Raw genomic sequence first — 57671 nt, 5'->3', positions numbered from 1 at the left:
CCCGGCCAAAGCTTCCTCATCTTTTCGCTTAAAGAAAACTTTACGTTGATAATACCCGAGCGGATGATTGATTTTTTCACAAGTTTTGTCTTTGCCCACGCAATTGCCGTACGTGATCATCGTGGCGCAGGCCGGTGTTTTGTACTCGTTGCCGGCAATATGTTCCACTTGGTAGCGCGTTTTTTCTTCGCTGAAGTCAGGCGAGATGTTAAACAACTGAACAACGTCGTCGGCTTTCATGCCGATATTCAGAAGAAACGACACCAGCGCAAAACGCATGGAGTGCGCCAAGTTAACGCCGGACTTAACGTCGGTAATCGCCTTGTTGATGCAGGGCGGGAAAATGTTGAAGTCGACTTCTCCGAAATCCGTCTCCCCCATATCTTTTCGTTTCAGTTCGTACTGCTGTTTTAAATCGGCGACGTAGGACGCACACTGTTCCTGAATTTCATCCGGAATGTTCGGAATCGGAAGCGAATGTTCTATTTTTTTTCGAATGGCTTCCTGTAAAAGACGGGCAAATTCGTCCCGGTGAATGGTAACAAATCCGTTTTCCAACCGGCGGTTCACCAATTTCCAAGAAATATCTTTGAGCGACAAAGAGTAGCGGATGTAGTCGGAAAAATAAATATGGATGCGAACGCCGTCATCATTTGCCGTAATATCGAAATCTTCACCGGCCTCAAGCAAAAATTCGGGATTTTTGTCGGCCATTTTCCGAAGAACCTCATAAGCCGCTTTCGCTTCCGAAAGCGCATATTTCCGAATGAGCGCCGATTCGCCCACACAGGAAACCAAGATTCGGGCGTACGGATAGGAGAGGAGCTCATTGAGGATTTCGCGGTCGGACCCGAATGACGCCGGTTTTGAGATTTCGCCGTCCATCGCTTCCGCCACACGTGAAAAACCGCGGCGGCGCGCATCATGAAAAGCCCGCTCCGTGAGAAGAGACGTCAACGAAAAGTCAAGCTCCTCGACATATCGCGACGACGCGTTTAAAAACGGAAACAAGGCAAGGTCTTCGGGGGACATAATAAACTCATTAATTGAATTGAATTTCACTTTCATTGGATTTTGAATTATATAAAAGATGAGGATGACTTTTTATAAAATTTTAAAAGAACGACAACGGACTGTTTTTGCAGGTTTTGCCTGCAAAAATAGAGACAGACGATGCAGTTGGAGGGAAGCAACAGGTGTATTGTTGGAAACAGTTGCGGTTATCGGAACAAGTAACCGGTGTATTGTTGGAAACAGTTGCGGTTATCGGAACAAGTAACCGGTGTATTGTTGGAAACGGTTGCTGTTATTGGAACAAGCAACAGGTGTATTTTCAGTTATTTCGCAGCGCAGCCACCACAAAAAAGAAACTGCCCCTCATTTTTGATGAATCGTGTAAGCCATCCCGATTAAACAGACGCGTTTCGCGTCTGTTTAATCGGAATCCTAAAAATGAGAAGGAAGGAAAGAGAAAACAAACAAAAAAGAACGGACGGCTCAATGAGACCGAGTTGAAAAAAGCAGATCGAATAAAGAATGAAAACAAAAAAACAGAAAATCAAGGGTGATGGAACGAAAGTAACAAAATGATTTTGTTACTTTCGCCGATGGAGAAAAAATAAGATTCAAACAAATTATGCGTCGACCACACCGTCTTTTGTCACGGAAAGGACGGCTTCGCCTTCCGGCAGGTTCGGGGAGTCAATTAACTTAACGACGCGTTTGTCGCCTTTGGATTTACGGATGTACAGGCGGAATGTCGCCGTGTGTCCCAAAATGTGGCCACCGATCGGTTTTGTTGGGTCGCCGAAAAAGACGTCGGGCTTGGACATGACTTGGTTCGTGACCAAAACGACCGCGTTGTTCAAATTCGCAAAGCGTTGAAGGCCGTGCAGGTGTTTGTTTAATTTTTGCTGGCGGTCGGCCAGCGTGCCGCGGCCGATGTATTCGGCGCGGAAGTGCGCGGTCAAGGAGTCGACGATCAACAGACGAACCGGACGTCCGGAATCTTTGAGTTCGTTCGCCAAATCAAGGGCAGAGTCAACCAACAGAATTTGGTGGTTGGAGTTGTAAGCACGAGCAACGTGAATATTTTTCAGAATTTCGTCGGCGTCGAGTTCCAAGCCGAGTTCGTTGGCGCGGCCTTCGACCATTTGCTTAATCCGGTCAGGGCGGAACGTGTTTTCCGTGTCGATGATGATGACAGAGCCGTCAAGACCCCCGTATTCTTCCGGGAGCTGAACATTGACCGCCAGCTGGTGGGCGACTTGTGTTTTTCCGGAACCGAATTCCCCGTAAATTTCCGTAATGGACTGGCTTTCAATGCCGCCGCCCATCAATTCGTCGAATTCGGAACAGCCGGTTTTAATGCGTCCGATGTGCAGGCGCCGTTCAAAAACCATGTCGCCGGTTTCAAAACCGCCGATGTCGGCCGCCTGCCGTGCCGCCGCAATAATCTTGGCGGCCGTCGCTTCGCCGATGTCGGCCGAAGTTCCAAGCTCGGCCGGAGACGCGACCGCAATCGCCTCAATCGTCGCAAATCCCGCTTCTTTTAATTTTTCAGCCGTTGCCGGACCGACGCCGGGCAAGTCTTCCAAAAGCATTTCTGTCATAATTCAATTCTCCTGATAGATGCACAGTTTTATTCTTTAATTAATTATGTTAAACGAAGTCATTCATTCACCGGGTGCATTCGTTACCCCCTAAAACGCCGACTCCTTATAAATAGTTCAAGTGAGCGCAGTGAAAGTAATCCAAAAGTTCCCGCCTAAAAGGACAAACGCTAAAAAAATCAACGTCTATATCTGCCTTTTTTAATAATCCTGATTCAGATTTATTTCAAAAATATTAAAGTCAAAAAATGAATATCAAGAAAAAAACCAACCAAACAAAAAAGGAAAGAGAAAGGAAAGGAGAAAATAAAAAGCAAAAAAGGAAAGGGAAAGCAAAAGATTATTTAATACCCGCATCGTTTTCGGTTCATGGTCAAAGTTGTTTTGGGCGGAACATTTGAGTACCTCCACGCCGGCCACTCCCGATTGATAGACAAAGCTTTTTTAATTTTAAAAGAGTCGGGCGGCGGTCTTGTTCACATCGGACTCACATCGGACGAAATGGCCGGAAAAAAGAATCACGCCGTTTCGGATTATGCCGCCCGGAAACACGAACTTGAAAAATACACATCCTGTCTGATTGAAAAATACAATCTGCCGAAAGATTGCTGTTTCATTTCAAAAATAGACGACCCCATCGGTCCGGCCGCCGCCGGAGATTATGATTATATCGTCGTGTCGCCGGAAACACGCAAAGGCGCCGAAAAAATCAATCAAATCCGAAAAGAAAACGGCCTCCGGGAAATTCAAATTTGCGAAGTGAAATTCGTAATGGCCGACGACGAAATTCCGATCTCGTCAACCCGGATTTACAAGGGCGAAATTGACAAAAAAGGGCGAATTCAAAATAAAAAGCAGTGATTAAAAGTAAAGATTAAAAAGCAATTGTTAAAAAGCAATTATTAAATAGAAGAATTCCCCTGAAAAATAACAACCAATCTATAAAAATATCGGAGACACAACATGGGACGCAAATTTTCGGATCTTGACCGCCAGATTTTTCACAAACTTGCCCCGGAAACCGGCGGAAACGCCGACTCAGGCGCCGGCCATGAATTCCCGTTTATTCTCCGGCCGATTTCCCACCGGTTTGCGGAGGACGCCGACGATTTCCGGGAACGGCTTGACCGGCTGGACCCCGAAGAAGTTTCTTATTTGGCCGACCTGGTTTTGGCGAACCAAGAAGAAGTCATGAGTTTGGATGACGACGACCGCGACAGTTTTTTTGATTTGGTCGAAGAGAAAGTGTCGCCGGAAAAAAGAAAAGAAATCGTCCGGCACCTCGGTATCGTTGACCGCCGGTAACAATCACAGACGAGAGAACAATTATGACCGCAGCGAAAGCCAAAAAATACGACAAATTACTGTTCGGAACCGCCGGCGTTCCCATCAGTTCCAAAAAAACGGATACGATTTCCGGCATAAAGCAAGTGCGTGCCTTGGGATTGGACTGCATGGAACTGGAGTTCGTTCACGGCGTCCGGATGAGCGACAAAACCGCCGCCGACGTCAGCGCAACCGCCCAAGAAAATAGCGTGGCGCTCAGCGTTCACGGTCCATATTATATTAATTTAAACGCCGTTGAAGCCGACAAATTGACCGCCAGCGTTGAGCGGATTTATGAATCCGCACGCGTCGGAAACCTGTGTTCGGCGCAAAACATCGTCTTCCACCCGGCTTTTTACCTCAAAGACGATAAAAAAATCGTCTATGACCGCGTTTTCAATCTGCTCAAAGAGCTGCGCGCCCGTTTGGACGATGAAGGCATTCCGGCCGTTCTGCGCCCGGAAACCACCGGCAAAGCCACGCAATTCGGAGATTACGATGAACTGATTTCCATGTCGGCCGGACTGGATGGCGTTTTGCCGTGCTTCGACTTTTCACACATCCACGCCCGCGACGGAAAACACAATACTTACGAAGAATTCACCGCCGTTTTTGAGAAAATCGAAAACGAACTCGGAAAAGACGGCCTCCTCACCATGCACTGCCACATTTCAGGCATCGAATACACCGCCAAAGGAGAGCGCAACCACCTCTTTTTGGACGAATCGGACATGAATTACCGTGATCTGATGAAAGTGTTTAAAGAATTCGGCGCCGCCGGAACCATCATTTGCGAAAGCCCGAACATCGAAGCCGACGCGCTTCTTTTGAAAAAGACGTATGAAGAAATGTAATATTCTTTTTTATTTTTCATTTTCATTTCGATCAATTTTGTTTTTATTTTAAAGCAGGAGATGAAGTTTGGCAATTTATGAAAGTTGGTGCCATATCGCGCGCGCCGGCACAGCGCACAAATTGCAGCCGCGTGGCACCTGTTCCGAATGTTATCCCGCAAGTTCAGACCTCTGAACGCCGAAGGCGTGAAGAGGGCGGAACTTGGCGGATTGCTGTCAAAATAAGATGAAATTGGGAGCAGCTACCCCATTTTTTGAGATACTGTATTGCACCTGCAGTTAACTATTTTTAAATTCCAACTGCATCTGCAGTGAACTATTTTTAGATTTCAGTTTGAATTTATTGTTTCTAACAATACACATATTTCCTGATCCGATTTGCACCTGCTGTTCGCTATCCGAATTGTATCCGTTCAGCGATATCCGTAAAATACAAACGCTATCGCGTTTGATTTTACGGGATGGTTTGTTTGGGAAGTTGGAACAAGCAAAATCAAACTTTCCGCGACCGAAGGGAGCCGTTTGCGAAGCAAACTTACAGAAATAGACACCCACCGCCTTTGAAAAATTCCGAGCACAGCGACGGAATTTTTCGGTTGATTTTACGGGCTGATTTACTTGAAATTTAAAAAAACGACCTTCTGCTTTTCAAAAACGCAAACAAAAATGTATGCCGTGACGCGCGCGCATGCCGATCGCCAAAAATGAAAAAAAAAAAAAAAAAAAAAAAAAATGATAATTGGAAAAAATGTTTTCCAATCATTTTTTAGAAGATTTTTCAGGTCTGGAACCGTATTTCTTCTCTTTGATTTCCGTTTCATTTTCCGTATTTCTCAACCGCTTTCCTTCCATGAACGGTTTGCCGCGGATCAAGTAGAAATAACCGATCGCTGAAACAAAAAAAGCGCCGATAGCATCCACAATCAAATCTTCCATCGTGTCAATGAGGCCGGCCCCTTGGTAAATTTTTCCCGTCATGTAAAGCGAAGGATCTTGATCCCAGCACTGCATCGTGGTTCCCAAAAACCAATCGAACGAATATTCCACAATTTCCCACAATGCGCCGACGGCAACCGCAAACGTAAAAGAGAAAATGGCCACGTAAAACGGATTCAAATGAAAACCGCAGTTTTTAGAATCATTCAGCGCCGACGTGAGCGCAAAGGCGATCAATCCGAGAATCACACCGGAAATGACGTGAAGCATCATGTCCCACCAGGCGAAGCGTTCGAAAAACCCGAGCCCTTGCCCCAAAAACGAACCGGCGAAAATAAACAAAACAATCGCAATGACCAGCCATGGGTCGGCAACGAAATTCATCTTTTTCTGAACAAAAGTCGGCAGAGACAAATAAACCAGCGTCGCCACCGTGAAGAACATGAAGAAAAATTCGTTTTCGATATACTCGTCCAGAGTCAGCTCATCGCCAAATCCGACAATGTAGCGGTAAACAAACATGAGAATGCTGAAAATCAAAACCAGAATCAAGCCAATCCGGATATATTTCATAATCCGCGGCTCAATGATTTCATCCACATAATAATCGTCGTCATCCGCCGGATCACAAGCGCACGCGCAAGATGGATCGCTGCGTTTGCCGCGTCCGCCATCCGGTTCATTTTTTTCCGGCAGGCCGGACGTCTCCGAACCATTTAAACCCGTTTCATTTTTATCGTTTTCCGCCATTTTTATCCCTATCTGTTATAACTAAAAATAAACCCTTGTCTACTGAAAACCCATAAAATAATATACGATAAAATATAATATTATAAATGATATAAATCATACAAATTTTATTTAAAATAACTGTTCTCAAATATAAAATCAACTATAATTCAAACCATATTTGACATTCATAAGAATAGAAAAATTCAATTCAATCAGAGGGAAAAACATGACTGTAAAAGTACTTCCGCCGGCTGAAATTCAAAAATTGATCACTGAAAAAAGCGTCAATATTATCGATGTCCGAACACCGCAGGAACGCGCCCAAGGCTACATTCAAGATTCGGTCCATATGAATTTCAACAGCCCGGACTTTGAAACAAAACTCAAAGCATTGGACAAATCCAAACCGGTGATTTTCTATTGCCAATCCGGCGTGCGCGCCGGAAGAGCTGCCGCGGCGGCTGAAAACGCCGGATTTTCCGAAATCTATTCGATTGAAGGCGGAATCAGCGGATGGAATTCTAAAAAGATGCCGATTGTCTATTAAATGGGTGAGTGATTCACCCATTGATTCTGATTTACTTTTATTTTTTTGTTTTTTATTGACACAATGTGTTTTTCTTTTTTCCGAAAGCCCCCGCATCGGGATCACGCGCGCGAACGGCGGCGCCAAAAACATCTGCCGCTTATTTTTGGATTCATTCGACCACGATTACATTCACCTCGCTTGAATTACCTTTTTAACCTATCAATGCTTTAATCCTTCAATATTTTATCATTCAGGATTTTCAAAAATGACTGTCGTTGCATTTGCCGAAAAAAACAAAGCGGCCGAAGAAATCGCCAAAATTTTGGGCAGCGGCAGCTATTCTCAAACCCGCGTCGACGGGGCGGCCGTTTACAAATTCAAACGCGACGGCGAAGATTGGCTTATTACGGGACTCGCCGGCCACATCATGGGTTACGATTATCCGGAAGAATACAACCGCTGGAACGAAGTCGATCCGGGCGTGCTGTTAGACGTCGATCCGCAAAAGTTCGTGACGAAGGAAAATCTGGCAAACGCGATTGAAAAATTATCCAAAAACGCGCATCTGATTATTCTGGCGTGCGACTACGACCGTGAAGGGGAAAACATCGGCTTTGAAGCCAAAGAGCTGGCTGAACGGGTGTCAACCGCCCCGATTAAACGGGCGCGCTATTCCAGTTTTTCAAAAGCTGAAATTGAAAAAGCATTTGACCACCCCGGCGAGCCGGACACAAACCTTGCAATGGCCGCCGAAACCCGTCAAATTTTAGATTTAAAAATGGGCGCCGCATTCACACGTTATGTGACGTTATCCGTTCGCGAAAAAGCGTACACGAAAGAAGTGCTGTCCATCGGTCCCTGCCAAACACCCACCTGCGGTTTTGTTTACGACCGGGAAAAAGCGATCCGGGAATTTAAACCCAAAGACTTCTGGAAAATCCTCGCCGATTTTGATACAAATGAAGACACACCGACCGAAATGATTGAAACCGACGGGGCGGACGGGAAAACAAAACCAAAACGGACAAAAAAAGCCGAATCGGACACGCAGTTTCAGGGAACGCACCGCTCCGGACAAATTTCCGAAAAAGAAAAAGCGGACGAGATATTCAAACAAATTAAAGGCGAGAGAAAAGCCGTCGTCGACAAAAAATCCGTGAAAGAACAAAGCTTAGCGCCGCCGGTCCCGCTGAACACCACCGAATTTTTAAAACGAGCCTCCTCATTCTTAAACATCAGTCCGGAGAAATCGCTTGAAATCGCAGAGCAGCTATACCTCTCCGGCTTTACCAGTTATCCGAGAACGGAAACAAACATGTACGCACCGGATTTTGAATTTATGCCGATTCTGTCGGACCTGATCAAAAATCCGTCTTATTCCAAAACAATCGAACAGCTGATTCGGGAAACGGGCGGAAAAGTCGTTCCGAAAAACGGACCCAAAGACGCCAAAGACCACCCCCCGATTTATCCGATCCGGGGCGCAACGCAGTCCGATGTGGAAAAAGTAGTAAGTTTGCCGGGTGCCTATCCGGTTTACGATTTGATTTGCCGCCATTTTATCGCCAACTTAATGCCGCCGGCCGTTTTTGAAAAGACAAAACTGGACATCAAAATCAAAGACGAACTCTTCGACGTCACCGGCTCCATGAAAAAATCAAGCGGTTGGCTGTCGATTTACGATTACGAAACAAAAAAGGACAAAATGCTGCCTCAAATGGAAGAAGGCGACGTCCTGTTTGTCAAAAAAATCCAAAACATGTCGTCAAAGACCGCACCGCCGAAAAAATTAATGGAAAGCGAACTGCTGACGCTGATGGATAAAAACGGCATCGGAACCAAAGCGACGGCGCCGACGCACATTGAAACAAACAAAAAGCGCGGCTACTTTGAAACGTCCGGCAAGACCATTTCGATTTTGGACAAAGGCTACATGTTGATGGAAAGTTTGGACACGGCCGTCCCGATTGTGATTCGCCCCGAAATCCGCTCCCAGATCGAAAATTTGATTCAGGATGTGGAAGACGGCAAAATCACCATGAATGACGCCCTTTTGAAAGGAACCACGCTGATTAAAACAATGTACGGCGACTTAACGGCCAACAAAGACCGTTTGGTTCAAAAACTGGCCGGCAGCATCAAAAGCGAAGCGGCGGAAAGCGACAAAAAGAATTACGTCGGCGTCTGTCCGGTTTGCGGCAATGCGCTGCGGCTCATTACCACCGACAACGGACGATTCGTCGGCTGCGTCGGTTACCCGGATTGTTCGCAGACGTATCCCGTTCCGAAAACCGGCGCGCTCACATTTTTACGGTCCAAAAAGTGTCCCAAAGGCGGCGTCGCCGTCATGGACGTCGGCAAAAAATACAACTGGGCGGTCGGTGTTGGTCCGTGTTTTAACTGCGATCAAAAAGATGTTTGCGACCCGCCCGAAACCGTCGGTACGTGCCCGAAATGCAAAGACGGTCAAATGGTTTTGGTGCGCCTGTCCGATAACCGGTTTTTATCCTGCTCCAAGAAGTGCGGGCATACGCAGTCAATTCCGAAAACCGGACGGCTGACCGTTCTGGATAAAAAATGCGATGTTTGCGGATGGAATTTATTCAAAAATAAAGAAGCGGACAAGGAAGAAATCGAATTTTGCGCGAATCGGAGATGCCGGGCGATCGGGCTTAAAAACGAGCAGCAAAAAGACAATCCGTGATTTTTGACGGCAGCGGCGGCCGCATTCATAAACACAGGCGGCGGCGATTTTAACAAAACAAAAAAGATCAGAAAATAACCGACCGGAATAAAAAAGTAAAAACGGGAAAATATCAAATTAAAGATACTTTCCAATTTCGGTTTCTAATTTTTCCTTGGATGAAACACCGACGAAGCGGCTGACTTCTTTGCCGTCCACCAAAACAACCAGTGTCGGAACGGCATGAATATTGAATGCCCGAGCCATGTCGGGCAATTCGTCAATGTCGACGACTCTGAAATTCACTTTGTCGGCATACTTTTTCTCTAATTCATCAAGAATCGGTTTTTGCATACGGCAAGGACCGCACCAAGTTGCTGAAAAATCAATTAATTCTAAACTCATCGTTACCACCCTTTTGATTCATGTTTTTTATTATAAATAATAATGAATAATAAAGACTAATCATAGATAAACTTTTTTGAAATTAGACTGTTATCCGTTTTGCTTTTTGATTTGTTTCGATTCGTTTTCAGCGTATTTTTTAACAGTTCATTTATTTTTCAAGATACCGAGATACATACAGTCGTCGGCCGGGATTGTTTCCACGCCGATGGCCTCCGGATTCATGACGGCAAACGAATTTCGGACCAAGGCAAACGGAACACATTCACCGCATTCGCCCATGACCGCTTCGGCGGCGGACGCTAAAATATCGGCAACCGCAATGCGTGTAATATGAAGCGGTTTTCCGAACAAATCCTTTTCGCCCCGTTTATCCGTCACGGCGTCAAATCCGGCGGCGCCGATGGCAACGCCCGTACATCCGAGACGCAGCGGCTGCGTTCGGCTGTCCGCAACAATCACGCCGACCTGTTTACCGAATTTTTGAAAAATAGATTTCACAATCTGTTGAGCGCTTTTCGACGGATCTTCCGGATACAAAATAACGGAACCGTCCGGCGCGTTTGAATTATCAATACCGGCGTTCGGACACAAGAGACCGTCCCGAAGCGTCAGCAAAACGCCGTGAACGCCGCCGTAAACGACATCGGATTCCTGCAAAATCAATTCGATTTCGCGCGCGTCAAGCCCGGTTAAACCGGCATACTTTTCGGCAACGGCTCCGAGACGAACGGAATCTAAAGAAACGACCCGGTTTTCAGCGGTAGCCAAAGCCGATTCGGCGACGACCAAGACGTCGCCGTCTTCAAAATTCAATCCGGCCGTGTTGAGCGAATCACATAAAATATTAAAAATATCATCGTGCGGATGAATTAAAGCGCTCTTCAATCCGAAAATCATAAGCGGGGAAATTGAAGAGGAAGAGGCGTCAAAAGGCATAATTTAACAAGTCCTAATTATTGGAATCTGAATCCAAACTGAAGAAATAACACATGACAAATAACAAACAAATGATGAATAATAACAAATGATGAATAATAACAAATGATGAATAAATAATAAACGAACAATAAACAGAAATGACAACAAATGAAACGTCAAATCAACTTTAAAACAATGACGGCGAAAAAACGGTTATTTTAAAAAGTTGGTTCATTTCAAAAAGGTTCACTCCAAAACGCCGGCTTTTTGAAGAACAAGTTTGGTGTTGGTGTGCGGTCCGACCGGCATCATGTGAACGCCCCGGCAGATGGATTTTAACTTGTAAATGAGTTCGGCGGCAATGAGTATTCCTTCTGCTTCCGGGTTTTCGGCGCATTCAATCCGTTCCCGAATGTCGGCCGGAATGGAAATGCCGGGAATATGATTGTTCATATAGTCGGCCATTTTGATCGACCGGATCGGAATAATACCGGCCAGAATCGGAATATCGTAAACGTTGATTTTTTCCAAAAATTCCTTGAATTTTTCGATATCGAAGATGGCTTGCGTTTGAATAAAATCCACGTCAAACAGCAATTTTTTCTCCAATTTCATCAATTGAAGGCGTTCATTCGGATCGGCATTGGACACAACCCCGACGCAAAACGCCGGACTTTTGTTGAGCCGGCTGCCGGACATGTCGGCGCCTTCCTTCATTTGGCTGATGGTTTTCAGCAATTGAACGGAATCCAAATCGTAAACGGCTTTCGCTTTCGGATGGTCGCCGGTGGCCGGATGGTCGCCGCTCATCACCAACAAATTCGAAATACCGAGCGCGGACGCGCCCAGCAAATCGGCCTGAAGACCGATCCGGTTCCGGTCCCGGCACGTCAGCTGCATAATCGGTTCGTAGTTTTTCTCAACCAGCAGACGGGAAAAAGCCAAAGACGACATGTGCATTGTGGCGCACTGGTTGTCGGTTACGTTGATGGCGTCCGCAAACGTATGAATCAGTTCCGCGTTTTTGAGCGGCGCGGAAACATCAGTGCCTTTCGGCGGTGAAACCTCGCCGGTAATGAGGAATTGATCCGAAAGGAGTTTTTCATGAAATTTGCTTTTTAAGACCATGGACGTCAACCAAAGTTGTTGTTGAAGAGTAATCAAAACAAAAATTTAAAAATATGAGAAACAAGCCGCTTAAAGAGAATGGTCTTTCGGCGGTTTAATTTTCGTCAAAATCGGAAGCGTATGAAGCGTATCCATCTTTTTTTCAATCAAGTACCAAACGCATTCGCTCGTCTTGGACACTTCACATTTTCCGTTCTTGGACCCGCCGCACGGACCGTTGATCTGAGATTTCGGACAGCAGGCGTTCGGGCAAATACCGCTGTAATCGCCAATGTTGCAGTCGCCGCAAAGCGTACACAAATGGTCGATGGACGCGGACCCGATTTGTCCGCCGAGGGACAAAGTGTTATTGGTGCCGGTCACCGGAACATCGATTAAAGATCCGATAACGGATGTGCCGCTGCCGCAGCCCATAACCAAAATGCAGTCGGCTTCTTTTATTTTGTTGTTTTTTTCCGCCAAAGAATCGAAGGAGCGGACGCTGCAAGCAGCGGTCGGAAGAGCCCAGCCAATGACATGATAGCCGGCGCCCGTGAGATAATCTGAGAGGGCCAAAACCTCCGGCTCACCGCCGGTTTTCATTTTCGCCGCGCAGACGTTACATCCGATGATGAAGATCCGTTCTTTTCCGTCCAAGAACGGCAAAATCTCATCAATCGGCTTCGCTTTCGTAATAATCATAAATTTAAAGAACCTCTGTTTTTCGTTTTGTGGGCTGTAACAGCCAAGGAGCGATATGATTTCTGGAATTCGCAAAAAGAGAAAAAGAAAAATCGCTACGGTATATAATAGGACTTTTTTCTATATAAACTCAAAGGAAAGATTAATATTATAAAAATAAAAAAAGAAAAAATTAAATTATAAAAATAAATTTAGATTTATTTAGTTCAGTTTGAATTTATTTGGTTTCAGGATTCAATTTTAATTGATCATGATGCTGCGGACCGGATGACAAAATCGGACTGAACAGTTTAATGGTTTGAACGGTTGGTAAATTACCAACCCAGTTCTTTCACAATTTCGGCCGGATCTTTACCTTTGAGTCTTTCATAATCGGCACAGCTCATAAAGAAGGGACCGTACGGGACGTCATCATCACTGTTACCGTATTCATCCAATACGCGATAGAATTCTTCCAACGTCATATTGTCCAGTAATTCCTGAACTTCTTGGAGAAAATCCTCTCCCAAAACGTCTTCTTCTGATTCTGCTTTGATCCGATATTGACCAGTCGTTTCATGGATTTCATTTTTTACATTTTCCATTTTTGTCCGCCTCCTTTTCCCATAAATTTTCTCTTTTAGAATCATAAATTTAAGACATTTACGGATAATTTCTAGTGATATATAAACTTTAGTCTTATTTTGGAACAGTCCGGTGTTTTTGACGCAATAAATTTTATAAGGCATATCCAAATGAAACCGATTTAAATCATGGCGATTTCCAAACTTATAGAAATTTGTTGTTAAAACAAACATATCATATTGATTCATGACAGCTGAATGATCATATAAATAGTCATAAATCGAAAAATCTTTTAACTCGGTTTTCATTTCATTTTTTTGTTGGAATTTTTTATAAGCTTTGGCGACAATTTCTTTGTTTTTTGGATTATCTAAATCCAAATATCGAATATCTTGAAAAACAACGGATATAACACCAAATTTCATTTCAAAATATTTGTGAATTTCACGGCAAAAGTCAGAGTCAATATCAGACTCAGCATTTTTTTCGCAGGCAATCGTTTCAATTTTTTTTGAAATATCGCCGCGGATCATCCACCAAACGGCGTACATTTCGTTGTCAAAAAAATAAACGCCTTTTCCTAAATGTAATGAGCTTTTGGTTGAAACTGTAAAATTATCTTGAAGAATTTTCGCTGCATTTTCTTTAGTTGTTCCATGATAAAGCTCACCGGTGAATCGGTGAACAGATGCAAACATGTTTTTTGAAAAATGAAAGGACATTTGATCATCTCCAATATTAAACAGCAATTGGCTTTGTTGTTAAAGATTTTTATTTTTTCAAAATCGAAAAACATATATATGAAAGGAAATCATTTTTGAAAACGACAACATGAGCAGCATTAAGAGGATAAAGAGGACTGTCGGAGTATGTTCAGTAAATGTTAAATAATTTTAATAAAAAGATTTAAATAAAATTCAAGAGATTATACTTTATTAAAAAAACGACACCCAAAATAATCAGGTGACAAAAATGACAGAAGAAAATAAATGTGATTGCGGTTGCGGATGCAGCTGCAGCGGCGTTTCGCTCCCGTTAATCGGCGACGACGCCCCGGCTTTTAAAGCAGACACGACGAACGGCCCGATGAACTTCCCGGAAGATTACAAGGGAAAATGGGTCATTTTATTCAGCCATCCGGCTGACTTCACCCCGGTGTGTACCACCGAATTTATTACTTTTGCGAAAATGGCGGACGACTTCTCCAAACTCAACGCCGAGCTTATCGGTCTTTCCATCGACAGCATCACGTCTCACATCGCGTGGCTCAAGGAAATCAAAGACAACATCGAATACAAGGGTTCAAAAGGCGTGGAAGTGAAATTCCCGGTCATTGCCGACATTAAGATGGAAGTCGCCAAAAAATACGGCATGCTCCAGCCCGGTGCCTCCGACACAAAGGCCGTTCGCGCGGTTTTCATCATCGACCCGAAAGCCAAAGTGAAAGCCATCCTTTACTATCCGATGTCGGCCGGACGCAACATGGAAGAAATCAAACGCCTTCTCCAAGCGCTTCAGAAAAATGCCGCCGACAACGTGTCAACGCCGGCCAACTGGCAGCCCGGAGACGATGTCGTCATGGGCGCGCCGTCGACCTTCAAGGAAGCCCAAGAACGGGACGGCTGGAAGTCCGACAGCACCAAAAACTGCGCTTCTTGGTTCCTTGTGACCAAAAAGTGCGACTGAATTTGTAATCGGAAATTCTTTTCCGATTCTTTTTTTATTTTTTGGCGGGCGGCATGCGCGCGCGTTACGGCGACACTTTTTCATTTTGGCGTCAAGCGAAAAGATTCCTCGATTTTTCTTTTTGAATCAAGTAAGCGAATCTTTCGTGTTCCTTTTTGTATCAAACAAACCATCCCGCTTAAACAGACGCTTTGCGTCTGTTTAAGCGGATATCGCAGAGCGGGAAGATGCAGTCGGAAACTTCAGATACAAAAATGAGCAAAGCAATGTGTGTATTGTTGGAAACGGTTACTGAACCGGATCAGGAAAAAACTGTATTGTTAGAAACAGCTGCTGTAAAACGGATCAGAAAAAGACTGTATTGTTGGAAATAGTTGCTGAAAACCGGATCAGAAAAGACTGTATTGTTAGAAACAGCTGCTGTAAAACGGATCAGAAAAAACCTGTATTGTTGGAAACAAATGCTGCAAAATCGGATCAGGAAAAAACTGTATTGTTGAAAACGGTTGCTACAAAACGGATCAGGAAAAACCTGTATTGTTGGAAACAATTGCTGCAAAATCGGATCAGGAAAAGACTGTATTGCTGCGACCGGAAGGAGCCGTTCGCGAAGCGAACTTCGCCAATTCGGGATCCCACCGCCCTTGAAAAATTCCTAGCGAAGCGACGGAATTTTTGGAAAAACCTGTATTGTTAGAAAAGCAGATACAAACTGTAAATCAAAAACAACGCCCATCTTTATTCAATGTCCACATCGTAAATCCGGCCCGGGTTTTCTTGATGAATTTTCCAAAACGGCTCTTCGCCATAAATTTCAATCAATTTTTTGGTTTTCCGCGGCACGGTTTTTGGTCCGAGAACAAAACCCGGACGTTGCGGATCATCCACATAATCTGTTTCCATCAAAAACCGGGATCCTTGTTCCAATGCCGTTTCAATGGAATCTTTACCGGACGTCACGCTCGGAAAAATACCGACTTTTTCCGCCTCGGCGACGAGCGGCGTTGCATGATGGTTGACAACCTTTTCCGTTGAAAGGCCAGAAGCTTTGGCAAGGGCCGCAATGCTTGCCAAACTGTCTGCCGTCATGTCTTCAACATGAAGCTGAACGGCACATTTGAGGTCTTTTGCTAATTCAAAAGCGTGGCACATCACAATGTTGGACGCGTCCCAAATCTCATCGGAAACCGGATAATGCGGGCGCCCGCTTTTAATGGCAACCGCTTTGCCTTCCGAAACATACCGGGCGGCAATGTCAAAACCGCCGCACATGACGTCAACGGCGTTTTTGACGCCGATTTCTTCCGACAAGTGCATGATTTCAACCGGATGAATACCGAGAACCGGAAACGCGACGACGCCGGTTTCTTTTTGTATCGTTTCAGCCGTTTGAATGGTTTCTTCAAAAACAGAAATGTAATCGTTTTTTTCTTTGACGGAAACGCCCAAATACCAACTCGGCAGCGTCACCAAAAACATGTGCGTTCCGCCGGCGTTTTTGAACTCGGAAACAGCGGCCAGTCCTTTTCCACGGACGAGGTCAATGTGAATGTGGTTGTCAGTAATCGGAAGTGAAGATTTCATAATGGTCGAAGGGGGTTTGTCTTTTTAAATTTTGTCTTTTTCTTTGGTCTTTCTGTTTTTCGTATCATCCGTTCATTTTTTCGTTTTTGACGGGCACGTGCGCGCGCGTTACAGCAACACCTTTTCATTCGATTTTTCAAAAATGGAACTGACTTTTTGATTTTCTTTGACAGCTATTTTTATTTTACCGGAGTTATATATATAGGACTTAGCCGTTAGAGGGGGACGATGAAAGATTTAAACACATTAGTCCGCGGTTTTCGCCGCTTTCACCGCCGTTTTTTTGAATCGGACGACCTTTTGTATGAAAAATTATGTCTCCGGCAAACGCCGAAAGTTTTGGTGGTCGGCTGCTCGGATTCCCGCGTCGACCCGGCCATTTTGACGGATTGCAAACCGGGAGACCTTTTTGTGGTTCGCGTCGTCGGAAATTTGATTCCGCCGTATGAGCCCGACACCAAATTCCACGGCGTCAGCTCGTCGATTGAATATGCGGTCCGCTTCTTGAATGTGGAACATATCATTATTCTCGGGCACTCTTCCTGCAGCGGCATTAATTTGCTGATGACAGAAAACGATGAGCAGGAAGTTGAAAGCGAATTTATCAACAGCTGGATGGACATCGCGCTGCCGGCCAAGGAAATCGTTCAAAAAGAAATGGTTGGAAAGCCGTTTGAGATTCAATGCAAGGTGTGCGAGCAGGCGGCGATGATTCTGTCGCTTGAAAATTTGATGACTTTTCCGTGGATTGCACAGCGGGTGGACAACGATAAGCTTTCCCTGCACGCCTGGTATTTTGAACTGGAAACGGGCGACATTCACAATTACGATACGGAAACCTGTGAATTTGAAATTTTGAAAACGACGAGATAATCAATGAAATAATGGAAAGGATAAAATTTTGAATAAAACATTGAACAAAATATTGAGGACGGAATTTCAAGTCCGAACATCAAATTTTTATCCTAATATTTCGTTTATATAATTCATTCAACAAATTATATAAAAATCCAGGTGATTTCATGAAAATTATAAAAACCATCGGCCGAATTACATTGGTCCTTGAAAAAAGGTATGTGGGCGATGATACACTTATTTTGCTGACCGGCGGCGAAGAACATATCGGAGCGGTGGCTCTCGGTTATTATGACGATGAAACGAACATCGCCAATTCATCCGTCATCAGCGCGCCCGGACACCGGGAAGAACAAATCGCCTTGGACGGCGCCCGCGTCATCAGTAAGGAAACAAAAAAGACGACGCTGTTTGCCGCCGGCATTCATTTGAAAAACATCACCTTGGAAGAGATTTCGGATATCGAAAAAACGTGTACAAGCATGGTGAACGAATACATCAAATGCATTCGGGACGAAATCAAATTGAATTCAATGAACTCAAAGCACACGCATTAAATGTGTTGAGCAGATTGAATGGATTGTTCGAATCTTATTTTTTAAATTGACAACAGGAAGATAAAATGGAAATCGTCATCGGAATCAGCGGGGCGTCCGGCGCCGGCTATGGTATTCGTTTGCTTGAGATTATCGGCCGGATGAATCAGGCGGCGGAAAAGACCGGCCAAGAACAAATCAAGATTCACTTGGTGATGACGAAAGCCGCCGAAGAAATCATCCGCCTTGAAACCGGCCGCGATCCGGCCGACATCAAAAAATTGGCGGACTATGTTCACGATGAAAACAATTTTACCGCGCCGATTGCCAGCGGTTCTTACAAAACGGCCGGCATGATCATTGCGCCGTGCAGCATGAAAACGCTTGGTCAAATCGCCAACGGCATTGCCGACAATTTGATGGCGCGCGCCGCCGACGTTTGTTTGAAAGACGAACGCAAACTCATTCTCATGACGCGGGAAACGCCGCTCAATCTGATTCATTTGGAAAACATGGTGCGGGCCAAAAAAGCCGGTGCCACCATCATGCCGGCGTCACCCGGATTTTACGGAAAGCCGCAAACCATTGACGATTTGTACGACATCATGACCGGACGGGCTTTGGATTTGCTCGGCGTCGATAATGATGTCTACAAAAGATGGAAGCAAACCGCCGAACCGTAACAAAAACGACCTTGCGGTCGAAATCTTTATAAATTATAACGTGTTCTTATGGCTACTCGCTCGGGGTAGTAGGGTAGCCTGGTCCATCCTTGAACGTTTGGGACGTTTAGACCGCGGTTCAAATCCGCGTTACCCCATCGAAAGGATAAGACAAAAGACGAGCGAATTAAATAATTTTTAAAAAACCCTTTCATTAAATAAATCAGTTGGGATAGTAGGGTAGCCTGATCCATCCTCGGACGTTCGGGACGTTCGGACCGCGGTTTAAATCCGCGCTATCCCACCATATTTTTCAAAATAACTTGAACACGTGTGCGTCTTTAATTTCTATTTTTCAGTTTTGAACTGCACCTGCTGTTGTTAGTTTTGAGCTACATCTGCTGTTGTTAGTTTTGAGCTGTACCTGCTGTTATTAGTTTTGAGCTGCATCCTCAGTTGTTAGTTTTGAGCTGTACCTGCTGTTATTAGTTTTGAGTTGCATCTTCTGTTGACTGTTTTGAGTTGTATCTGCCATCCGATTTCCAGAAATCTGCGGAAACCCGATCAATCAGACGCAGTACGCGTCTGATTGATCGGGGTGGCTTTCTCGGGAACAGAAAATAACATGACAGACTCAAACAAAAAAACAGTCCAAAATTGAACACACATGTTTGTTGAAAATAAAAATGATGGAATGGATTTTGATTTTCACCTCAAAATGTGTCGCCATAACGCGCGCGTGGCATCCTCAAAAAAAGAAAAAGAATAGCGACCAAAGGGAGCCGTTCGCGAAGCGAACCAGCAGATTCAGCCTCCCACCGCCCTTGAAAAATTCCTAGCGAAGCGACGGAATTTTTGCCATAGCGCGCGCGTGGTGCCGCCGCTCCCAAAAACATCAAAATTCCGACACGGTTAAAAAAACAATTTTTCTGTTTTTGAGTAGAAACATTAAAATCTTTCAGTGCGCTTCTAGTTGTCAAGGTGAAACCTATTATGAGTTCTGAAATATCTCCGCAAGTGCAAAATCAAGTGGCACAAATTCAGCAAGTTCAACAGCAAGCGCAAACGCTCGCGATGCAAAAATCCCAAACCGACGTCATGATCAAAGAAACCGAAATGGCGATCGAGGAATTAAACAAGGCCGCTGACGACGCTGTCGTTTACAAGTCCGTCGGCGAACTGATGGTGAAATCCGACAAAAAAACACTTTTGGACGATTTGACCGAGAAAAAAGAAACGCTGTCGCTCCGGATTCAATCCATCGAACGCCAGGAAGAACGTTTGAACTCCCGGTTTAAACAGCTACAGGAACAGCTCCAAAGCATGATCGAATCACCGGACTCGAACTAAATCGCGTGAAATCTATGAGGGTTACAGACACTGAATTCTTGGGTCGCCTTTTAGATTATCGAAACATCCTTTACGTTTGCCACAGAAACGCCGACCCCGACGCCATCGGCAGCGCTTTTACGCTCGCTGAAGCCGTCGGCGGAACCGTCGGCATCGTCGACGACTGCAACCGCGTCGCCAGCAACTTGGTCGAAAAATTAGACATCCCCGTCGTCATGTGCCCGGACCCGAAAGATTACGATCTGACGGTCGTTCTGGACACATCCACACGCGGACAGCTCAATGACATGAAGTTTGAAAACTATTGTCTCATCGACCATCACGCGACGACCGCGCTTCTCGACGACGCCAAATTCTTCATCCACGAAGAATCGACGTCCACCGTTGAAATCATCTTCCGGATGCTCAACCGCGCCGGCATTCCGATTTCGGAAAAAATGGGACTCGCCATGATTACCGGAATCATTACCGACACCGGGCATCTGAAACACGCCAACGCCGATACGTTCAAAACGCTCTCGGACATCATGATCCAAAGCAACGTCGACTACTTTGACGCGCTGGAGCTCATGGCCGCAACGCCGCAAGACGTTTCCATTCGAATCGCCATGCTCAAAGCTGCCATGCGCTGCAAATTGGAGCGCGTCGACGAGCGCCTCATCGCAACGACTTACGTCAGCTCCTACGGCGGCGCCGCCGCGTCCATGCTGACCAACATCGGAGCAGACGTGGCCTTTGTCGGCTCCGTCAAAGACGATAACAGCGTGCGTGTGAGCGGACGGGCGAAGCGGGACATGATTGCGTCCGGCGTCAACCTCGGAAAAATGATGGAAGAAATCGGTGAGAAATACAACGGAACCGGAGGCGGACACAGCGGCGCAGCCGGCATCGACGCCGAATGTTCCTTGGAAGAAATCATGGCTTACTGTACAGGTTGTGTCAAAAAGGTAATCGAAAACACGACGGGAACGTCATGCGCATGTCAAACCATCGCCATGAACGATCCCGACGAGATCGAAGAATCATAAGAAACCGGCGAAAGCCAATCAAGAGAAGAATTTCGTTTCAATTCAACGCCGTTGGATTGAAATTTCTTTTTCATTTTTTTGCATATTATATTTTTCTTTTTTGAGTTTTATTTTTGCGGGTGGCATGCGCGCGCGTTATGACGACACATTTTCTTGACTTTTTATAACTGATGGGCTCCTTTTTTTATTTTTATCAAGCAAAACCACCCCGCTTAAACAGACGCTTTGCGTCTGTTTAAGCGGATACAGCCTCGGAAAGATGCAATCAGCAGCAACACGTGCAAAACTGAGCGAAGCTATACCTGTATTGTTAGAATCCATAGGTGCAATATCGGAACAAGTAACAACTGTATTGTTGGAACCAAAAGGTGCAAGCTGCAAATTAATAAAACAGTTAACTGTAGGTGCAGACCGAAATTTAAAAACAGAAAACAGTAGATACAAGTTGAAACTGAAAACAGTAGATACAAATCGAAACTGAAAAACAGATAAAAAAAGATGGAGAAAAAGAAATGAACAAAATGTTCATTTGCTTTTCAGAGATTTTTGATTTTGTAATTTGACATTACATCATCGGCGGCATGCCGCCCATTCCGCCGGCACCCGGCGGCATCGGCGCTGCTTTTGCGGAAGCGATGACATCGTCGATTCTGAGAATCATGATGGTGGCTTCGGTGGCCGCATTGATGGCTTGCGTTTTAATTCTGAGCGGTTCGACGACGTTGTTTTTGAACATGTCTTCCACTTTTCCGGCGTAAACATTGAGACCGGCATTCTTGTTGCCTTTCTCGTGCTCGGCTTTCATTTCAGCGAGCATGTTGATCGGGTCAAGACCGGCGTTTTCGGCTAAGGTTTGCGGAATCACTTCAAGGGCTTCGGCGAACTTGGAAACAGCGAGCTGCTCTCTGCCGGAAAGCGTTGCCGCATATTCTTGAAGGCGCAAGGACACTTCAATTTCCGGAGAGCCGCCGCCAACGACGACTTTTTGGTCTTCGATGGCCACACCGACGACGCGGATTGCGTCTTCGACGGCGCGGTCGAGCGCGTCAACGACGTGGTCGGTTCCGCCGCGCAGGAATATGGAAACGCTTTTGGTGCCCGGGCATTCGGTGACGTAAATCATCTTGGAGCCGGAGGTTTCGCGTTCTTCCACAAGGCCGCAGGCGCCGAGGTCGGATTTGGTGATTTCGTCAATCGTCATGACGACTTTGGCGTTGGTGGCTTCGGACAAGCGGTCCATGTCGCTTTTCTTAATTCTGCGGGCGGCCAAGATGCCGGCTTTCGCGAGGTAATATTGAGCGAGGTCGTCGATTCCTTTTTGGGAGAAAACGACATTGGCGCCGGAGTCAATGACTTTTTTAATCATTTCTTTGAGCATCGCTTCTTCTTGTTCGATGAAGCCGAGCATTTGGTCCGGCGAGGTGATCTTAATTTCGGATTTGGCTTCCGTCTTCTTGTATTCGATGGCGGCGCTGAGAAGGAGAACTTTGGCGTTTTCGATCCGGTCCGGCATGTTCGGGTGGACACGTTCTTTGTCAATGATGACGCCGTCGATCAATTCGGAATCGCCGATGCTGCCGCCGGCGCGCTTTTCGACTTTGATTTTGTCGGTGTCGGCCACTGTTTTGCCGTTGGCGTCTTTCTTCACGATCGCGCGAACCGCGTTGACGGTGAGGTCGGATAATTTGTCTTTGTGGGATTCCGCACCTTTTCCGGTGATGGCGGTGGCGGCAATTTTGGTCAAAGTGTCGACGTCGTCAACGGAAACGTCAATCGCGATGGATTTAACGATTTCCTGGGCTTTGGCGGACGCCATTCTGTAGCCGGCGGAAATGATGGTCGGGTGGATGCCTTCATCCAAAAGCGCTTCGGCGTTGGCGAGAAGTTCGCCGGCCAAAACGGCGGCGGTGGTGGTGCCGTCTCCGACTTCGGCGTCTTGGGTTTTTGAGATTTCGACGATCATTTTGGCCGCCGGGTGCTCAATGTCCATTTCTCTTAAAATGGCCGCGCCGTCGTTGGTGATAATGACGTCGCCCATGGAGTCGACGAGCATTTTGTCCATGCCTTTCGGACCGAGCGTAGTGCGGACAGCTTCCGCAACCGCTTTTGCGGCCATAATGTTGTTGTTTTGAGCGTCAGAACCGCGGGTTCTTTTGCTGCCTTCGCTTAAAATGAAAATCGGTTGTCCCATTTGTCCGGACATAATTAAAATCCTCCTTAATATTTGTATAATTTTGTTTTATAGAATAAGAATAAACAAAATGATCAGAAAGATGACAAAACAAAGATTCAAAACAAGTTGACCCTGCTTTAAATTCTTTGTCGATCGTTGTTGAAAACGAATTTAAGTGGTGATTAAGATGAATCTGTTGTATGTATGATTCAGGTAAATTAATGTCAGAACTTCTATATAAAAGTTCCCGGCAGACGATTGATTAAAAAAGAGATGAGAAGACATAAAAGTAAACGGAAAATAACCATTTATAAATGAAAAGCAACCCTGAAAAACCGAAAAAATAAATAAAACAACTAAAACAAAAAATTGCCCTCGGGTTTTTGGGGAAAAAGAAAAAGTGCTGCCGTAACGCGCGCGCATACCGTCCGCCAAAAAAGCAAACAGTAAAAAATGATAAAAAAAGAAGCGAAATCAAAAGATTTCGCCTGAATTTTAATTCGGGAAAAAGAATCCGGCCGTCATGTCCAGATAGTTTTCACCGGCATATTCCGGATACTTCTTCTGAACCGCCGCTTTAAATTCTTCAGCCGATTCGTATTTTGACGCCGTTTCCTTGAGATCTTCCAAATATTTGACTTTCGTTTCAACATCTTTCAAGTCTTCCGGCGTATAATGCGACGTCAAAATCAAATCGAAGCCGGCTTTTTTGAATCCGTTCAATTGACCGATCAGAGCGTCCGCGTGTCCGGCGCCGCCCACAATCGAATGACAGTCATGGCCGAGCATGTGCGTGTAAACGGCGTTGATTTCCGGAAGTTCAATGTCAAATCCTTCCGGCGTTGGAATAATATTCACTTGGATCCCGGCAATTGTTGCCGGACCATCTTTTAAATAATGGGTCACAGCCGGAATTGACGGATCAAAAATAGGACCAAACGCGCCGGCAAAATTGTCAATCAACGCTTTTCCGCCGCCGGTATGACCATATTCGTCCGCGTTCTTCGTTGCGTAAACCGGAACGTTCGGCAGGAAAGTGGCGCCGGCCATGTGGTAAGAAAGAAGTTTTCCTTCAACCTGAACATTCAATGTGTTGATGTAGTCCGCCAGCTCTTTGATGTTGTCAAAGAAACACGGGCTTTCAACAACGATCATTTTGCCGCTTTTTTCGATCAGAAAAACTTCGTCGGTGATGAAGTCGTTTGTTTTGTAAGCATGAAGCTTAACGTTGCCGAAATCGTAAATGTTCATTGCGCCTTTGCCGAGGTTAATGGATTTAAAATCATTCTTTTTCATGAGGATCACTTGTTTTAATTTTTCAATATTTCAATACTTCAATTTTAACTTCGAAATGCAAGGATTGATATATTTTTACCTGCAATATCCTAATAGAACTATAACATTTAAAAAGAAAGCAGAAACATATTTGTTATATAGGAACGTTTTAGAAACTATTGGAGATGACCATCGATGTTAACAAAAAAAGAATTGACGCCCTGCCCGGTCGCCACAACGGTGGATTTAATCGGAAACAAGTGGAAGCTATTGATTTTAAGAGATTTGCTGTCCGGAACCAAACGGTTTGGCGAACTTCGAAAAGGTGTGGACGGCATCAGCCAAAAAGTGCTGACGGACAATTTGAGATCCTTAGAAGAAGACGGACTCATCACACGAACCGTTTATGCGGAAGTGCCGCCCCGCGTGGAATATGAACTGACCGAACTTGGCGGTTCACTTCAGCCGATTATGAAAATGATGGAAGAATGGGGAAATTTTTACAAAGAAAGTATGAAAATAGAAGCCGGTGAATGCTGAAAATAAATTTCAGCATCACGATTGTTGCCCGTTTTTGCCGTTTTCGCCTTTTTCACTTTTTTCTTCTTTTTCGCCTTTTTTATTCATTTCTTCCGGATTCAATTTTTGAATAATCAGTTTGGTCACCCGCTGGTCGCTGACTTCCAGAATGGTCACCTGCAGATTTTTGTAATCGAACGTTTCGCCGACTTCGGGAATTCGTTCAAATACGCCGAGCGTCCAGCCGCCGGCCGTGTTGTAATCACTTTCGAAATCCCGCTCGTCCATCTCAAGATAATCCAGCAAATCATAAATGTTGCAGTTGCCGTTGACTTCATAGATGTCTTTTTCAATCTCGACGATATCGTTGATGATTTCATCCGTTTCGTCCCAAATCTCGCCGACCAGTTCTTCCAAGACGTCTTCCATTGTGACAATGCCACTCGTTCCGCCGTAATCGTCGACGATTACCGCGAAATGCGATTTGGAATGGCGGAAATCATTGAGAAGCGGTTCCAATTTCATCGTTTTGTAGACGAATTTGCACGGTTTCGCTAAGCTGCGCAGGTCAATCGGCTTTCCTTGCGCGACATCCACCAAAACGTCCCGAATATGAACGACGCCGATGATGGTATCGATGCTGTTTTCGTAAACCGGCATTCTGGAAAAACCTTCGTCGATGATCTGTTTGAGAATTTCTTCTTGACTGTCATTGACGTCAAGCGCCGCCACATCGACGCGCGGCACCATAATTTCCTGAACCGTCGTGTCGTCAAAGTCCATCGCGGATTGAATCAGTTCGCTTTCCAGTTCGCCGATCACACCTTCTTCCTCAATGGATTCGATGATGTATTTGAGTTCTTCTTCGGTCACAGTCGGCTGCTTTTCGTCCTTATTTCGAGACCGTCCGACCACGGCCGCCATTTTGGCAAAAACGAAAACCAACGGCGACAGGAGGATCGAAATCAATTCCATCGGTCGGATAAAAATCATGACCAAACGGTCGGCGTTGGCTTTGGCGAAGCTTTTCGGCAAGATTTCACCAAAAGTCAGCACGAGAAGCGTCATGACAACGGTTGAAACGGCTGCGGCGGTTTCCGCCGGAAACAGCTGTCCGAAAATAATCGTCGCCACCGATGCGGCGCCGATGTTAACGATGTTGTTGCCGATGAGAACGGTCGAAATGAATTTGTCGTAATTGCCGACGAGTTTTAAAACGCGTTTGGCTTTTTCGTTGCCTTCTTCAGCCATCGTTTTAATACGGATTTTGTGAATGGACGAAAAAGCCGTTTCGGCCGCCGAGAAAAAGGCGGAAAGAATTAACAAAATGACAAGCAACAAATACCATAAACTGCCGGAAACATCCACGACTTTTCACACTCTGAAAATTAAAAACAACTTTTTAAATCAAACCGCTTTAAAATCAAACCACTTTAAAATCAAAACGCCCTTTGACTCGAAACACTCTTTGAATCAAAACGTTCTTTGAATCAAAAACGGAAGATAGAGAACAAAATTTGATCAAAATGAAATTGATTTTGGATTGATTGGAATAAGATTTTGACTAATTATAATAAGAATAATTTTATTTTTTAAACGATTTCAAATATCGTTTTATATGTCTTTTACATATTTACTTTTCTGTTTTACTTTCCGTCAAACATTTGAAGAATCGCTCGTTTGCTCGACCGGTTTGATTTGTTTAATTTGTTTGACTTATTTAATTTGGAAAACGGGGAAAATAAAAATGGTCGAATTCACGCTCATCAATCTTTACATCGGCATCGGCATTTTCGCATACATCGCGATTTTGTACTTAACTTACCGCGACATGCGGATTTTCCGGCGCACCGGCTATTTTTCCTACCGCAAAGGCGCATTCAAAGGAATCATCGCGTCCACGCTTGTGTTGCTGGGCACGTTCTTAATTCCGGGCTTTAACGAAATCATCGGATTGGCGCTCATTTTTGTCGGACTGATGATCAATCAAAAAGGAAAACGCGAGCAAGTTTTCACAAACGCGAGCGCTTTGGACCGCTTCCTCGGAAAAACAGATCTTGTCAGAACGCCCGAACAAATCAGAGATGATTATTTAAAACAGCAAGAAGAAGCTGAAAAGAAGAAAAAGAAAAGATAATCCCAAGAGATTATTTTTATTTTCTCATTTTCAGATTTCATCTGTTTTTTAGAATTCAGTTTGCATCTGCAGTTTTCTATTTTTAAATTTCAATTTGTACCTACAGTTCACTATTTTTGGATTCCGATGCACCTACAGTTCACTATTTTTAAATTTCAGTTTGCACCTACAGTTGACTGTTTTTAGATTTCAGTTTGTACCTGCAGTTCACTATTTTTAAATTTCAGTTTGCACCTACAGTTGACTGTTTTTAGATTTCAGTTTGTATCAGCTGTTTCTGACAATACAGTTGTTTCTTGGTCCGATTTGCATCTGCTGTTGCTATTTCCCAATCCTTCTCATCGGATTCCGATTAAACAGACGCGAAACGCGTCTGTTTAATCGGGATGTTTTGCATGGGATTTTTAATAAGCCAGACCTTAATTTTTAAAAACGTGAAACAAAAAAGTGTCGCTATAACGCGCTCGCATGCTGCCCGCTCAAAAAAAGAAAAAAAGAAATTGAAAATAAAAACGGAAAAAAGATCAATATTTAATCCGTTTTCCGGAAGCGTCCCGATGGTATTTTCCGAATTCCGAGTTCAACAAAACCGTTCCCGGGAAAACCGGACCGTCTTTGCAAACGCGAACGCCGGTTTCGTCGATGCAGCACGCGCCGCAAACGCCGATGCCGCACTTGAAATAACGCTCCATCGAAAATTCAGACTTTTCGACCGCATTTTTCTGAATCAAGATGTCCATCACGAATTTCATCATGATTTCCGGGCCGCAGACGTAAATTTTGGAAAACTTGCCCAAATCTTGTTCCGACAAAACGGTCGTCACAAACCCTTTGCGTCCCAACGAGCCATCGTCGGTCGTCAGCAAAACGTTGCCGGCGTCTTTGAACCGTTTCTCAAAAATCAAATCGTCCGCGCTGCGCGCGCCCAAAATGATTGTGACTTTGGCGCCGGCCTCGTTTGCTTTTTCAGCAAGCGGTGCCAACGGCGCCGCGCCGATGCCGCCGGCGACGATTAAAATTTTGTCGCCCTTTTTGGGGATCGAAAAGCCGTTTCCGAACGGACCGCGCAAACCGACCGAATCGCCTTCTTTGAGCGAAAAGAGTGTTTTGGTTGCGTCGCCGACCACTTGAAACGTCACGCCGTTTTTGAAAGAGCAACCGAGCGGAATTTCATCCGTGCCGCGAATCCAAACCATGCCGAACTGTCCCGGCGCCGCGTTTTCAAATTCCGCGTCAAAGAGAAGCGTCCGCTTTTGATTTTTGGCTTCATCGATGATTTTGATGATCTTGGCGTTTTTCGGCAAACCGCCGAACGAAAAACAGGAATTTGTCATTTTTTCCCTCCGCAGCCGCAGGAATTATTTTTTGAAGAATTGACGGCGTCCGCCGGTTTTTTGGTGTGGCTGAGCCCGACGAGTTCGGACATGGACCAGCCGTTTTCTTTCATAAACCGTTCGGCGCCGGACCAAACGTCACGGAAGACAAAATCGTTGTCATAAACCGCCGACCCGATTTGAACCGCCGACGCGCCGGCCATCATCATTTCAATCATATCTTCCCAAGAAGAAATGCCGCCGACGCCGATCACCGGAATGTCGAGAACGTCGTATAAATCATAAACGCATTTGACGGCAACCGGTTTAACCGCCGGACCCGACAAACCGCCCGAACGGTTCCCGAGAACCGGCCAGCCGGAATAAATATCAATCGCCATGGCACGCACCGTGTTTATCGCCACAACGGCGTCAGCACCGCCGGCTTGTGCCGCCAGCCCGATGTCTTTAATATTTGCCACATTTGGCGTCAGCTTGACCCAAACCGGAATATCCACAACGTCCTTCACGGCCGCCGTGATTTCTTCCACGTGGCACGGTTGGCTGCCGATGTCCGCGCCGTAACCTTTGGCGTGCGGGCAGCTCAAATTCAATTCAAACGCGTCCGGTTTGGCCGGCATCAGTCCCTGCGCCACCGCGACGAAATCCTTGACATCGCCGCCGAAAATGCTGGCAACGACCGGCGCGCCGGCTGCGTTATTTTTGTTGTTTTTAACAAAATCGATTTCCTGACGGAACTCTTCAAAAGACGGATTCGGAAGACCCATCGCATTGATAAAACCGTTTTTCAGCTGAACCATGGACGGATTCGGATGTCCGAAAACCGGCACCGGACCGATGGATTTTGTCACGACGCCGCCGGCGCCGTTTCGAATTTGGCGCGCCATCGACGCGCCGGTCGTTCCCAAAATGCCGGCCGCCAGAAGCGCCGGATTCGGAAGAGAAATGCCCGCAATTTGATACATAAATTATCCCGCTTGAATCATCAATGAATCATAAAATCAATCAAAAAAATAAATAAAAAATAAAAACAAAAATCATTGGCTCTTCTTGTCTTTCAATTCCTGAATATAACAAATCGCCTCTTCCGCCAACATTTTGCCGCCGGAATCCGCCAAATCCTTGCCGAGTTTTTCGGCCTCAATTTTCCAATTGTCCGCCGAGATTTTCTCATCGACTTTGATGCTTTTCGTGCCGTCACAGGAAAGAACTTCCGCACGCACTCGAATTTTTTTACCGTTCGGCTCAAACTTCGCGTAAGATCCAATCGGCGTCGTACAGCCGCCTTCCAAATCTTTCACAACAAGGCGTTCGATTTGCGTTTCAATTTGAGACGGGAGATGATTCAACAGAGCCACCGCCTCCACCGCCGGCGTTCCGGCGAGAGCGACGATCGCCACCGTTCCCTGATTCGGAGACGGACAGAACTCATCAATCGGCAAACGGACGCGCACAATGTCGTCCCAGCCCATTCTTTCAAGACCGGCTTCCGCCAAAATAATCCCGTCGTACTGTCCTTCATTTAATTTCCGGAGCCGGGTGTCGATATTTCCGCGCAGTTCTTCAATTTGAAGATCCGGGCGGTAGCGGAGCAGCTGCGCGCGGCGGCGCATGGAACTGGTTCCGATGACAGCGTTTTTCGGAAGTTCGTCAATGGAAAGCCCGTCTTTGGTGAGCAACACGTCGTACGGCGAATCGCGGACCAAAACCGCCGCCGTAACCAATTCCGGCGGACGGACCGTCGGCAGATCTTTCATGGAGTGAACCGCAATTTCAATGCCTTCCGCAATCATGGCGTCGTCGAGTTCCCGAACGAAGGCGCCGACGCCGGTTGAAACCTGGTAAAGCGGGCGGTCCGTGAAACGGTCGCCGTCCGTTTTAATGATTTGTTCCGTTGTCGAAAAACCTTTTTCTTTCAGCAGGCCGGCCACCTTCCGGGTTTGAACCAAAGCCAAATTGCTGCCGCGTGTTCCGATAATCATGATGAAATTCCTTTTTTGAATCAATTAATTAATCAATGAATTGTAATACTTATTTTGCTTTCGGCAAATTTTTCTCAACAGCCGCAAACGTTTTTTCATAATCCTCATCCGTGTGCGCCATGGAAATAAAATTCGTTTCAAATTGAGACGGCGGCAAAAAAACGCCGTCGTTGAGCATGCCTTCAAAAAACTTCATGTACGACGCCGAATCGCATTTGAGAACGTCCTGATAGTTTGCCGGTTTTTGTCCGAAGAAAATCACAAACAGAGAAGCGAGGCCGCCGACGTAATAATCCAATTTTTTGTCCGCAACAATGTCGGACAAAGATTTTCGGAACGCGTCGCCTTTTTTGTTGAGCGCCGCCCAAATGTTGTTTTGTTTCATGTAATCCAGCGTGGCAATTCCCGCCGCCATGGAACACGGACTGCCGCTGAACGTTCCGGCCTGATAAACGGGACCGTTGGGGGAAATCAATTCCAGGATTTCCTTGCGTCCGCCGAAAACGCCGACCGGCATGCCGCCGCCGGCAATTTTTCCGAGCGTCGTCAAGTCGGGTTTGATATTGTAATATTCCTGAGCGCCGCCCGCCGCCAAACGGAAACCGGTGATGACTTCATCGAAAATCAACAAACAATCGTTTTCAGCCGTCAGCTTGCGCAGTTCCTGCAAATAACCGTCATTGGGCAAAACCGGACCGATGTTTCCGAGAACCGGTTCAATAATGACCGCCGCCATATCATTTTTATTTTTCTCAATAACGTCGGCCATTGCTTCAATGTCGTTGTACGCCACTTGAAGCGTATTTTTGGTCACGTCCGCCGGAATTCCCGGCGAGTTCGGCTCGCCATGTGTGGTGGCGCCAGAGCCGGCTTTCACGAGAACCGCGTCGTGAGCGCCATGAAAACCACCTTCGATTTTGATAATTTTATTCTTTTTCGTAAACCCGCGCGCCAAGCGAATCGCGCTCATGGTCGCTTCCGAACCAGACGACACGAAACGCATCATTTCAACGGACGGGAAGAAATTGTTGACGCGTTTTGCCAACTCGACTTCAAGATCCGTCGGCGTTCCGTAAAGCCAGCCTTTGTCCAGCTGCGCTGTAATCGCCTGTTTAATCACCGGGTGGTTGTGTCCGAGAATCGCAGGACCGTACGCCATACAATAGTCAATGAATTCATTGCCGTCCGCATCGTAAATTTTGGAGCCGTCGGCCGACGCCGTATAAAACGGAAACGGTTTGATCGCGCGCACCGGACTGCTGACGCCGCCAGGAATGATTTTCTTGGCGGCTTCGTACAGCTTTTCCGATTGGGCGTGATTCGTCTGAAATCCTTTTTCTTCTTTGACCATTGAAATTCCCCGCTGAATAAAAAAAATAAATGAATTAAAATGAATAAATACAAAATATCAACATCAATACCAAAACAACATCAAATGATTATTTTTTGGCTAAAATTTCAGCCATTTCCTTGGCGTAATATGTAATAATCATGTTGGCACCGGCCCTTTTCATGGAAAGCATCGCTTCATAAAAGCATTTTTCCTCGTCCAGCCAGCCGTTTTGAGCCGCCGCTTTGATCATCGAATACTCGCCGCTCACCTGGTAAATCGCCAGCGGCATCTTAAATTCTTGTTTGATGCGGTAAACGATATCCAAATACGGCATACCCGGTTTCACCATCAGCATGTCGGCGCCTTCCAGAACGTCGAGCTGCGTTTCCCGAACGGCTTCATCGCCGTTGGCCGGATCCATTTGATAAGAAGCACGGTCGCCGAAACAAAATCCGGAATCGGCAGCGTCGCGGAACGGTCCGTAAAAGACGGACGCGTATTTGGAAGAATAAGACATAATCGGCGTGTTTTCAAATCCGTTGTCATCCAGCGCCGACCGGATCGCCGCAATCATGCCGTCCATCATGCCGGACGGCGCAATGATGTCCGCCCCCGCTTTGGCGTGGCTGACCGCAATTTTGCCGAGAATCGGCAGCGTTTCATCGTTGATGACGTCATGCGTTTTCATATCCACAATGCCGCAGTGACCGTGATCGGTGTATTCGCACATGCAGACGTCGGTGACGACCAAAAGTTTGTCGCCGAACGCCGCTTTGATTTGGCGGACCGATTCTTGGACGACGTCGGAATCGCCGTAAGAATGCGTGCCTGCAGCGTCCTTCGCTTTCGGAATGCCGAACACCAAAACAGCCGGGATTTTCAAATCAACCGCTTCACGCGCCGCTTCCGCCGCCATGTGGAGCGGCCAGCGGAAAACGCCGGGCATAGAGGCGACCGGGATTTTTTCGGAAGCATTTTCGTCCACGAAGAACGGATAAATTAAATCCGAAGTGGATAACGTGTTTTCCCGAACCATCTCTTTGATCAGGTTTCCGGATCTGAGCCGCCGCATTCTGTTCACTGGGAAGGACATTTGAATCTCCTGAGAATATGATTTTGAATAAAATGACTTTTGAATAAAATAATATTTGAAATAATAAGTCAACTGAGGAGTTATAAAAAGAACTGAACAGATATTAAATGAACGAAACAAAAAACAAAGCAAAACAAAAAATTAAAAATAAAAAATAAATAATAAAATATGAGAAAATAATGAATCAAATGAATGAATCAATAAAAAATCAAATGAAAGAATCGTTTCTGAAAGATTCAATCACTGATTTTCAAGGGCGAAATAGTTAAACATGCCTTTGACGCCTTTTTTCAATATTTTTTCAAGATCGGCGCTGCTTTGAAGAACGCGGACGTTGATCTTATCGAATTCTTCCGGCGACATTTCCGGGTGAAGACAGAAATCGCGGTGCACGTTTAAAGCTTCATAAATGTCATTGGATTCTTCGACGTACACTTTGGAATAATCGTTCAGCTCGTCCATCGCTTTGGAGAAGCTTTTGCCGTCCAAATCCAGCGGGTTATGATAGAGCTTAATTTGGCAAACCGGATCGTCGTCCTGAATGGTCAGGATTGAAATGCCGTAATCGTCGTCGTCGCGTAATGAAATAATGACTAAGTCCATCTGTTCGTTAATAACATCTTTTAATTTTTCTTCCATGACACATCCCCAATATTGAAATTATAAATAGTTTTTGATTTTCACCGGATTTTTGAATTCGACCCGGCTGATTGGTTGTATGTTTGGTAATGAAGCGGATTGATAATGATTGTTGACACATGTCGGATTGCTGACACGTATCGGATTGCTGACACGTATCGGATTGCTGACGCCTGTTGCGTTGACAGAATTGAACGCACAGAAATCAATCCGCCGGATAAATTGTGATGAGAATCACTTTTTTAGGTGATTTCATTTTCTATTATTTATTTTTTTCTTCACACGAACAGTCATTCGACTTGATGCTGTCCGTTTGGATGTTAAACACTTTGGCCACGGCTTCAAGCAGCTCGTCGTTGTCTTGCTCGGCAGCGTTTCGGAGGATTTTGGTCGGCTCCGCCAAAATTTGATTGGCAATCGCGTGCGTTAAATTTTCCAAAATATTTTCCTCGAATTCCCCGATCGTGTGCTTGACGCGGAATTTGTTGACGGCTTTTCCTTTTTCCTCTTCACGGATACCGTAAACGTTTTTGTAAAGCTCGGCCACGATGTAGTCCGCTTTCTGGCGCTTGAATTGTTTGTTCAGCAGAATGAGTTCTTCATTGATGATGTCAACAACTTTTTTCGCTTCCTCGTTTCTCATTTTGAGCGTTTTTTCGCTGATGACGCGCAAATTATCGATGTTGCAAAGCGTGACGCCGTCAAGGTCGTTGACGGATTCTTCAATGTCGCGCGGATTGGCGATGTCGACCATGAAAAGCGGTTTTCCGTTGCGCTTGGGCAGGCTTTTTTCCACCGTCGCTTTGGTAAGAACATAGTGCGGCGCGCCAGTGGCGCTGATGAGAACGTCGGCTTTTTCCAAATGGGAAACAATCGAATCAAACTGAATCGCCTTGCCGCCGAGTTCATACGCTAAGTCCTGCGCTTTCTTGTACGTGCGGTTGGAAATGTAAATCGCGTCCAAATTTTTGTCCGCGAGCGCGCGCGCGACCAAGATACCGATTTCACCGACGCCGATCACCATGATGGATTTGCCTTCCAAACCGCCGAGGCAGTCTTCCGCCAATTCAACCGCGGCAGAACCGATGGAAACGGATCCTTTATTGATCCGCGTTTCCGTCCGCGCGCGTTTGCCGACTTGAATCGCTTTCGTAAAAGCGGTGTCGAGAACGCGTCCGATTGTTTTTTGTTTGACCGCGAGCGTGTACGCGTCTTTGATTTGCCCTAAAATTTGATCTTCGCCGACGATCATGGACTCCAGGCCGCACGACAGCCGGAGAAGATGTTCCAAGGATTCGTCGTGGTCATAAAAATCGACGATGCGCGTCTCAACGCCCATCTCTTTGGAAAAATTGAATAAAACGCTGCTGCCCCGCTCGGAAACAACATAGATTTCCGCCCGGTTGCACGTTTTTAAAATGACGCACTCGTAAACGAATTCCTTTTCGTAAAGTTTTTGAAGCATCTCTTCAGCGCTGAGCGGCCACGCACATTCCATTTCGGCCACGGTTGCTTTTTTGTGAGAGATGACCATGCTTGATATTTCATTCATAAAATAACGACCGGTTTTTAAGCTCGGCCGCCGTCCACCCGGCGCCCGATTGAAATAAACGAAACATATTGAAAGTTGTAAGTCGTGAAAGTGACGTAAAATGATCGTGAAAGTTGTGAAATTTGTAAAGTCAGTGAAAGTAACGAATAGTCGTATTACTTTCATCATATAAATGTAATACCCACTGAACACCAAATTTTTTTCAAATAAAATAAATTTGACTTTTTTGAAAAAAATGCATTTCAAAAAATCAAGATGAATGTTAATTATTTCCCGAATAAATGTGAAAAATGAATAAAAATCTTATGTTTCAAACCTTGGAAAAAGGTTTAAAATACGATATCGGCAAAAAATAATTCCGGCTCATATTTTCTTTTGCGAATTATGAACAAAATTTTGAATATCACGATTGAGCGTGAAACATTTCATCAAAAAAGTATATAAACTACAACCATTTAAATGAAAATTATGTCAAAGGAAAAGCGCGTTATTCCCTGTCTTGACCTTCTTCTGGATGAAAAAGGCGGTAGAGTTGTAAAAGGCATCGAATTCGAAGAACTTATAGACGCCGGTGACCCGGTGGCATTTGCAAAAAAGTATGAAGCGCAAGGCGCAGACGCCTTGGTCTTTTTAGACATCACCGCATCCGTTCAGGGAAGAGAAACGCTTCTCGACGTGATTGAGCGGGCGTCCAAAGAGATTTCAATCCCGTTCACCATCGGCGGCGGCATTTCAACCATGGACCACATCCAAAGAATGCTGGACGCGGGCGCCTCAAAAGTGTCCATCAACACCGCCGGCGTCAAAGATCCCGATTTTGTCGCGAAAGCCGTCGAAAAATACGGCTCCGAGAAAATCGTCATTGCGATTGACTGTAAGAGAAATCCGGACATTTCGGTTGCGGGCGTCCATATTTTTGAAGAAGACGGCGAAAAATTCTGGTACGAAGTTGTCATCATGGGCGGCAACGAGGGCACCGGCATGGATGTCGTTGACTGGGCTCAAGAAGTCGAAAACCTCGGCGTCTGCGAGATTTTGCTCACCAGCAAAGACCGCGACGGCACCCAAGACGGTTACGACCTCCCGGCCACCCGCGCGGTTGCCGAAGCGGTTTCCATCCCGGTGATTGCGTCCGGCGGCGTCGGCACAATCGACCACATGGTGGAAGGCATTTTGGAAGGCGACGCGGATGCTGTTCTCGCGGCCAGCATTTTCCACTTCGATAAATACACCGTGAGCGATGTGAAAGAAGAATTGAAAAAGCACGGCATTCCGGTTTGCGAATAACCGGGCCTATTTTTCTTTTATTTTTTCATTCCTCCTCATCTATTTTTCCTCCTTTTTTTGAAAATTTAAGATCAGACCCCCGATTTTTTCAAATTCGTCCAAAATGACCGCCATAACGCGCGCGCGGACGGCGGCGGCTAAAAGGATGCCACTTTTAGGCTTACCATTTTATGCAATCAATTCTTTTTAAGCAGAAATAGAAAGAAGGAAAATTGTGATTTTAAAATGACGACGTTAAAAAATGAGAAAAAGCCGGAACTTTTGGCGCCGGCCGGAACATTATTGTCTTTAGTCGCCGGCGTTGAAAACGGCGCTGACGCGGTTTACATGGGCGCCGCCAAGTTCAACGCGCGCGCTTACGCCGGAAACTTTTCGGAAGAGGAATTGGAAATCGGCATTGCTTTGACGCACGCCTTCGGAAAAAAAATATTCATCACTTTGAATACGCTTTTTAAGGATGACGAACTCGGCGACGTGGTCACTCTTTTTGACGAATTGTACCGGATGGGCGTCGACGCTGTCATTATTCAAGACGTCGGCTTCTTAAATTTGCTTCAAAACCGTCAAACAGGCGCCGGCTTCTCCCCGATTCAGATTCATGCCAGCACTCAAATGACGGTTCATAACTCTTATCATGCTCAATTCTTAAAAGAAAAAGGCGTCTGCAGAATTGTTCCGGCCCGCGAAAACACCATTCCGGAATTGAAAGCCTTGAAAGAAACGGGCGTCGAAATTGAAACATTCATTCACGGAGCGCTTTGCATTTGCTATTCCGGACAATGTTTATTCAGCGGCGTTGTGGGCGGACGAAGCGGAAACCGCGGACAATGCGCACAGCCCTGCCGGAAGAAATATACACTGACCGTTGACGGGAAACCCGTTCAAACCGACGGGAAATACTTAATCAGTCCCCGCGACTTGAACGCGTCGGATGATTTGTTCCGGCTGATGGATGCCGGTGTTGATTCTTTTAAAATCGAAGGCCGGATGAAAAAACCGGAATATGTAGCCGGCGTTGTTTCCGTTTACCGGAAATTAATCGACCGGTACGCTGCGGCAAACAACGGCAAAAGCGAAAAAGTGAGATCCGTTGGTCCGACGACTGAAGAAAAAGAAATTCTCAAAAAGCTGTTCAACCGCGATTTTACGTCCGGTTATTTTGTCAAAAATCCGAAAAACGAATTGATGAGCCGTAAATTGCCGTACAACAAAGGCATCATGGTCGGAAAAATCACGGACGTCGACCCCGGCCGCGGCCAAATCAGCGTTCATTTGACGGCTTCGTTGTCGTCGCAGGACGGCATTTCCATCGGCGACATCAGTAAAGAAACGGATGGCGTCGAAGACCCGCGGCAAGGTTTTGTCGTGAAAAAAATGTACGTGTCCCGAAAAATGGTGAACGAGGCGACTTCGGGAGAAACGGCGAATATTTTGGCGCCTGTTCTTTTTGAAGATGAAAACGGCAAATACCTGCCGAAAATCGGCGACGCCGTTTACAAAACGCTGGACTTTAACCTGCGGCGCGAAATTCAAAAAACGCTTCCTGAAATGCCGGAAGAAGACGTCCGAAAGCATATCGGAAACATGGATCTGAAAAACAAAACAGGCGCTCAAAAAGCCGAAGCGATTGCCGAATTGATTGAGATGTTGGCGCCGGCGGTTCCGGTTCAGATTCCGGTCCGTTTGAAATGTTTTGTTTGTTCCGGTTTTTTGCTGGAAGTAACCGCCATGGACGAAGACGGAAACGAAGTGAAAATCGAATCGGATTACATGGTTCAGCCGGCCATTAAAAATCCGTTTTCCAAAGAGTCCGCCGTCGACATGCTGTCCAAACTCGGCAATACGATCTACGACGTTTTATCGGCCGACGCGGACGTGATTGACGATTGTTTTGTTCCGGTCGGCGTCTTTAAAGAAACACGCAACCGGGCGTTAAGAGCCTTGGCGGCGGCGCGGATTCAAAGCGCGCAACCGAAAACGGACAATCCGATACTTGTTATTCCGACAAATGCAGAGTTGCCGCTTCAAAATGAAAAGAAAAGCCCGCTTGCCCTTTGTGTTTGCGCTTACACGAAAGAGGATGTGTTGTCCGCTCTTTCGGCCGGCGCCGACCGCGTTTATGTCGGCGGCGACATTTTCGCCGACCCGTTCACCAAAAAGGAATGCGGCGTCACCATTTCCGATTTAAAAGAAATGATTTCCGGCTCCGATATTGACCCGACCGATTTGGAAAAATTGTGGTGGAAAACGCCGTTTGTGACCAAAGAAAGCGATTTCGATGAATTCCGGCAAACACTTTCAGAATTGTCCGACCTCGGTATTTCAGGAGTTTTGGCGTCGAACCCGGGCGTTTATTATTTTGTTCAAACAAGATTCAACGGCAAATTCAGAGTGGCCGCCGACGCCGCGTTTAATATATTTAATTCGGAAACCGCCGATCTGTTTTTGGGAGGCGGCGCCGAGTTTGTCACGCTGTCGCCCGAGCTTTCCATTCGCGATATTTCCGTTTTGTCGGACCGTCTTTTTGAGAAAAGAAGAATACCGGGCGGATTGGAATGCGCGGTTCACGGACGGCAGCGGCTGATGACAACTGAACATCCGCTTTTGGAAACACTGGCGGACGGCAAAATCAAAGAAACGGCGAGAACTCAAAACAAATCGGATTCAATTTTCCGTTATGCGCTGAAAGACGCAAAGGACTTTGTGTTTCCGGTGCTGACCGATTCCAAAGGCAGAAGCATTATTTTTAATTCCAAAGAACTCAACGCGTATGATTTGCTGCCGAAATTGAAAAATGCCGGCGTCTCATCATTCAGAATTGACGGGCTCGGACACACGGCAAGCGAACTCGCCGATTTGACGGCGCGCTACAAAAAAGAATTGGAACGGCTTCAAACCGGCGGACAAAAAGAAATCGGAACCGACAATGAAACCGAATCCGAGAAAGAAGAATCGACAGACGGCTCTGACTTTACGAGAGGAAATTTCATGCGCGGCGTTTATTGATTTTTCAATAAATCGGAAATCAGATCGGAAAAAAGAATGACAGAAGAATCCGATTTTATCGGATTCTTCTAAAATCAATATTTAGAGATTAAGTTCTGAAAAACAATTTCAGAGAACAATTTGGAGAACAAGTTTAGAGACCCAGGATTTGCTTCAAAACATCAACCGGCGTAAATGTGCGTTGGGATGTCGCTTCCAGGTTTTGTCCTTCCTCGTTGTAAATCCGTCTGAGAAAAAACGGCATGGATTCGCCGACTTCGATGAGATGTCCGTCCGGATCGTAAAAGCGAATCGTCCGCTGACCCCAAAGTTCCATATTCATTTCATGCAGGAATTTGGTATTGTTTTCCTTTAATGTCTTGAAGATGTCGTCGATTTCTTCCGTTTCAAAACCCAATTCAAAGCGGCTGACGCTCTTTGAATTTTCAATATTTTCGCGTCCGAGTTTTTCGGGAATAATATTTCCGTCCATGATTTGCCAAAGCGCAAATCCTTCCTTGAAGACCAAATTCAAGCCGCCGAAATCCGCGACGACCGTCATGCCCAAAAGACCTTCGTAAAAGCTGCGCGCTTTTTGGGCGTCTTTGACAAATAAAACGGGCGTACAATGATTTAAATCCATAATTTTCACTCCTAATTATTCAGATTTCATTCAAATTCCGTTGGCTTTTTTCCACATTTCAAACGCTTCAACGACTTCGTAGCCTTCAACAAAAACCATGCCGTTTTTGTTTCCGTAATCTTTAGCGTCCGCCTTTGAAAGCGCGAATCCGGTGTTGTCATCGAGCATTTCGCAAACGACGGTCGCCGGGTTTGAGCCGGCCATCAATGCCAGCGCAATCGACAATTCCGTTTGTCCGCGGCGGATATCCAAAAGGCCGTCGGCGGCACGAAGGGTCGCCGTATGTCCGGGCGTTCTGAATTCGGATGAAAATTCCACCTTTTCGCCTGCAGTCGCTTTTTTGGTGATTTCGCCGAGGCGGTTGATCGTGTAAGCACGGTCATTGTCCGGAATGCCGGTTCGGTTTTCCCGGTGGTTGACCCACAGCGAAAAGGAGGATTTTTTGTCATATTTGATATCGCCTTCCCGCTCCACAACCGTTCCGATGTCGAGCTTCGCCGTGGAATTTTTGGCAGCGGCGTCGACGACGTCGGCCATAAACGGTAATTTCAACTGTTGAGCGGCGTCCGGACCGATCGCGACGCAAATCAACCCGCCGCCGTCTTTGCGCATGCGTTTGACATCCTGCGGCTTAACGGCCGTCGCGCTGATGACGAAATCCGTTTCACCTTCCCGCTTGTCAGAGTCGTAAAGCAAAAAGAAACGGCCTTCCCGAAGAGCCGCCATGGCGTTTTTAATGTTTGCAGAATATTCCGGCTCTGCAGAACAGGCATTTGTTGACGGAACGGATGATTGTTGAACTTTAAAGGAACTGTCCATGTTTTTCCCTCTTGTTGTATTTTGATTGAAATTGAAAAATAAAATAATAAGAAATAATAAATTGAATGGATAGATGAAATTGGATTGAAATAAATAGGAAATAAATAATTTTAAAATTAAAAATCACATCTTACCGGCAGGTTGGCCGGCCGACAATGACGGAAACATCGTCGCCGTCTTTGAGCTGCAGTTTTTCCCGCAGGCTGCACGGCGCAATGATTTCCAACAAATCTTCCTGATAATGCGTCCGTTCGGGAACGATAATTGCGCAGACGACGCCGCGGATTTCCGCCGGATAGCAGTAGCCGTTTCCGAAAGTTCGTCCGCCTTCCGAGAAGCCGTTGATTTTGACAAACGGCATTTCCGTGAGTTTTCGGCGCAGAGCGAGCGAATAGTCCCGAACCCGGACGTTGAGCGTTCCGGGGAACGGGCTGAAACAGAGCTTTTCTTCAAACTGTTTCATGTAGCCGCCGATCGAAATGTAATATTTGCCTTCGCCGATTCCGGAAACAACGGTTCCGTCGAGTTCGATTTCTTCACCGGCGCCGAATATTTTCTTGTAATCCGCGTATTCGTGGGACAACAATTTCAGGCCAGACGGGCGGATCATAATGTTTTGGCCGGCGCCGGTCATTTCACGGTCGATGAGACCGTCGTCCTCTAAAAGTTTCAGGTGGCGCGAAACGGTTTTATCGCTGGCGTTCATTTCTTTTTCCAAATCTTTGGCGGAAATTTTGACGAACTTTTTGTCGCAGCCGAAAAGTGCGAGTGTTTTGAGATATTTGATGTGGTCCATACCGGTTTTTCCGTTTCTTTTGTTTTTTGAGAGTGATTCTCAAAATTAAGGTGTTTCTCAATTATGAGATTTGCATTCTATTAATAGTTTTATGTTGCAAAATTTTTGTTGATTGTTGGACATGCATATGAAGTTGAGCGTTGGTTTTGGAAGCTTAAACGACAGACATCGCCATAACACGCGCGGCGGCGCAAAATCAAAATGACCGAAGATAGGAAATGAAAACAAAAAGTGAAAAATAAGATGATAGATTTCAAATACTAGTCATACAATTGTACCTGAGTTGATTCTTATGGTTATGAAATCGAATAAAAATGAAGAAGTTACAGATATTGAAGAGACCGGATTTGACGCGCAGGACGTTGAAGAAGTCGAAGAGACCGGCGCGATCGACTCAGAAAGCGTCGACGATGATGATGAAGAAGAAACATTCGGGGACTTGGAACTGAAATGCCCGAACTGTTCGCCGCAAGACGAAACCTGGCATGAAATCATTAAACCCGGACAAAGCCCTGTCGCGCGCTGCATGGACTGCGGACAAATCCACAGCTACCGGGTCAGCCGGCCGAGAATGAAGAATGTGAAAGTGATTGTCAGCCAAATGGAAAACACGTTTGTGCTTCAAACCACATTCAACGAAGAGGAACGCTATTTTATTGACGACGAGATCATCGTGGACGACGACGCCAGCGGCGCCGCTTATCCGATTATTATTACCGCGCTGGAAACAAAAGAACGGCGCCAGCCATCCGCTTTTGTCAAAGAAATCGAAACAATTTGGGGACGCGCCATTGATGAAGTGACCGTCAAAATCGCGATTCAAGACAAAGAAGTGACCAAATCCCACGAACAAAAAGTTCCGGGCGACTTCTCTTATGTCGTCGGCCAGAATGTGAAAATCGACGGCAAAGCCTATCCGATCGTTTCCATTAAAGTGCGCGGCGGCGGTTTTAAATCCAGAACCGGCGATTCCGTGACCGCGAAAAAAATCAAACGCGTTTACGCGAAAAAGCCGAAACGGATGTATGACGACGGCAAAAAGTATTAAAGAAAAATAAAATGTGAACAAATGAAAAAATAATTTAAAAGCCGGAATTTCCGGCTTCTGTTTTTACTTTTTGTTTTTTATTTTAGTTTTTATTTCATGTTCTTTTTTGTGTTTTCTTTTTTTCTTGGATTTGCAGCTCATCTTGATTTGTTGACTTGATGTTCCGGATCAAAAGAAACAATATAGAAATTGTTTCCGACATAATATCCGTGAATTCGATACAGATTATTGACCCGGACGTGTTCAACCGGATATTTTCCGCGATCCGGATGGTTTGGATCTTTCCAAGTATCAGAACTTAATCCGGTAGCTGTCGTCCCCTACTCCTTACGAAAATCATCAATGCGGCAACAAAATGACTTTTCAAAGAAATCATCCAGTTCTTTTCGTTCTGCACGTGTTTGTTTGCAAAAACACTTTTCAGGGATTTTACAAGACTTATAATCTTCAAAACGGAATCGAACAAGCTTATCCATTAATGCTGAAGAAATACCGAATTGATAATCCAAAGATTTAACTTTTGGCGCATACTTTTTTGGCGCTGAAGAAGCAGGCATGCAGCGGGTTTTTGAATTGGCGGTAATTTTCGGAAAATCAGAATTCGACGTCATAATCTTTCCTCTTTTATGATCAATCGTTCTGAGAATCTTCATGTAATTTCCGATAATAATTTTTCATATCATCAATAGAAATAACATCAGAAGACGGCTCAAACTCCTGATAATTCGCTCTTGCATTTTCCCATGGAAATTCTTCATGTGTCAAATTTTCCAGTTGGAATTGAGACAAATCTTTATAAGATTCCCAAACGAACGCCAACACTTCAGCAGATTCCCTAAAGTCAACGCCGCATTCTTTTTGAGAGATTTGAGACCAACCATATTTCTTATATTTTTCAAACAGAATCGGACTGACCGGTCCATGAACCCACGCTTGAAATTCGTCGCGCGAACAAAGCGGCCGATCCAAAAGCGCATAGTGCCACGCCACGGCATAGTAACACAATTTTTGAAGCTTTTTGTGCTGCAAAAAGGCTTGACTTAAAAACCAGTCTGCGACATCTTCAATATCCGGAAAATAAACAGCGGGTTGAGAATCTGATTGAACATTGTTTGTCATATTTTTGCCTCCATATCGATTATTTTTGACAATAAAAGAGCAATATGGCCGACATATTTATCTTTTTTTAAAGAAGACGAAAAATAATAGAATTGTCTTTTATAAAAACAAAAAATTGGAATGCAAGTTTTGCAGGCGTCAAGAAAATTTGTCGCCATAACGCGCGCGCATACCGGCGCCAAAAAAAAAGAGAAGGAGCAAAAACGAAAAAGGGAGAAAGGAAAAAGAGAGAAAGGAAAAAGAGAGAAAGGAAAAGAAAAGAAAATGAAAAGAAAGAAAAAAGAAAACGGATTATTCCGCTTTTTCTTTCTTTTCGATTTTCAGAATCCGGCGCACTTCGTCCGTGACCAAATCCCAAAGCTCAAGCGTCATATCCATGACTTCCGGCAGCAGTTTCAGCGTGACGAACGCCAAAACAATCAACACGACGGCGGAACCGGCTTTGGCAAGGTAGTGGTGCGCGATGATAAAACTGTTCGCGCCAAACCACATGTCGCCGTAAGCGGCGACGACGAAAACGTTTCGGAACAGATTCAAGATATAGATGACCGGAACCGTCAGCAGAAACGCCAGCACTTTGTTTTTGGTATTTTTGGTTCGGACCGAAATGGTAAGTCCGGCGAAAAACGCGATGCTTTCAATGGCAGTGCACGCCAAAATGATCGTGACGGAAATACCGTTGTAGGAAATTGTGTTGTAAGCGGTTTGAATGGCGTCGTAGCCGAACAGATTCAGCAGGAACGTTGTATTGGACGCAACCATGTCAATCAGGAACGTGTTGACCGGCTCAATCATTTTAAACGGCATGTAAATGAGACAAACAATGGCGACCAGCTTGGTGACGTCAAAGAAAAGCTGAACACGTTTTTCGATTTCAACGGATTTGGGGTCCCCCGGATGTTTTTCCCGGTTTTTGTCTTTGAAGGCGTGTCCGATAAAGACGGCCAAAAGCAAACAAAAGAAGAAGAGAAGAACGACGAGAACGATGTTGGTGTAGTCGGAAATCTCGTAATAGTGCGGAATCAGCGACAGCCAGTAAACACCGAAAAGCACCCAAGTGGCGCCGCAAAAAACCTCAAAGATCTTTTTTTCCTTGTAAAGCAAAAGGGAAACAATCATCAACGCGATTGAAATCCAAAATAATTCCATGGCCAAAATATTTCCTCTGATTTATTTTTGATTAATTGTGAATTGATAAGATAAATGATAAGTTGGATTCTTGCGGCGGCGCCGGCGCGCGCGTTACAGCGGCACTTTTTCGATTAGATTTTAAAAAACGGCGAGTCGGTTTTAAACGATGCCGAACAAACCATCCCGCAAAATCAGATGCGTGCGTCTGTATTTTGCGGATTACTGTCAGCAGATACATTTGATTTGTCATATTAATTTGCAGTTTGCACCTACAGTTCACTATTTTTAGATTACGATTGCACCTACAGTTCACTATTTTTAAATTCCAATTTGCATCTGCAGTTAACTATTTTTAAGTTTCAATTTGCACCTGCAGTTCACTATTTTTAAATTCCAATTTGCACCTGCAGTTAACTATTTTTAAGTTTCAGTTTGCATCTGCAGTTCACTATTTTTAAATTCCAATTGCATCTACAGTTCACTATTTTCAGATTCCGATTGCACCTGCAGTTGCAATTTCCAATTGCATCTTACTGTGAGCGGTATCCGTTTAAACAGACGCGAAACGCGTCTGTTTAAACGGGATGGTTTGCATGAATTAAAACGGAAGCAATCGACAGAATCAATATTTGAAAATATTAAATCTCATCGTATTTTTTCAAAATATCTTCAAACGAGTCCGCTACGTATTTCAAATTTTCCAGACCGACGCCGAACGTACTGACTTTGAAATTCTTGGTCAATCCCGTTTTAATGCCGTGGATTTTCTTTTCCTTCAATTCGTGGTAAAGGAAGTAGCGTCCTTTTTTCGCTTTTTCCGAAATGTTGAAAAAGCCAGGCGACTCGAAAAAGATTAAGTCATGCTGATGCGGTTTTTGGCCGTATTGTTCAAACTGACCGGTATCTTCCAGCCGTTTGATGAAATATTGGGCATTGTCGACTTCTTTTTGCCAGTTTTCGGGACGCGTCCGCCGGACAATTTCCGGAAACGACGCCATTAAAGTCATAATCGGAGCGCCGCGGGACGTACAGCCCAAAAGTTCGACCTCTTTCACTTTGTTGTAGGCGGATTTTTGGAACAAATTCTGCGCGTAAACGCTGTCTGCGTCCGTCACGCCCATCACGCCGACCGGACCCGACGCCGCCATGGATTTGTGGCCGCTTCCGACAATGAAGTCAACGCCCAGCTCTTTGGCGTTGACCGGCATCCGGCCGACGGAATAAGCACCGTTTAAGAGAACGGGAACATCGTATTCGTGGGAAATTTTTGAAATATTGACGACGTCGGCCAAATTGCCGTAACTGCCGTCCGGATAGGTGATTTGCGTGACCAGCGGCTTTTTACCGTACTGCGCCATGCCGGCCTCAATCGCTTCCGCAAAGTCTTCCGGCATAATTTTGTAGTCCGGCTTGTCCACCTTTTTGGTAAAAACAATCTCCAATCCCGCCCGTTCGGCGGCCACTTTGCTGGAATAATGCGCCAGCGAATCCATCACGACATAATTTTTGCCGTCGGCAACCTTAGCCAGCGAATGGAAAATCGCGAATTTGGATTCGCGCGCGCCGTTTGTGACGCGGGCGGCGCCGACGCCCAAAAATTCGGGCAGCGCCTTGTGCACAAATTCCTCAATCGGCGGTTTTTTGATGAGGTCCAAAACGCCGCCGCAGTGATCGCAAACGGAATAACCGTCGCCCCATTCCAAAAGCGCGGCTTTGGCCGCGTCGGTGAGCTTGCCACCCGTTTGAAGCGGGTCGATGTTAATCGAATCTAAGGCGTCCCGCTTGATAAATTGAAACATTTTTAAAGAATTGTCATCGAGTGACATGATTTCCACCTGCAAATATGAAAAATAAATGAAAAGTATGTTCAAGATGTCATAAAACTATAAAAACAAAATGACAAAAATGGTTTAGAACGAAATTTGGAGTTATGTTATTTTACATGTAAGTCCTATTGATTTTTTAAAGGTTTTTTCATATAAATGTTGAAAAAATAATGGATATACATAACACAAACAGAAGGAAAAGAAGGAAAAAATGAAAAAAATTGATCATAACTATTGGATTGGAGAATATGAGGGAAAAGATGCCGATTTATGCAATCCGGATCTGAGACTTGCGATGCAGGAACTGTATGGCTGCAAAGGATTTGATTTCGGAAAAACCAACGGTGAGTTTTATGACAAAGACAGAAAAAACCATTACCGGTCTGATGGGTATTCGACTTACACGATCCTTGATGGAAATTACGTCAGCAAGATGCCTTTTAGACAGAAGGCTGTTGAAAACAACAGGGAATTATCTGACAGATGTTACTTTTTGGCCGGAACAATCGCCGGAGAATTGTTCTTTCCTTGCCGCCAGTTACTGAAAAGGGAAACGATGAATCAAGCTCGCGGCCGCCACCGGGATGTCAACGACATGGTGCATCAAACATTGGAAAACATCAAAAAATATTATGCCAAAGAATGCGGAGATTACCCTCTAAAAGAGACAATCGAACGATATGGGTATTTCTTTGACCGATTCGCCTCATTTGACGAATACATAGAATACAACCTGCTGCAAGATTATGAATTGCTTCCGAAAAAGTTTCCGACAAATGAGAATGAACTTGTCGAGTTTTGGGAAAAGTCGATTGAATTTTTAGAAGCGAGATCGAAAAGAATTGAAGAATATGCGAAACAGAATAACCTGTTAGACGAGTGAACCGACAATAAATAAAAAAGAAAGAAAAACGAGAGTTTGTTTTTGGCGACGGAAGAAAAACGAACGCTATAACGCGCGCGCCGCCCCAAAACAAACAAATCAAAAAGATTAAGATTTTTGAACAGCAACAGTAAACGCGCTTGAAAACTCGTCGCACATGTCCATGATTTTGGTCATGATGTCTTTTAAAATATCAATCGGCTTTTCGCCCGGCATGGTTTTGATATACAAAACCGGCTCGCGCTCGACCGAGTTGGACAGCCGCTTCACGTCGTAAAAGGCAGTTTCCACGCGCTCGTCTTCGATCAGGCTCGCTTTAATAATGTTCATTAAAGTGTGGGTTTCCCCTTTGACGAGAATTTCCATCTCGTCTTTTCCTTGTGACAAAATTGTAATTTCCATGTAAATCTCTCTCGAATCCAATAAAAAATAAAATGAAAAAATATGAAATCATAAATCATTCAAATCTAAATCGAATTTGTTCGAAAATAGAAGTGATACTATATTTATTCTTTCATTTACGACATTTGAATTTTTTTGAGTCTTGTACGGTTATTTGGACAAAACGGAAATTCCTTTCCCATAGCTGTCCGCCAACTTGCGGCGTTCCCGGTTGCCGCAAACCGGACAAACCAAAATGTCGTCGGCACGAACCAAAGACGCTTTACATTTGGAACAGTACGCTTTAATGACGCCCAAGTCGGCATCAACGGTGGACAATCCGATTTTGGAGCTGTCAATCACTTTGGCGCGGACAATATCCATCACAGAAAACTCATCCGACACCATTTTCGTAAAGCCGTCCTTGATGTTGGACACATAAATTTCAGCCGTACCGTTGTTCACAATTTCGCCGTCCAGCTTCTTTTCCGCCGCCACCACTTCAACGCGGGCGTTTGATTCGCGGACGTCCGTCACCGACGCAATCACGATGTCGCCGTCAGCAATCGTATTTGGCGTATTTGTTTTCGGAATAATCGTCACCAAGCGTTTCTCAATGTTCACGGCGACAAAACCGGAAACTGTTGCCCGGATACAGCCGTCGTCGTTCACGGCGCCGAAAGCCGGATTGAACTCTTCGACCGCGCCGATAATGTCTCCCGGCATGGCAAACACCTTTGTGTTTTCAAAAATAACTTTTTCAGGGCGCTTTTTCTTCTCAGGGCGCTTTCCGTCCCGTCCGCCGCGTCCGCCATCACGACCACCACGTCCGCCGTCACGACCGTTTCTGTCACGGCTGCCGCGGTCGCCGCCATTCCTGTCGCCAAACCGGCCATTGCGGTCGCCGAATTTGTCATTGCGGTCGCCGCTGCGTTCAGGGCGGTCGCCACGGTCAGTTCGTTCCGGCCGATCGGTCCGTTCAGTTCTTTCGGGGCGGTCAGTCCGCTCCGTTCTTTCAACGCGGTCAAGTCTTTCGGTACGGTCAAAGCGCTCCGGACGATCAGTTCGTTCAGATCTTTCCGGCCGTTCAACGTATTCACTGCGGTCAACGCGTTCACGGGTTCCCCGAACCGGTTTGGATACAAAAGCTTCATCGCGGGCTTCAATTTGAGGTCTCGGCGTTCTGGGAATTTGAGATTTGGAAGGCGATTGAACCGGCGCAGCACACTCTGTTTCACGCTCAAATTGCGTATCTTCGATATCCTTCGGCTCTTCTGTCTTTGAAGAAACATCCTTTAACTTTCTTCGAATCGGTTTTTTTTGCACGCGGCTCATAATTATCCCTTTAAATGATCATGTGAATGATGAATCATATTTAATTTTGAATGTTTTCTAAACTTGAACATCCTATAATAGAACTAAACCTTGATAAATTCGATACCTAATTTAAATGAAAGAAATGATGGATAAAATAATTTGAAAATAAATATTTGATGATTATTAGTATGTATTTTGATTTATTTGATTGATTTATTTGATTGATTCATTCAATTGATTCAACTTATTTTGATTTATAAATTTATAATTCCGACTTTAATCCGGACCAATCCCGGACGTTTCGATCCGATAAATTTCAACGTCGATTGTCTCGATTTCTTTCCGATGGAAATCAAATGTTTTTCGAATCGGAAATTCCGTTTTAAAACAATCCGTAATCGTTGCAGGTTTTATAAATTTTTCTATAAAAGCCCGGCTGCCTTTGTTGTGAATCGAATAAACAACATCCGCCGCCTGAATCGCTGACGCCAAAAATGGACGGTCGTTTCCTTTCTCCTGCGCCCCGAACGGCGGATTCATCACAACCGTGTCCGCCCGTCCAAGCTTTTCGGATAAGATTTGTTCCGAAACGTCGGAAATATTGCATTGTATAAAGGAAACGCGATCTGAAACACCCATCGCTTCGGCATTTTTTTCGGCAACAGCGACAGCGCTTTCATCAATATCAAAGCCGACGACTTTTCGAGCGCCCAGCAGCGCGGCGCCGACGGATAAAATGCCGGTTCCGCAGCCGAAATCATAAACGGTTTGATCCTCAATGTCTCCGCTCATAAACGCCAGATGAAGAAAGGAAGCTGCCAATGTCGCAGGCGTCTTGTATTGTTCAAGAGCCGGACTCGGCGCGGCAAAACCTTCGACTTTTTCAAGTTCCATTTCCAGCTTTCTGAGTTTCATAAAAGTCGTGCTTTCTTTCTTTGACCTTTTATTTTAATTTGGTCCTTTGAAAATTAAAAATCAATAACTTTTTAATATAATTTCGAGCCATAGTCATTAATAAATTCAAGATAATGATTCAACAAAAAGGTGATTTCATGGGTTTACCCTCCAAAAAAAAAGCGGTCGATTCAATGGACGATAAAATCCGCCGTTTGACGGACCTCGCCGAAAAAGCGGCCGATCTGATCAAACAACAGTCTTTTGTTTATCTTTTTACCCACAACGATACGGACGGGTTGACCAGCGCCGCTATTATGATTCAGGCGTTATCGCGCGCCGATATTTCTTATCAACACGCCGTTTTGTCAAAATTGGACAGCGGCGTCGTCTCGTCGCTGCGGCAAACCATGAAGAAAAATGCGCTCATCATTTTTTGCGACATTGGAAGCGGTCAAGCCAGCTATTTGTCGCAGTTTCCGCCGGCTTGTCCGATTGTTGTTTTGGATCACCATGTCCCGGTCGGCGACTCGCCGGCCAAAATCATCGTCAATCCGATGGTTGTCGGCCTTGAAGGCGCCAATATGGTTTCAGGGGCAGGCGTTTCCTATTTGGTGGCCAAATCCATGAATCCGGAAAATGTTGATTTGTCCACATTAGCCGTCGCCGGTATGGTTGGCGACCGCCAGCTGATGATTTCCGTGAACGCCAAAATTTTGGATGACGCCAAAAACGCCGGCATCCTGACATCAAGAACCGGACTGAGAGTCGGCGGCGGTCCGCTTTATGACATATTCATGACAACGACCGAGCCTTATTTGGACGTCACCGGAAATCCCGGCAAAATCAATCAATTCCTGTCGGATTTGAATTTGACGGGAAAAACCATTGAAGAACTGACGGACGACGAAATGAAACTTTTGTCAGACACTGTTTTGGAAAAAATTCTCGAACACGGAAGTCCGGATGCGGCTGAAGCCGCTGTCGGCGACATTTATTATTTAAAAAACCGGCTCGTGGAAAATGTTTTTGATTTTGCGGGCATATTGGGCAGCTGCGGCAAAGACGAAGCGTTCGAAACGGCGCTTTATTTGTGCGCCGGCAATAAATCCGCCCTTCCGATGGCATGGGAAATTCATGAGCGTAATCAGAAATATCTCATCAAGAGCCTGAATGAAGCGTTTCCGAACGTCAAAACGCTGAACCATATTTCTTACGTCCACGGCATGGAATTGCAATCGGCCGGCGAAATTTCAACCACTTACATTCGTTATGTCGACCCGAGCAAACCGTTTGTTTGCTTGAATGAAAACGAAGATATAATCAAGGTTTCCGCCCGCGGAACCCGGGATTTGATTCGCCGGGGACTGGATTTCTCAACCGCCGTCAAAACGGCGGCGGAATGGGTCGGCGGAAACGGCGGCGGACATAATATTGCATCCGGCGGCGCCATTCCGCTCGGAACAGCCGACGTCTTTTTGGAAAAACTGGATGAACTGGTCGGCCTCCAGCTGAAAAATTGAAAAAACAAATGTAAGGTGATGATTTGTCCAAATTAAAAATATCGGGAACGATTCGTTTTATTGAAGAAACCGACGCTGAAAAAAGCGAACATTTGTCTCAAAAATTGGTTTTGTCGTTGGCGCCGGATAACTTTTTAGGAATGACGACAAAAACCGGAGACGGCTGTTCCGAGATTCATTTGGAATCCGGAAAAGTCGGATCCATTTTGGCGACGGCAGACGATTTGCTCATGAATGCCGACGGTGCGGTTCGCGTGAAAAAATCGTCTCAAAAGTGAATTGCAGCCGGATGATTCGGGTTTATTTTTTGAATCAATATCGGAAGGACCGTGGCGCAGTGCGCCACACATATATCAATTAAATTTGTGTTCAGTTAAATCAAGATTGAGCCTGTTTTTAAAAAAAATAATTTATTTTTAGATTATTTAATTTTAAAAAACAATCACATTTTCAATGTTTTTTAATTTTTCTATTTTTTCAATTTTACTTGTTTATTTGAATTTCATCTATTTCCAGCAGATATTATTAAAAAAATTAAAATGTTATTTATAACCCCTCTTCATTTTGGTATTACCAATAATTGCAGAGGAGAATATTTATGGAAAACGATGCGGATGATATTGTTTATGAGAACATAAAATATGTGTTAGATTCAGCAAGAAAAAATATCAACTATACGATTAATTTTTCTATGGTCGGAGCATATTGGAATGTTGGTAAGATTATTGTTGAAACTCAGAATGAAAGAGAAGATCCAATAGCAATTGATTTTTTAATCAAAAATCTATCTTTAAAGTTAACGAATGACTATGGGAAAGGATTTGAACAATCCAATTTAAGGCGAATGCGTCAATTTTACCTTCTGTTTCCGGCCCTTGATTCATTAAATCCGGCTTTAAGCTGGACGCATTACCGGTTTCTTCTCAAAGTTGAAAACGAATCTGCCCGTCAATTCTACATCAGCGAATGCGCTGAAAACAATTGGAGTACGAGAGAACTTGAGCGGCAAATCAACTCGTTTTATTATGAACGCCTCTTGTCCAGTCAAAAAAGAAAAAGTTCGGCAAAATCAAAAAACAAAAAGACAAAATCCAAAACGAATTCATCGATTGCTCCGGAAGACATCATCAAAGATCCTTTTGTTTTGGAATTTTTAGGTCTTGATCAAAGCGGTTCTTTGTATGAGAAGGATTTGGAAAAAGCCCTTATCGATCACTTGCAGACGTTTTTGTTGGAGCTCGGAAAAGGATATTCTTTTGTTTCCCGGCAAAAACGCTTATCTTTCGACGGCGAGCATTTCTACATTGATTTGGTTTTTTACAACTATATTTTGAAATGTTTTGTGCTGATTGATTTAAAAATGGGAAAGCTGACGCACCAAGATTTGGGTCAAATGCAAATGTATGTTCATTATTTTACACGGGAAATGATGAACGAAGGCGACAATTTGCCGATCGGCATTGTTCTGTGTGCAGATAAAACGGATGCGGTCGTCAAATATACGTTACCGGAAGACAATTCTCAAATTTATGCCTCGAAATATAAATTGTATTTGCCGACAGAAGAAGAATTTAAGAATGAAATTAAATCCAAAAGGCGTATTTTGGAACTCAATCAAGATGCAGAAACGATTTCATAAACGGCTGATTTTATAAAAGTTTCAACCGGTTGTTTCAATTTTCTTCAACTTTTTTATGTCGACGGGCTTTCATCCAAACGTTAATTAAAGAGAATGCTCTTTTTGACTCATTTATTTCGTATATGAATTGAGATTCAATAAAACAGGTGTTTTGATGGAATTTTACCTCAAATGTTCTTTAAAAACAAGTGCAGATCCGACGGTTGCGAAAGAAGCGATCGCTCAAATTATGGCGGACGCCGAAACCGGCATTTTGGCGAAAGGAGCCCCGGCCGGCGAGGGCGCTAAAATCAAGTCCTGGTCCTTGGGCGACAACAAAATCAATTTGGAGCTCACATCCGGGAAAAATGTCCGCGTCCATGACGCAGTCTTACGTGTCCGCAAACAAGTTGCTGACGCACTCGGAAAAGCCAAAGTCGGCGTTCGCGGCATTGAGGTGGACACGTTCACGATTACGGTGCCGTCTCCCCATGATTTGAAAAATAAAAATATTCCGCACGTCAAATCCGTTTTGTTTGACGAAAAAGCGCAAACCCTTTGCCTGACGCTGGACGTCGGCGAATCCGAAATGAAAAACCAAGTCCCGGACCGCATTCTCACCCTTTTGGAAGACAAAATCGAGCAAGACGAATACGGCGCCAAAGCCGAACATTGGCATTTGCTTTGGGAAAGCGAAGACCGACCGTTCCATTATGTGGACGACCCGACCGAAGATATGCTCAAACACGGCTGGCTCAAGCGCGGCGCCGGACGCGGCCAATGGATTCACGGCCCGGCCTCCACGAAATTGTTCCGCACGTTTGAGAAAATTGTCGTCGACGAAATTTTGACGCCGCTCGGCTACAACGAAATGATTTTCCCGAAACTGGTGATGTGGGACATTTGGAAACATTCCGGACACGCCAAAGGCATTTACCCTGAAATTTACTACGTCTGCCCGCCGAAAACCCGCGACCCGGCCTACTGGGAAGACGTGATGGACTATTACAAAGTCACCCGCGAAGTGCCGACCGAATTGATTAAAACCAAAATTGGCGACCCGATCGGCGGCATGTGTTACGCGCAGTGTCCGCCCTGCTGGGGATTCTTCCAGGGCGAAACGATTGCAAAGGACAGCCTTCCTGTTCGCGTCTTCGACCGTTCCGGAACGTCGCACCGCTACGAAAGCGGCGGCATCCACGGCATTGAACGTGTGGACGAATTCCACCGGATTGAACTGGTTTGGCTCGGCACCAAAGAACAAGTGGTCGAAACCACACAAAAGCTGCACGAGCGCTACATGCACATTTTCAACGACATTCTCGATTTGAAATGGCGCAAAGCCTGGGTGACGCCCTGGTTTATGGCGCAGGAAGGACTCGCCGGCGTGGCCGCCGACGAAGTCACCGGAACAACCGACTATGAAGCGCCGCTGCCGTACCGCGGCAAAGACGGCGAATGGCTGGAATTCCAAAACGTGAGCATCAACGGCGACAAATATCCGACCGGCTTTAACGTGAAATGCCAAACCGGCGAACAGCTTTGGAGCGGCTGCTCCGGCGTCGGATTGGAACGCTGGACTGCAGCGTTTTTGGCGCAGCACGGACTCGATCCCGAAAAATGGCCGGAAGAGTTCAGAAAACGCTTTGGTGAGATGCCGAAGCTTGTGAAGTTCATGTAACAGATTTGCTCGAAATTTGCTCCCTTCGGTCGCAAATTTCCAGGGGCGGTGGAAAGACCGCCCCGTCAGCGCTTCGCGTGGGAATTCGTCGCTTCGCTCCGAATTCGAATCTATTTTTTCATATTTTTTGAAAACGTATCTCTTCTTTTTTTATTTTCAATTAAAATGTGGGTGTTTTTTTGCAGATGTGCGCCGCCCGCCAAAAAAGGATAATCGATGCCGATTTTTTATGAATTCACAATAACCGTGGCTTCGTTTTTGAAAAAAAGTCAAGAAAAGACGGCAGCCGTCTTTCCTTTTCTCGAATTAAAGAAGACCGGCTGCCAGTCTTGAAATACCCATTTTAAACCGAAGCCACAGGTTTCGGTTGTCATACATTTCTTCGGTGTATTCCGTACAATATTTGAGGTCATCCATAAAGGCGTCCACCATTTCTTTTCCGATTTCTTCGGAATAAACGACGGCATTGGTTTCAAAATTGAGTTTCAGGCTGCGTTCGTCAAAGTTGGCGGAACCGACGGAACAATATTTGCCGTCAACAACCATTGTTTTGGAATGAACAAAACCGCGATTATAGTTGTAAACGCGAACGGAACCATCTTTGATCAGCTGTCCGGCAAAGGCGAGACCGGCCCAATACACGAACGGATGGTCCGGTTTATTCGGCATGATAATTCGAACATCCACACCGGAATAGCCGGCCAAAATCAAAGCGTCGCGAATTGTCGGGTCAGGAATCAAATACGGCGTATGCAGATAGATGGTTTTTTTGGCGGTGTTGATCAGCTTCAAGTATTCCGTCTGAATCGGATTGCGGATCGTGTCGGGACCGCCTGAAATCAACTGCATTTTTTTATTCCGGCCGGTTTTCGGCGCTATCAGCGGATAATATTTCGTATCCAGCGGCAATTCTTTGTGGGACGCGTATTCCCAGTCCATCATAAATCTCAAATTCATGGTGTAGACGCCGATGCCTTCCACCCGGACGGCAGAGTCGCGCCAAAAACCCAAAGGCCCTTTGCCGAGATATTCGTCGCCGATGTTAAAACCGCCGACGTAGCCGATGGTTCCGTCGATGACGGCAATTTTACGGTGGTTGCGGTTGTTCTTTTTCGGACTGAGGAAAACGGTGATGATTTTGTGAAACGTCGTAAACTCGCCGCCGGCTTTTTCAAATTCGGCCAATCTTTTTTTGGGGCCTTTGTTGTTGCCGATCGCGTCGATCATGAGCCGGACTTCAACGCCTTCCTTCACTTTTTCAATCAAAATATCCATGAATTCGTTCGACAGCTTGTCGTTTCGGATAATGTAATATTCGATGTGAATGAACTTTTTGGCGTTGCGCAGGTCTTCAAACATGCGGCTGAATTTCTTTTCGCCTTCCGTAAACAGCTCGACGTCGTTGTCTTCCGTATAAAACGAACCGCCGGCTTTCATGAAAGCTTCGCTCATTTGGTAAATTTCAATTTCTTCGTCGGACTTCCCTTCCTTTTCTTTGGCTTTCAAGAGCCGGATGACTTCGTTTTGTGTCGCCAAAAGCTTGTCGTCGTCCTTTTTCTTCAGCTTAAATTGATGGCTTCTGTAAACGGTTTGTCCGATAAACAAATAGACGATAAACCCGAGAATCGGAATAAGGATCAAGACCAAGATCCACGAAATCGTGCTTCTCGGGTCGGCGCGTTCCATGAAAATAAGCGCCATGATAAAAATAAAGTTGACAATCAAAATCAGAATCACAAGCCAATAAGAAAGTGTTCCGGTCGTAAGTCCGGTCAAAAGGGAGGGGAGAAATAACATCATAAATGACACCGTTGAAAAATGAATCACATTGATTATCAGAATTAAAACAAATGAAATCAAATCAATCAAATCAATCAAATAAAGCAAATAAAGCAAATAAAGCAAATAAAGCAAATAAAGCAAATAAAGCAAAATAAAATAAATTGAATACCATATAAATAATTTAAATTATATAAATGTGTCATTTCCACACAAAACAAAAACCGACCCGCCGAATTTCAAATCATGAAAAATGATCGCTTTAACGCGCGCGGCGGCGCAGCGTCAGTTACAGTACAGTACCCTTCCGATTTGTATCCCGTAATTAACAGTAAAGTAGCACAGTACCCGTTCCGAATGTTATCCCGCAAGTTCAGACCTCTGAACGCCGCAGGCGTGAAGAGGGCGGAACTTGGCGGATTGCTGCAAAAATGAGATGAATGAACAGAACAGCAGCTGAGACCCCTATTTTTAGATTCCAATTTGCACCTACAGTTCACTATTTTTAAATTTCAATTTGCACCTACAGATTACTATTTTTAGATTCCGGTTTGCACCTGCAGTTTACTATTTCTAGAGTGCAGTTGCACCTGCTGTTTCTAACAAGACACATGATTCTTGGTCCGATTTGCACCTACTGTTTCTGAAAATACAGTTGTATTCCGAATCCGATTTGCATCTTCAGTTCATATTTTGAAACTGTATTTGCTCAGCGGTATCCGTAAAATACAAACGCTATCGCGTTTGATTTTACGGGATGGTTTGCTTGACATCTTCAAAAAGCAGTCTCTGATTTTTAAAAACGCAAAAAGAAAATGGGTACCATAACGCG

The 57671-nt window shown here is 45.2% G+C and carries 55 protein-coding genes and 2 tRNA genes (1 of these 57 only partly in view); 25 read left to right on the top strand and 32 right to left on the bottom strand.

The features are described 5' to 3' along the window. Positions 1-1032, bottom strand: partial view of a DNA primase regulatory subunit PriL gene (gene priL, locus MsAg5_RS01060; protein WP_338098759.1) — the 5' portion only. 78 nt of this gene lie to the left of the window's left edge; the window shows 1032 of its 1110 coding nt (coding positions 1-1032); it begins with the start codon at positions 1030-1032; its stop codon lies beyond the left edge, outside the window. 116 nt (positions 1033-1148) lie between these two features. On the opposite strand from priL, the gene MsAg5_RS01055 reads away from it, so the two are divergent. Beyond that, on the top strand, positions 1149-1568 hold the full coding sequence (locus MsAg5_RS01055; protein ID WP_338098758.1) for a hypothetical protein: 420 nt from the start codon (positions 1149-1151) through the stop codon (positions 1566-1568). A gap of 66 nt (positions 1569-1634) precedes the next feature. On the opposite strand, the gene radA is transcribed toward MsAg5_RS01055, so the two are convergent. Beyond that, the gene (radA, locus tag MsAg5_RS01050; RefSeq protein ID WP_338098757.1) at positions 1635-2612 is read right to left on the bottom strand and encodes a DNA repair and recombination protein RadA; all 978 of its coding nucleotides are present in this window, start codon (positions 2610-2612) and stop codon (positions 1635-1637) included. A 369-nt stretch (positions 2613-2981) separates the two neighbouring features. Between radA and MsAg5_RS01045 the strand changes: the two genes are divergently transcribed. From MsAg5_RS01045 to MsAg5_RS01035, 3 genes are all read left to right on the top strand, one after another. Next, the gene (locus MsAg5_RS01045) at positions 2982-3473 is read left to right on the top strand and encodes a phosphopantetheine adenylyltransferase (RefSeq protein WP_338098756.1); all 492 of its coding nucleotides are present in this window, start codon (positions 2982-2984) and stop codon (positions 3471-3473) included. Positions 3474-3575: 102 nt separating this feature from the next. After that, on the top strand, positions 3576-3917 hold the full coding sequence (locus MsAg5_RS01040) for a hypothetical protein (RefSeq protein WP_338098755.1): 342 nt from the start codon (positions 3576-3578) through the stop codon (positions 3915-3917). A 23-nt stretch (positions 3918-3940) separates the two neighbouring features. Continuing rightward, positions 3941-4792, top strand: coding sequence for a TIM barrel protein (locus MsAg5_RS01035; protein WP_338098754.1), 852 nt, complete (start codon positions 3941-3943; stop codon positions 4790-4792). Between the two features lie 759 nt (positions 4793-5551). Here the strand turns inward: MsAg5_RS01035 and MsAg5_RS01030 are convergent. Continuing rightward, complete coding sequence (locus tag MsAg5_RS01030; protein ID WP_338098753.1) at positions 5552-6478, bottom strand: DUF2238 domain-containing protein; 927 nt, start codon at positions 6476-6478, stop codon at positions 5552-5554. A gap of 208 nt (positions 6479-6686) precedes the next feature. On the opposite strand from MsAg5_RS01030, the gene MsAg5_RS01025 reads away from it, so the two are divergent. Together MsAg5_RS01025 and MsAg5_RS01020 are read left to right on the top strand one after the other, a co-directional pair. Then, positions 6687-7007, top strand: a complete 321-nt coding sequence (locus MsAg5_RS01025) for a rhodanese-like domain-containing protein (RefSeq protein ID WP_338098752.1) — start codon at positions 6687-6689, stop codon at positions 7005-7007. Between the two features lie 247 nt (positions 7008-7254). Next, the gene (locus tag MsAg5_RS01020; RefSeq protein ID WP_338098751.1) at positions 7255-9693 is read left to right on the top strand and encodes a DNA topoisomerase; all 2439 of its coding nucleotides are present in this window, start codon (positions 7255-7257) and stop codon (positions 9691-9693) included. 117 nt (positions 9694-9810) lie between these two features. Here the strand turns inward: MsAg5_RS01020 and MsAg5_RS01015 are convergent, their stop codons facing one another. The 5 genes from MsAg5_RS01015 to MsAg5_RS00995 form a co-directional block, all read right to left on the bottom strand. Beyond that, positions 9811-10077, bottom strand: coding sequence for a thioredoxin family protein (locus MsAg5_RS01015; RefSeq protein ID WP_338098750.1), 267 nt, complete (start codon positions 10075-10077; stop codon positions 9811-9813). Between the two features lie 147 nt (positions 10078-10224). Further along, positions 10225-11016: a coenzyme F420-0:L-glutamate ligase gene (gene cofE, locus MsAg5_RS01010; protein WP_338098748.1), complete on the bottom strand. Its 792-nt coding sequence runs from the start codon at positions 11014-11016 to the stop codon at positions 10225-10227. Positions 11017-11244: 228 nt separating this feature from the next. Next, positions 11245-12126: a methylenetetrahydrofolate reductase gene (locus tag MsAg5_RS01005; protein ID WP_338098747.1), complete on the bottom strand. Its 882-nt coding sequence runs from the start codon at positions 12124-12126 to the stop codon at positions 11245-11247. A 69-nt stretch (positions 12127-12195) separates the two neighbouring features. Continuing rightward, entirely contained in the window at positions 12196-12807 is a 612-nt protein-coding gene (locus MsAg5_RS01000) for a methylenetetrahydrofolate reductase C-terminal domain-containing protein (RefSeq protein WP_338098746.1), read from the bottom strand. Between the two features lie 314 nt (positions 12808-13121). Further along, positions 13122-14069: a hypothetical protein gene (locus tag MsAg5_RS00995; RefSeq protein WP_338098745.1), complete on the bottom strand. Its 948-nt coding sequence runs from the start codon at positions 14067-14069 to the stop codon at positions 13122-13124. A 274-nt stretch (positions 14070-14343) separates the two neighbouring features. On the opposite strand from MsAg5_RS00995, the gene MsAg5_RS00990 reads away from it, so the two are divergent. Further along, positions 14344-15057, top strand: coding sequence for a peroxiredoxin (locus MsAg5_RS00990; RefSeq protein WP_338098744.1), 714 nt, complete (start codon positions 14344-14346; stop codon positions 15055-15057). A gap of 738 nt (positions 15058-15795) precedes the next feature. On the opposite strand, the gene MsAg5_RS00985 is transcribed toward MsAg5_RS00990, so the two are convergent. Then, positions 15796-16641: a TatD family hydrolase gene (locus tag MsAg5_RS00985; protein WP_338098743.1), complete on the bottom strand. Its 846-nt coding sequence runs from the start codon at positions 16639-16641 to the stop codon at positions 15796-15798. Between the two features lie 228 nt (positions 16642-16869). On the opposite strand from MsAg5_RS00985, the gene MsAg5_RS00980 reads away from it, so the two are divergent. From MsAg5_RS00980 to MsAg5_RS00960, 5 genes are all read left to right on the top strand, one after another. Beyond that, a complete protein-coding gene (locus MsAg5_RS00980; RefSeq protein ID WP_338098742.1) occupies positions 16870-17514 on the top strand; it encodes a carbonic anhydrase in 645 nt (214 codons plus the stop codon). 149 nt (positions 17515-17663) lie between these two features. After that, positions 17664-18053, top strand: a complete 390-nt coding sequence (lpdD, locus tag MsAg5_RS00975; protein WP_338098741.1) for a prenylated flavin chaperone LpdD — start codon at positions 17664-17666, stop codon at positions 18051-18053. A gap of 65 nt (positions 18054-18118) precedes the next feature. Continuing rightward, a complete protein-coding gene (locus tag MsAg5_RS00970; protein ID WP_338098740.1) occupies positions 18119-18715 on the top strand; it encodes a UbiX family flavin prenyltransferase in 597 nt (198 codons plus the stop codon). A gap of 62 nt (positions 18716-18777) precedes the next feature. Then, a tRNA-Pro gene (locus MsAg5_RS00965) sits at positions 18778-18852 on the top strand. A gap of 71 nt (positions 18853-18923) precedes the next feature. Beyond that, positions 18924-19001 (top strand) — tRNA-Pro (locus MsAg5_RS00960). A 406-nt stretch (positions 19002-19407) separates the two neighbouring features. Here MsAg5_RS00960 and MsAg5_RS00955 read toward each other — a convergent pair. Continuing rightward, positions 19408-19674: a hypothetical protein gene (locus tag MsAg5_RS00955; protein ID WP_338098739.1), complete on the bottom strand. Its 267-nt coding sequence runs from the start codon at positions 19672-19674 to the stop codon at positions 19408-19410. A gap of 13 nt (positions 19675-19687) precedes the next feature. Here MsAg5_RS00955 and MsAg5_RS00950 point away from each other — a divergent pair, with 13 nt between their 5' ends. The 3 genes from MsAg5_RS00950 to MsAg5_RS00940 all read left to right on the top strand — a co-directional run bounded on the left by MsAg5_RS00950 (position 19688) and on the right by MsAg5_RS00940 (position 21553). Next, on the top strand, positions 19688-20044 hold the full coding sequence (locus tag MsAg5_RS00950; RefSeq protein WP_338098738.1) for a prefoldin subunit beta: 357 nt from the start codon (positions 19688-19690) through the stop codon (positions 20042-20044). Positions 20045-20058: 14 nt separating this feature from the next. Next, positions 20059-21072, top strand: a complete 1014-nt coding sequence (locus tag MsAg5_RS00945; protein WP_338098737.1) for a DHH family phosphoesterase — start codon at positions 20059-20061, stop codon at positions 21070-21072. A 259-nt stretch (positions 21073-21331) separates the two neighbouring features. Beyond that, on the top strand, positions 21332-21553 hold the full coding sequence (locus MsAg5_RS00940) for a hypothetical protein (RefSeq protein ID WP_338098736.1): 222 nt from the start codon (positions 21332-21334) through the stop codon (positions 21551-21553). 84 nt (positions 21554-21637) lie between these two features. On the opposite strand, the gene thsA is transcribed toward MsAg5_RS00940, so the two are convergent. Together thsA and MsAg5_RS00930 are read right to left on the bottom strand one after the other, a co-directional pair. Further along, the gene (gene thsA / locus MsAg5_RS00935) at positions 21638-23275 is read right to left on the bottom strand and encodes a thermosome subunit alpha (protein ID WP_338098735.1); all 1638 of its coding nucleotides are present in this window, start codon (positions 23273-23275) and stop codon (positions 21638-21640) included. Positions 23276-23740: 465 nt separating this feature from the next. Further along, positions 23741-24541, bottom strand: coding sequence for an MBL fold metallo-hydrolase (locus tag MsAg5_RS00930; protein ID WP_338098734.1), 801 nt, complete (start codon positions 24539-24541; stop codon positions 23741-23743). A gap of 174 nt (positions 24542-24715) precedes the next feature. Between MsAg5_RS00930 and MsAg5_RS00925 the strand changes: the two genes are divergently transcribed. Next, positions 24716-25060, top strand: coding sequence for a winged helix-turn-helix transcriptional regulator (locus tag MsAg5_RS00925; RefSeq protein WP_338098733.1), 345 nt, complete (start codon positions 24716-24718; stop codon positions 25058-25060). 15 nt (positions 25061-25075) lie between these two features. On the opposite strand, the gene MsAg5_RS00920 is transcribed toward MsAg5_RS00925, so the two are convergent. Continuing rightward, positions 25076-26407, bottom strand: a complete 1332-nt coding sequence (locus tag MsAg5_RS00920; protein ID WP_338098732.1) for a hemolysin family protein — start codon at positions 26405-26407, stop codon at positions 25076-25078. A 379-nt stretch (positions 26408-26786) separates the two neighbouring features. Here MsAg5_RS00920 and MsAg5_RS00915 point away from each other — a divergent pair, with 379 nt between their 5' ends. Next, entirely contained in the window at positions 26787-27176 is a 390-nt protein-coding gene (locus MsAg5_RS00915; RefSeq protein WP_338098731.1) for a hypothetical protein, read from the top strand. 524 nt (positions 27177-27700) lie between these two features. Here the strand turns inward: MsAg5_RS00915 and MsAg5_RS00910 are convergent. From MsAg5_RS00910 to hemA, 7 genes are all read right to left on the bottom strand, one after another. Continuing rightward, entirely contained in the window at positions 27701-28510 is an 810-nt protein-coding gene (locus tag MsAg5_RS00910; protein WP_338098730.1) for a dihydroorotate dehydrogenase electron transfer subunit, read from the bottom strand. Beyond that, on the bottom strand, positions 28507-29475 hold the full coding sequence (locus MsAg5_RS00905) for a dihydroorotate dehydrogenase (protein ID WP_338098729.1): 969 nt from the start codon (positions 29473-29475) through the stop codon (positions 28507-28509). Before MsAg5_RS00905 ends, MsAg5_RS00910 begins: the two co-directional genes overlap by 4 nt. 72 nt (positions 29476-29547) lie before the next feature. Beyond that, complete coding sequence (hemC, locus tag MsAg5_RS00900) at positions 29548-30492, bottom strand: hydroxymethylbilane synthase (protein WP_338098728.1); 945 nt, start codon at positions 30490-30492, stop codon at positions 29548-29550. 49 nt (positions 30493-30541) lie between these two features. After that, a complete protein-coding gene (gene hemL, locus MsAg5_RS00895) occupies positions 30542-31843 on the bottom strand; it encodes a glutamate-1-semialdehyde 2,1-aminomutase (RefSeq protein WP_338098727.1) in 1302 nt (433 codons plus the stop codon). A gap of 88 nt (positions 31844-31931) precedes the next feature. After that, a complete protein-coding gene (gene hemB / locus MsAg5_RS00890; protein WP_338098726.1) occupies positions 31932-32918 on the bottom strand; it encodes a porphobilinogen synthase in 987 nt (328 codons plus the stop codon). A gap of 240 nt (positions 32919-33158) precedes the next feature. Next, positions 33159-33557: a hypothetical protein gene (locus tag MsAg5_RS00885; protein ID WP_338098725.1), complete on the bottom strand. Its 399-nt coding sequence runs from the start codon at positions 33555-33557 to the stop codon at positions 33159-33161. Between the two features lie 262 nt (positions 33558-33819). Beyond that, positions 33820-35109, bottom strand: a complete 1290-nt coding sequence (hemA, locus tag MsAg5_RS00880) for a glutamyl-tRNA reductase (RefSeq protein ID WP_338098724.1) — start codon at positions 35107-35109, stop codon at positions 33820-33822. 468 nt (positions 35110-35577) lie between these two features. Here hemA and hisF point away from each other — a divergent pair, with 468 nt between their 5' ends. Together hisF and MsAg5_RS00870 are read left to right on the top strand one after the other, a co-directional pair. Further along, a complete protein-coding gene (gene hisF / locus MsAg5_RS00875; RefSeq protein WP_338098799.1) occupies positions 35578-36396 on the top strand; it encodes an imidazole glycerol phosphate synthase subunit HisF in 819 nt (272 codons plus the stop codon). 225 nt (positions 36397-36621) lie between these two features. Continuing rightward, on the top strand, positions 36622-39402 hold the full coding sequence (locus tag MsAg5_RS00870; protein WP_338098723.1) for a U32 family peptidase: 2781 nt from the start codon (positions 36622-36624) through the stop codon (positions 39400-39402). A gap of 133 nt (positions 39403-39535) precedes the next feature. Here MsAg5_RS00870 and MsAg5_RS00865 read toward each other — a convergent pair whose 3' ends face one another. The 3 genes from MsAg5_RS00865 to MsAg5_RS00855 form a co-directional block, all read right to left on the bottom strand. Beyond that, positions 39536-40024 carry a VOC family protein gene (locus MsAg5_RS00865; protein ID WP_338098722.1) on the bottom strand — a complete coding sequence of 163 codons (489 nt, stop codon included), beginning with the start codon at positions 40022-40024 and terminating at the stop codon, positions 39536-39538. Positions 40025-40054: 30 nt separating this feature from the next. After that, a complete protein-coding gene (ribB, locus tag MsAg5_RS00860; RefSeq protein ID WP_338098721.1) occupies positions 40055-40843 on the bottom strand; it encodes a 3,4-dihydroxy-2-butanone-4-phosphate synthase in 789 nt (262 codons plus the stop codon). Positions 40844-40973: 130 nt separating this feature from the next. Further along, the gene (locus tag MsAg5_RS00855) at positions 40974-41639 is read right to left on the bottom strand and encodes a winged helix-turn-helix domain-containing protein/riboflavin kinase (protein ID WP_338098720.1); all 666 of its coding nucleotides are present in this window, start codon (positions 41637-41639) and stop codon (positions 40974-40976) included. A gap of 292 nt (positions 41640-41931) precedes the next feature. On the opposite strand from MsAg5_RS00855, the gene MsAg5_RS00850 reads away from it, so the two are divergent. After that, on the top strand, positions 41932-42687 hold the full coding sequence (locus tag MsAg5_RS00850; RefSeq protein ID WP_338098798.1) for an HVO_0476 family zinc finger protein: 756 nt from the start codon (positions 41932-41934) through the stop codon (positions 42685-42687). A 320-nt stretch (positions 42688-43007) separates the two neighbouring features. On the opposite strand, the gene MsAg5_RS00845 is transcribed toward MsAg5_RS00850, so the two are convergent. From MsAg5_RS00845 to pscS, 5 genes are all read right to left on the bottom strand, one after another. Beyond that, positions 43008-43298, bottom strand: coding sequence for a hypothetical protein (locus tag MsAg5_RS00845; RefSeq protein ID WP_338098719.1), 291 nt, complete (start codon positions 43296-43298; stop codon positions 43008-43010). A 19-nt stretch (positions 43299-43317) separates the two neighbouring features. After that, positions 43318-43806 carry a Panacea domain-containing protein gene (locus MsAg5_RS00840; protein WP_338098718.1) on the bottom strand — a complete coding sequence of 163 codons (489 nt, stop codon included), beginning with the start codon at positions 43804-43806 and terminating at the stop codon, positions 43318-43320. 291 nt (positions 43807-44097) lie between these two features. Beyond that, the gene (artA, locus tag MsAg5_RS00835; RefSeq protein ID WP_338098797.1) at positions 44098-44955 is read right to left on the bottom strand and encodes an archaeosortase A; all 858 of its coding nucleotides are present in this window, start codon (positions 44953-44955) and stop codon (positions 44098-44100) included. A 31-nt stretch (positions 44956-44986) separates the two neighbouring features. After that, entirely contained in the window at positions 44987-45187 is a 201-nt protein-coding gene (locus MsAg5_RS00830; protein ID WP_338098717.1) for a hypothetical protein, read from the bottom strand. Positions 45188-45575: 388 nt separating this feature from the next. Beyond that, entirely contained in the window at positions 45576-46763 is a 1188-nt protein-coding gene (gene pscS, locus MsAg5_RS00825; RefSeq protein ID WP_338098716.1) for an O-phospho-L-seryl-tRNA:Cys-tRNA synthase, read from the bottom strand. A 211-nt stretch (positions 46764-46974) separates the two neighbouring features. Here pscS and MsAg5_RS00820 point away from each other — a divergent pair, with 211 nt between their 5' ends. Continuing rightward, a complete protein-coding gene (locus MsAg5_RS00820) occupies positions 46975-47646 on the top strand; it encodes a DUF6994 family protein (RefSeq protein ID WP_338098715.1) in 672 nt (223 codons plus the stop codon). A gap of 108 nt (positions 47647-47754) precedes the next feature. Here MsAg5_RS00820 and MsAg5_RS00815 read toward each other — a convergent pair whose 3' ends face one another. The 3 genes from MsAg5_RS00815 to MsAg5_RS00805 all read right to left on the bottom strand — a co-directional run bounded on the left by MsAg5_RS00815 (position 47755) and on the right by MsAg5_RS00805 (position 50259). After that, positions 47755-48048 carry a DNA-directed RNA polymerase subunit L gene (locus MsAg5_RS00815; protein WP_338098714.1) on the bottom strand — a complete coding sequence of 98 codons (294 nt, stop codon included), beginning with the start codon at positions 48046-48048 and terminating at the stop codon, positions 47755-47757. A 150-nt stretch (positions 48049-48198) separates the two neighbouring features. After that, complete coding sequence (locus tag MsAg5_RS00810; RefSeq protein ID WP_338098713.1) at positions 48199-49362, bottom strand: exosome complex RNA-binding protein Csl4; 1164 nt, start codon at positions 49360-49362, stop codon at positions 48199-48201. A gap of 258 nt (positions 49363-49620) precedes the next feature. Then, positions 49621-50259, bottom strand: coding sequence for an METTL5 family protein (locus tag MsAg5_RS00805; RefSeq protein ID WP_338098712.1), 639 nt, complete (start codon positions 50257-50259; stop codon positions 49621-49623). 137 nt (positions 50260-50396) lie between these two features. On the opposite strand from MsAg5_RS00805, the gene recJ reads away from it, so the two are divergent. From recJ to MsAg5_RS00785, 4 genes are all read left to right on the top strand, one after another. Further along, a complete protein-coding gene (gene recJ / locus MsAg5_RS00800) occupies positions 50397-51761 on the top strand; it encodes a RecJ family nuclease (protein ID WP_338098711.1) in 1365 nt (454 codons plus the stop codon). Between the two features lie 23 nt (positions 51762-51784). Further along, on the top strand, positions 51785-52039 hold the full coding sequence (locus tag MsAg5_RS00795; protein WP_338098710.1) for a KEOPS complex subunit Pcc1: 255 nt from the start codon (positions 51785-51787) through the stop codon (positions 52037-52039). A gap of 320 nt (positions 52040-52359) precedes the next feature. Continuing rightward, positions 52360-53400 carry a PDDEXK nuclease domain-containing protein gene (locus tag MsAg5_RS00790; RefSeq protein WP_338098709.1) on the top strand — a complete coding sequence of 347 codons (1041 nt, stop codon included), beginning with the start codon at positions 52360-52362 and terminating at the stop codon, positions 53398-53400. 154 nt (positions 53401-53554) lie between these two features. Then, positions 53555-55060, top strand: coding sequence for a serine--tRNA ligase (locus tag MsAg5_RS00785; protein ID WP_338098707.1), 1506 nt, complete (start codon positions 53555-53557; stop codon positions 55058-55060). A gap of 306 nt (positions 55061-55366) precedes the next feature. Here the strand turns inward: MsAg5_RS00785 and cls are convergent, their stop codons facing one another. Further along, positions 55367-56860, bottom strand: a complete 1494-nt coding sequence (cls, locus tag MsAg5_RS00780) for a cardiolipin synthase (protein ID WP_338098706.1) — start codon at positions 56858-56860, stop codon at positions 55367-55369. Positions 56861-57671 lie beyond the last annotated feature (811 nt).

Source organism: Methanolapillus africanus (assembly GCF_032714475.1).
GTDB lineage: Archaea > Halobacteriota > Methanosarcinia > Methanosarcinales > Methanosarcinaceae > Methanolapillus > Methanolapillus africanus.
This window is presented reverse-complemented; position numbering and strand designations above follow the sequence as displayed.

Coding starts and splice junctions, on each gene's coding strand:
- radA (WP_338098757.1), bottom strand. CDS start 2,612: ATGACAGAAATGCTTTTGGAAGACTTGCCCGGCGTCGGTCCGGCAACG.
- MsAg5_RS01045 (WP_338098756.1), top strand. CDS start 2,982: ATGGTCAAAGTTGTTTTGGGCGGAACATTTGAGTACCTCCACGCCGGC.
- MsAg5_RS01040 (WP_338098755.1), top strand. CDS start 3,576: ATGGGACGCAAATTTTCGGATCTTGACCGCCAGATTTTTCACAAACTT.
- MsAg5_RS01035 (WP_338098754.1), top strand. CDS start 3,941: ATGACCGCAGCGAAAGCCAAAAAATACGACAAATTACTGTTCGGAACC.
- MsAg5_RS01030 (WP_338098753.1), bottom strand. CDS start 6,478: ATGGCGGAAAACGATAAAAATGAAACGGGTTTAAATGGTTCGGAGACG.
- MsAg5_RS01025 (WP_338098752.1), top strand. CDS start 6,687: ATGACTGTAAAAGTACTTCCGCCGGCTGAAATTCAAAAATTGATCACT.
- MsAg5_RS01020 (WP_338098751.1), top strand. CDS start 7,255: ATGACTGTCGTTGCATTTGCCGAAAAAAACAAAGCGGCCGAAGAAATC.
- MsAg5_RS01015 (WP_338098750.1), bottom strand. CDS start 10,077: ATGAGTTTAGAATTAATTGATTTTTCAGCAACTTGGTGCGGTCCTTGC.
- cofE (WP_338098748.1), bottom strand. CDS start 11,016: ATGCCTTTTGACGCCTCTTCCTCTTCAATTTCCCCGCTTATGATTTTC.
- MsAg5_RS01005 (WP_338098747.1), bottom strand. CDS start 12,126: ATGGTCTTAAAAAGCAAATTTCATGAAAAACTCCTTTCGGATCAATTC.
- MsAg5_RS01000 (WP_338098746.1), bottom strand. CDS start 12,807: ATGATTATTACGAAAGCGAAGCCGATTGATGAGATTTTGCCGTTCTTG.
- MsAg5_RS00995 (WP_338098745.1), bottom strand. CDS start 14,069: ATGTTTGCATCTGTTCACCGATTCACCGGTGAGCTTTATCATGGAACA.
- MsAg5_RS00990 (WP_338098744.1), top strand. CDS start 14,344: ATGACAGAAGAAAATAAATGTGATTGCGGTTGCGGATGCAGCTGCAGC.
- MsAg5_RS00985 (WP_338098743.1), bottom strand. CDS start 16,641: ATGAAATCTTCACTTCCGATTACTGACAACCACATTCACATTGACCTC.
- MsAg5_RS00980 (WP_338098742.1), top strand. CDS start 16,870: ATGAAAGATTTAAACACATTAGTCCGCGGTTTTCGCCGCTTTCACCGC.
- lpdD (WP_338098741.1), top strand. CDS start 17,664: ATGAAAATTATAAAAACCATCGGCCGAATTACATTGGTCCTTGAAAAA.
- MsAg5_RS00970 (WP_338098740.1), top strand. CDS start 18,119: ATGGAAATCGTCATCGGAATCAGCGGGGCGTCCGGCGCCGGCTATGGT.
- MsAg5_RS00950 (WP_338098738.1), top strand. CDS start 19,688: ATGAGTTCTGAAATATCTCCGCAAGTGCAAAATCAAGTGGCACAAATT.
- MsAg5_RS00945 (WP_338098737.1), top strand. CDS start 20,059: ATGAGGGTTACAGACACTGAATTCTTGGGTCGCCTTTTAGATTATCGA.
- MsAg5_RS00940 (WP_338098736.1), top strand. CDS start 21,332: ATGCAATCAGCAGCAACACGTGCAAAACTGAGCGAAGCTATACCTGTA.
- thsA (WP_338098735.1), bottom strand. CDS start 23,275: ATGTCCGGACAAATGGGACAACCGATTTTCATTTTAAGCGAAGGCAGC.
- MsAg5_RS00930 (WP_338098734.1), bottom strand. CDS start 24,541: ATGAAAAAGAATGATTTTAAATCCATTAACCTCGGCAAAGGCGCAATG.
- MsAg5_RS00925 (WP_338098733.1), top strand. CDS start 24,716: ATGTTAACAAAAAAAGAATTGACGCCCTGCCCGGTCGCCACAACGGTG.
- MsAg5_RS00915 (WP_338098731.1), top strand. CDS start 26,787: ATGGTCGAATTCACGCTCATCAATCTTTACATCGGCATCGGCATTTTC.
- MsAg5_RS00910 (WP_338098730.1), bottom strand. CDS start 28,510: ATGACAAATTCCTGTTTTTCGTTCGGCGGTTTGCCGAAAAACGCCAAG.
- MsAg5_RS00905 (WP_338098729.1), bottom strand. CDS start 29,475: ATGTATCAAATTGCGGGCATTTCTCTTCCGAATCCGGCGCTTCTGGCG.
- hemC (WP_338098728.1), bottom strand. CDS start 30,492: ATGATTATCGGAACACGCGGCAGCAATTTGGCTTTGGTTCAAACCCGG.
- hemL (WP_338098727.1), bottom strand. CDS start 31,843: ATGGTCAAAGAAGAAAAAGGATTTCAGACGAATCACGCCCAATCGGAA.
- hemB (WP_338098726.1), bottom strand. CDS start 32,918: ATGTCCTTCCCAGTGAACAGAATGCGGCGGCTCAGATCCGGAAACCTG.
- MsAg5_RS00885 (WP_338098725.1), bottom strand. CDS start 33,557: ATGGAAGAAAAATTAAAAGATGTTATTAACGAACAGATGGACTTAGTC.
- hemA (WP_338098724.1), bottom strand. CDS start 35,109: ATGAATGAAATATCAAGCATGGTCATCTCTCACAAAAAAGCAACCGTG.
- hisF (WP_338098799.1), top strand. CDS start 35,578: ATGTCAAAGGAAAAGCGCGTTATTCCCTGTCTTGACCTTCTTCTGGAT.
- MsAg5_RS00870 (WP_338098723.1), top strand. CDS start 36,622: ATGACGACGTTAAAAAATGAGAAAAAGCCGGAACTTTTGGCGCCGGCC.
- MsAg5_RS00865 (WP_338098722.1), bottom strand. CDS start 40,024: ATGGATTTAAATCATTGTACGCCCGTTTTATTTGTCAAAGACGCCCAA.
- ribB (WP_338098721.1), bottom strand. CDS start 40,843: ATGGACAGTTCCTTTAAAGTTCAACAATCATCCGTTCCGTCAACAAAT.
- MsAg5_RS00855 (WP_338098720.1), bottom strand. CDS start 41,639: ATGGACCACATCAAATATCTCAAAACACTCGCACTTTTCGGCTGCGAC.
- MsAg5_RS00850 (WP_338098798.1), top strand. CDS start 41,932: ATGGTTATGAAATCGAATAAAAATGAAGAAGTTACAGATATTGAAGAG.
- MsAg5_RS00845 (WP_338098719.1), bottom strand. CDS start 43,298: ATGACGTCGAATTCTGATTTTCCGAAAATTACCGCCAATTCAAAAACC.
- MsAg5_RS00840 (WP_338098718.1), bottom strand. CDS start 43,806: ATGACAAACAATGTTCAATCAGATTCTCAACCCGCTGTTTATTTTCCG.
- artA (WP_338098797.1), bottom strand. CDS start 44,955: ATGGAATTATTTTGGATTTCAATCGCGTTGATGATTGTTTCCCTTTTG.
- MsAg5_RS00830 (WP_338098717.1), bottom strand. CDS start 45,187: ATGACAAATCAAATGTATCTGCTGACAGTAATCCGCAAAATACAGACG.
- pscS (WP_338098716.1), bottom strand. CDS start 46,763: ATGTCACTCGATGACAATTCTTTAAAAATGTTTCAATTTATCAAGCGG.
- MsAg5_RS00820 (WP_338098715.1), top strand. CDS start 46,975: ATGAAAAAAATTGATCATAACTATTGGATTGGAGAATATGAGGGAAAA.
- MsAg5_RS00815 (WP_338098714.1), bottom strand. CDS start 48,048: ATGGAAATTACAATTTTGTCACAAGGAAAAGACGAGATGGAAATTCTC.
- MsAg5_RS00810 (WP_338098713.1), bottom strand. CDS start 49,362: ATGAGCCGCGTGCAAAAAAAACCGATTCGAAGAAAGTTAAAGGATGTT.
- MsAg5_RS00805 (WP_338098712.1), bottom strand. CDS start 50,259: ATGAAACTCAGAAAGCTGGAAATGGAACTTGAAAAAGTCGAAGGTTTT.
- recJ (WP_338098711.1), top strand. CDS start 50,397: ATGGGTTTACCCTCCAAAAAAAAAGCGGTCGATTCAATGGACGATAAA.
- MsAg5_RS00790 (WP_338098709.1), top strand. CDS start 52,360: ATGGAAAACGATGCGGATGATATTGTTTATGAGAACATAAAATATGTG.
- MsAg5_RS00785 (WP_338098707.1), top strand. CDS start 53,555: ATGGAATTTTACCTCAAATGTTCTTTAAAAACAAGTGCAGATCCGACG.
- cls (WP_338098706.1), bottom strand. CDS start 56,860: ATGATGTTATTTCTCCCCTCCCTTTTGACCGGACTTACGACCGGAACA.